The organism is Pseudomonas sp. B21-009, from assembly GCF_024749345.1.
Taxonomy (GTDB): Bacteria; Pseudomonadota; Gammaproteobacteria; order Pseudomonadales; family Pseudomonadaceae; genus Aquipseudomonas.
In genome coordinates this window covers 2999484-3052544 of sequence record NZ_CP087199.1, presented here as the reverse complement: position 1 = coordinate 3052544, position 53061 = coordinate 2999484, and the positions used below count along the sequence as shown (strand labels likewise).

Here is a 53061-nt window from a genome sequence, read left to right as displayed (position 1 = left end):
CGAACTAATAGCGCATAATGCTGCAATCCTTGTCCCAGAACGTCAGAAGTGAGTTCGCGTGATATCTACAAAAGACGATGAGCGCATACAGGCCTATAAGTTGTTGATCCAGCTCGATGCGGAAACGTCGTATGCGATGGGGCTGGTCTCGAGTAATGAAATGAGCGGCCCCATATGGGGTGCGTCATGCAAACGTCACCGAGATAGCTTCGAGGCCTGGAGCGCCTTCGTTGCAGCTCTCTCCGCCTCAGAACCCAATGCGTCCGAAACGCCCCTCTCTCCCGATCAACCAGGCCATGAAGAGCGGGGCGGCGATGGGTAGGAGGATCATGGTGTCAGTCCTTCAGCGGGAAGCAGTTCGGCAGCCATCTCGGCAGCGAAACCCACCGGCCACCAGTAGCGCGGGCGGTGATGCTCGGGGTAGCTGGCTTCGCGCAGAACAAGGCCTTTGTGCTCAAGGGCTTTGAACGTGCTGAGCACAGATGCAGCGGAGAGGTCGAGGTGGGCACCCACCTGGTAGCTCAACCCGCCCAGGCCGAAGGCGCAGGCTTGGTCGCCGCGCGCAAGCTTTTTGCAGTCTTGCTCATAGAGGTACGGCGTTTTGTTTCGGTATCGGAGCACGTTTGCGCGGGAAACCTCGCGAAGGGCATCGAGAACACCCTGCTGTTTGTCGGTCAGCTTCACAGCTCATACCTCTCTTCATCCCAGCGCACTGGCGCCTTTGCAGGGGTAGGGGTGTCTTGTTCGTGCGGGGAGAGCTGGTGCTCGTTGCCGGCCTGCAGCTGACTGTCGGGGATGCAACTGATGCCGCCCTTGTAGTAGTAGCCGCTGTAGACCCAGCAGGTGACAGCGCGCTTGTCGTCGTGGATGACTTCGACGTTGGGGGTTACCTGTTCTGCACTGGCGGCGGTGGCCAGCAGCAGGAGGCAGAGGGCGAGGCGGGTCATGGGCGCACCTCAGCGTTGTTGGTGCGGACAAAGTAGCCGTCGGGCGAACCTGGATCACTGACCAGGGCTTCTACCGGGCCGATCTGCTGGAGGATCGCCGGAAGCCCTTCAGGGTTTGCCGCCTCCGCCCAGCTCAAGCAATTGAGCCAGATGTCTTCGCCCGTGCCTGAGGAACACCCATCCGACCAAGCGCTACAGCTCTCGGCCTCTTCTTTTGCACGCTCCAGGTATTCGAGCGTGTTGCAGCATGGGCAGGGATTGTCTGCTTCGCTGGGGTCCCAGCCATCGCTATCCGCATCCCACAGATAGCCGTCACCGCGACACTCCCAGGTGCCGCGCTGGAAGGTGCATGCCTTCGGTGTGGCCTGTTGCTTTTGTTGAGGCATGACTTCGTCCTTGCCGCCATATCGCGGCTGTTCAATAGAGGGGAGAGGGGTTAAGGCGTAGCGGAGTACAAATGTACTCCTTTCAGGACTTTCGTTACCGGAGAGCGTTCGGCCGGAGAGCGAGACCCTTGACCGCCTCGCTGTAGATGAACTTGATCTGATCCCATGGAATGGTGTGGCGCTGCGCGTACTCACCTTCTCCATCGCAGACCTCGCAGCCCTCTAATGGATCTTCGAGCTCCTGGCATTCAGGACATTCGCGTGTGACCTGCAATTTGAACTCACCAAGCAACAGGGCCTTGGCGCCGTTTTCGGCTGTGAGCTGCCTGGGCATGAGGCAATATCCTTCCGGCACCACGACCGCCGGCTTGCCCTGGTGCTGGGCGGCTTGCGCGTCAAGCAGGCCCTGCCAGAACTCGGCGTGAGGGGACGGGCACGTATGGGCTTGGTACTGCAGCAGCTTCACCAGGCGCTCAACTTCATCGCGCGGCACGCTGACCATCTGTTCGGTGTTGCTGGATAGGTTTTCTGTGGGCATGGGGATACCTACTCGTATCAGTTACAGTTGATTTTTTGGCCATGGATCATTTGTTATGTTCGAGGGATTCAAGACGCACAGGTACACGCTCTATGCAGGTCATTGGCCTGTCGCATCCGCGGTTGGCCCGATACAGCCTGACGGCACTGTGCTTAATGACCAGGGAGTGCAGCGCTTTCAAATTATCGATAACGGTCTGTACGCAATGAGCGGCGAGCTGGTTGGGCCAATCTATCGAGTCGGCGAGGAGTGGGTGATTCCGGATGGCGCCAACAACTGCCTTTACTCGATACGGCCCAATATCGACCAGTAATCCTAGGCAGCTCGCAGGAGCGCTTCGATCACCCGCTGATGGTTGGCTACTCAGAGAACCTGGACGCCTGCGGCGCGCGCGCCGGTGCTCCATCCGCCGAAGCCAGCGAATAGGTCGATTGCTGTGGTCATTGGTGATCTCTTTTGATTACAAGGCCAGTTCGGTTTGGCTCTCGCGCTGCCAAACGGGGGAACTTGTGTGCGCTTCGATGCGGTCGGCGATCACGCTGGCGCGCTGGCCGGCCGATGGCGGGGTGTACATGCCGAAGCGGCTGATGCTGCCGCCATTCACCGCGGCGTTCGTGCTATCGGCCGATGCTAGGGGTAGGCTCTGGAATATCGCCGGATCAAGCATCCGCAGGCCGTGCAGGCGGCATTGCGGGCGGCCTTGTTCATCGCAGATCACATCCATCGCGGCAGCCATTCGTTTCCACCACGCCGCGGTACCGGGCGACCGCCACTGCCCGGAGCTGCCTAAGGCGACCGTTCGCCATGACTGCGCCAGGCGCTGCAGCCGCTCGATCGACTCATGCATGTGCCAGACCGGCACACCCGGCAGGTGGGCAGGCCATTGCTCGAGCAGTCGGTCGTTGGCGTCTTCGTCCCCGTCGATCACATCAGGGATCAACGCCCAGTCGAAGCCGGGGTGCCGGTGCCAGTCATCCACCCAGCGGGTGTAGCCGTTCACATCGACCTGGCCACCTTTCTTCCAAACGCTGAAAGCGCCGTTGTCGAAGACGAACGACTGGCAGGTCTCTGCGACGATGCCAATGTCGTCCTGCCGCGGGTACGGCACGAGGGCATGTCGGCCGGCCAGCAAGCGGGCCGCATCCTGCCGAGTGCCACCTATTGGCGTGCCGTGGTAATGGATCATCCGCTCAACCTCACCGTTTCGATCTCGACGCCTTGGTGCACCGCCTTAATTACTTGGTCGCCACCGAAATGCTCGGCCAGCTGGTCAGCGATTTGCTCGTGCCAGCCCTGTTTGATCAGAGCGGTAGCGGTCTTGATGTGCTCGACGCGAATCATCGTCTGGCTGCGGATCTGCAGGCTGTACACGATGACCTCCCCGTCGCCAGGGCAGGTCGCAGCGAAAGTGTGCCGGTAGGTGTTGCTGGATTGGTTTTCTGTGGGCATGGGGATTCCTCGCGCTGTAGGGTAAGCTCGTTGGTCGAGTTATCAATGCGTCTATTTAGGAGCGTGGAGAGGGATGAAGAGAGCGGACATCGTTGCATTGATAGCGGTGGTTGTTGGGTCTTTTGTAACAGGGGTCGTGTGGGCACCAGCTTTTTCTGGGGCACCAAACATAAAAGACATGCTAGAAGCTACTAGTTACATTGCGACTATTTTAGCGTGCGGGGTGGCAGCAACTGCACTGTCTTCTTGGAAGAAACAATTTAGGTATACAGAGCGATTCTCTCGGATATCCAAGCTCAAAGATGCCGCCACAGACCTTCATTTGTATCGAGGGTATCTCCAAGCGATTGGGAGGGCGTGCGATTTTATGTTCGATGGAGAGCCAGTCCCCGCTGAAGCTAAAGATGAGATAACTCAAAGGCGGGACAGGCTGCTTGAAGCATTCTCCAATTATAGGAAGGCATGGACTTCCGCAGTTGCTTTTCTTAATAAGTCAGAGGAAGCCCGCATTAAGGGGACTCCAGATGCCTTTATCAGCTTGTACCTGAAGTATCCCGATGATATTTACGAGGCTTGCCGATCAGGCTTGAACTCGGGTGATAACCGTGAGTATGTTTCGCTTATGCGGACAGCTATTAGCGAGGCGAAAGACCTGTATGCACACACTGTAAGTTCGTTTGATTCGCTTCTAGCTGACAAGATTTAGCTTGCGCTGAAAAAGCCTTTGACGCACTCGCCGGCAGCGGCGGAGGATCAGGCCGCGCGGACTTTGAAGGTGAGCATTGCTGTGGCGTCTTCGAAGCACTCGTCCAACTCTTGGTAGGCCCGGTACTTGGCCTGGCTGCGAGTGGCCGCCCATACGCGGTGCACGTAGTGGCGCGCATCGCCGAGCATGTACTTCACGTCATCCCAGTCATACATGCTGTTGGTGAGCACCTCGAACTGCTTCAGCGGCAGCTCTTCGGCCATTTCGCCGTACTGCATTTCCCAGGTTGGGTGGTAGTTGCGAATCCGCTTCTTCGGGTCGCTGTCGAGGATGACGCCGATGTACTGGCCGCGGTCGGCGATGATCACGCCGGGCTCGCCGTTGGCGATAACCCGGCGCCCGATCTCGGCCGGCACATTGTAGTGGCGGCGAACGTAGTCGCAGTTGTAGCAGCTCATGGCAATCTCCATTGCAGGCGCCGCCCTCGCCGGGTGGCGTGATTCATTGAAGTGGGAGGCGCTGGCGGGCAGCGCCGAAATGGGTTATTGCTTCCCTCTAGGCCAATCCACTAAGGAGCGTGAGATGAAGCGACTACTGATAGGTGCTTTGCTGGCGGCGTCGGGCGCGGCCCAAGCTGGTATTCCGCTGGTGAACGCCACATGCCCAGGAAACATCGAGGTGCACGCCGACAAGGGTGGCCCGATCTACATCAATGGCAAGGAAGGCAAGCTGAAGAAGTTCAACGAGAACTACTTCGAAGCCAAGGGCAGCGGTGTGACCATCTCGCTGTCGATCAACCCTGATGGCTCGCCAGATGTCTCCTATACCGGGAAAAACCGGGCCAATGGGATTTGCCAGGTGAAAAGCGAAGGCTCCTGAGGCGCTGGCGGGCAGCGCCGGAGGGTCAGGGGCAGTTGTTCGCGCCGCAGTTGCGGCAGTCATTCAGGAACCGGCCATCCCAGCTGATGAAGCGTCCGCAGCCCTGGCAATTGAGCGCCGGCTGGCGGCGCTTGGCGACCTTGGGCGGCCTGGGCATCTTTATGCCTGCCACGCGCAGGGCTAGCTTGTGGTCGACGTTCTGGCGATGCACCAGTCGCCGCCTGATCTCCTCGATGTAGGCTGCAGGCCAGAAAACTCGCGTGCCCTGGCCGGCGTGGTTGGCATACGTGAACTGGGCGTTTTCCAGGCCCATGCTGAGAGCCTGCTGCAGGTTCTCGGTCACCTTGCCGCGCTGCTCGCTGACCCAGTAGACATCGTTCCCGTTCCAGTCGCCTGGCACGTGCACGTAGACATTGGTGCCGGCTTGAAGCCCAGCGATGCGCCGATCGTCATCCATCAGCTGGCAGTCGACGCCGTAGTGCGCCCTGGCATCGATGTACTCCTTCGGCCAAGGGATATCGGTGTCGCGGTGTCGGCATGCCTCCTCAAAGGTGAACAGCTCGGCCTGGTCCAGGTTGGTCACGTAACCGCGACCTTCCTTCGCCCAGAACATCATGCCGTCGCCGACATGGCTGCGGCTGTCCTGCAGGTAGAACTGGCTCATGGCTTTCTCCATGCATGCGCCACCCTCGCCGGGGTGGCTTATTCAAAAAAGATAGTGGGGCCGGTAGTCAGCATCCACCGACTAGTGTTTTATGTGCTGGCAATCTAATGCCCAGGAGAAAAGCAGATGACGGATACCATTGATCACAAGTCAGGCCGAACAATCGACGCCGACGTTGTAGCGGCAGGCGCCGGTACCGCTACGCTGATAACTCTGGCGATTCAGAACAAAGAAGCTATTGCAGCAGCGGGCTCTGCCGTGATTGGAGTGGCTGTTGCCAACCCGAAGATCACAGCTTCTGTCGCTGCGGCCGCGACCGTGGGCTATGGGATTTACCGACTCACTCAGCCCGGTACCAAAATTGAGCTTGGCAAGTTCAAGTACGAGCGGAAGTAATTGAGGAGTTGAACTGACCTGTGGCGCTGGCGGGCAGCGCTGAGTGGTCTTTGCGACGCGGGCCGAGGTTTGCTATAAATCCCGGCCACTTCAACGGAATGAGCTCATGTCTCTGAAATCCCTCCTCTTTATTTCCCTCGTAGCAGCCTCTGCAGCCATTTCGGCTGGCTGCAAAGAAGACGCCGTCGACACCGCCGCCTACGAGCCGACTACCGAACACTGTCAGCCTGATTACCTGAAAACGCTCCCAGACAATAAGGCTCGCGAAGACCTGGTTGAGAAGTGCATGACCGGTGGCTCGTACAAGAAGTCAGAGCCGAAGACCTGGTAACGTCCGTTTCAGTCAGCGCCGCCTCATCAGGCGGCGTTTTCGTTTAAGGGCTGGCGGGCAGCGCGGGAGGATCAGGCGGCGTATCGAGTCCGTAATGCTGTGGCGATACGAGGGTTCGACTGCGTATCGGCGTAGGCAATTGCAATCCGGTGCTTGTGCTCTCGCCACGCCTGGTGAGCTTCGGAGGCACTGGTGTAATACCCGAGAAACTCGTGACGACCAGTGAAAGGGTTTCTGCACTGGGCCACGAACCTTAGCCGCGCCTTGTGCCAGGAAACTCCGATCGGCAGGTCGCCACGTATCGCTTGGCTATCGACCATGAATCTGTTCAGGTCAGGCGAGATAAACGCGCAAGTCGCCCTGGAGTACACCTTGTTGCCTGGCACAAGCAAATCTTTGTCCAGTTGCTTGCCTTCATGATCTTGAGTGGACATCCAAGCCCTGAAGGATGAGAAGGTGAGCCAATCGCTGGATGCCGAGCAGCCCTGATAGGTGGAATTCCTGACCTGAAACTTCTCGCTGTAGCAACGCTCCAGCATTCCGGTCCATGCCTTGTAGAACGGGCAGGTCCATACAGATCGCCGGCGTCCGCCAACCGTTTCGGTAAGGCAGATCTGATAGTCGGCGTCATTGGTCCCGACTCCGTAAACCAGCTTCAGGGCTTTGCTCATGCGCTCTCCTGATTTTTGTGGGCAGCGTCATGCCTCCGAGGGGCCGGATGCGGCATGGTGGCAATTTGGTTTGGGATGGGGTATTACGGGTCTCTGTCGAAGGAGGCAAGACTAGAGATGGATGACCTAGTAAAAGAAGTGATACCGCTACTGCAGTACTTGATTCCGGGCTTTTTGACGGCTTGGATCTTCTATTCCTTCACCGCTTTCAAAAGACCAGATACCTTTGGTCAGATTGTTCAGGCCTTAATCTTCACATTTATTATCCAGCTGCTGGTCGGTCTGATAGAGGCGTTAGCGTTATGGCTCGGTAAGCATGTCTATGCCATAGGTATGTGGACGCCAACAACCAAGTCGCTTTGGTCTGGTGTCGTTGCGTTGGCGCTTGGCGGCTTGTCGTGCTACTTCGCATGCAATGACAGGCTTCATAGCTGGCTACGTGACAAAGGAATAACCAAGAAGACATCGCATCCCACGGAGTGGTACAGCGCATTTACTGGTTTCCAGCGCTTCGTCGTTCTCCATTTGGTAGATGAGAGAAGGCTATATGGCTGGCCACTTCACTGGCCAACGGAGCCCAAAGAAGGTCAGTTCGTTATTCAGGACCCGAGCTGGTTAGATGAAAAAGGAGCCGAGATCCCGATGGCGGCTGAGATTTTCACTATCGATGCATCTCGGGTACAGTGGGTCGAGTTCACCGAAAAAAACTGGTAGGTAACTATGTCAAGCGAAGCTCCCCGTCCCATGCCGCCTCGGGTCATTCGTCCGAGCGGAGAGATCCAAACGAACAACGCGAACCCTGGCCGCCCTACCAACGTACGGCCGCCGGCGCCGGCAGCTCCCCCACCCGCAAAAAAATCGTCCTGATCGGCAGTAGTTGGAGTGAATATGGAATTAATGCTTCTTAGCTGCTGGAGTTCTGACTGGGAGCCAGCCTTCGAGGATTCAAACGGAGCGCCACCGATTGCTAGAAGCAAAAGACCCAAGGCGCCCACTGCACCACCTCCGCCACCGAAGGAGAAAAATGGTTAGGGTATTTCAATCGTCCTCATGAGCGATCTTTGCAGTCTCAATTTTGAAAAACCGCTCAAGGTGTCGCGCCACAGTTGGTGACATAGAGATTTCGTGGCGCGGCGGTTCCAGAAGCGGCAGCGCGCCGTCCGGACCTAGCCCATGCAGGTTATGAATCATCAGCGTCATCGCCTCGCCCTGTTCCTCGATCCCGGCCCACTCCATCAGATCCAGCAGGGCCTGCTTAGTCCCTGGTCGAACCTTCAAGCGCAGGTCTTCTTCCTGCACCTTCGCGGACTTCTCGCGCCTGCGCCGGTCGCGCTCGGCCTGGTCCATCGCCATAAGACGCCTCCTTTAAACCGCTGGGCGGCAAGTGAACATGCAGCTGCCGGCGGCGCTGCTGGGTGATCTTCTGGATGCGTCTCATGGGTGGCACACCTCAATTGGCTTCTTGTTCGTAGAGCCAGAGGGCATGACCACTAGTAGACGCTTGTTTCCGCGATACACGCCCCAGGGCTGACCAGTGGACGTGGCCATGGCCGCGGCGTACTTCACAGCGGGGATGGACTGGGCGATTGTGGCGATCATGGCTACGCCCCGGCCAGGTGATGCAGCGGGGCGAAGGGGATGTCGTCGTCGAAGCTGTCATAGTCGGGGCCCGGGGCGCCTTGCTGGTTCTGCGGCTGGGCCTGCGGGCGGCTCTGCTGGCGCTGCTGCTGGGGCCGAGGCTGTTGCTGCTGGCTTCCTTGCTGCACCTGCTGCGGCGGGCTGCCGGCGAACTTGATGATGATTACGCGGCCGGTGAGCTTCACTCCTTGGGAGTGGTCGGCCTTGGTGTAGGTCTCGACGTGGGCGTCGTCGATGGTGAAGTGCAGCTGCTGGCCCTTGAGCAAGTATGGCGCCATGGCTTCGGCCTGTTTGCCCCAGAGCGTGGCGTCGACCCACTGAGTGGGGCGCTTGCCATCTTGGCCCTTGCGGCCATATTCGCATGCCAAGGCCAGGTTGCAGACAGCATTACCTTCAGGTGTGTAGCGCAGTTCAGCGTCGCGGCCCAGGCGGCCGATATCGGTAAGTGTTGGCATGAGCTATCTCTTATTTGATGCGGATCGAGGACTTGCCTCGCTCGATGTGAGCGCCTTTCACGACCTGCCCAGATTTGATTCGGTCGGAAATGGCTTTCTTGTCGGGGACAGTTGTCACCCTTGAGTCAACCAAGTCATCGGGAAGAGCCTTTTCATCGTCGATGATTACCGACTCGCGACCTTTGGCTAGGGTGATAGTGAAAAGAGGGCAACTGATCTTGGTTATGTTTGCCGCCTCCATGTTCTCGCGCAGGAAGTCGATGATCTGGCCCTTGCGGTTAGACATGATCCGTTTGCGCTCTTGAGCCCCTGCTGTGGGCAGTGGTCGGCGCCTGGAAGGCTGGCGACCAAGACCTGCACCTGCGCACCGATGCTCTGGATGGATTCCTTGGGGAGCACACCGTGGAGGAGGTGGCCCTTGGCTTGCTCGCTGAAGTGGAGCGGCTGGAGGGTTGCGAAGAGGTGTTGCGCAACCTGGCCAGCTATGTCGGGACTGATGCTTACAGCGCGTCTGAAGTCGCCCCCGAAGTGTTTGCCCGCAAGATCATGGACGGCATCAACATCCTCAATGACCCGCTGGCACAACTTGCCGAGAAGCGTGGCGCGGAGCGCGACCAGCTTGCAGCCGACAATGAAAGCTTGCGTGGCAGTTGCAAAGCAATGGGCTTGGATATGGGAAAGCTCACCCGTGAGCGGAACTCGTTCAGGCGTAGCGCCGAGAAGCTCAAGGCCGAGAACGAGGCGCTGCGCTCAACCTGCGCCCGGGCTAGCGCATGCATGGATCGGTGGGCAAGCGGGCATCCCTTCGATGGTGATGGCCCTGGTGGCCGTATCCGTGACGAACTCTATGACGCATTCCGGCCTGGCGCCAGAGATGGAATTGCGAAGCTTCATGCGCTCATGGGTGGGGAGGGCGGTCATGACTGAGAAGATCAGCGTTAACTGTCAGGCCAAGCTCTCCGAGGCCATCACCTGCCTGACTACCATGTACCGCGACAAGAAATTCGTGGTGGTGAGCCTGCGCCCGGGCAAGGACCGCACGTTGGACCAGAACGCCCTGTGGTTCGCTTTCTACAAGCGCATTGCCGAGATGACCCAGATCGGTGACGCATCGGAGGCTCGCAAGTACTGCAAGCTGCACCATGGTGTGCAGATCCTTATCAACGAGGATGAGGGCTACCGAGCAGCCTGGCACCGAACCACTAAGCACCTCAACTACGAAGAGAAGCTTGGCCTGATGGGCGACTGCAAGCTGCTGGGGCCGGACGGTTTCCCGGTAACCAGTCTCTTCAATCGCGCCCAGGGCATCGCCTACACCAACCGTATCGTTGCTGACTTTACCGCCCATGGTGTGGTCTTCGACGACCTGCTGAGCCAGGAGGCCGCATGACGATCGAAAGGAAGCTGCCCAAGCCGAAAAAATGCTGTGTCGCATCGTGTGGGGCCTTATTCGTCCCTTCACGCATGGGGCAGGCTGTATGCAGGCCGGCCTGTGCGGCACTCGATGCCCCGCGTCATCGGGAAAAGGCCCACAAGGCCATCGACCAGCGCGAGCGCCGCGAGATCAAGGTCCGCAAGGAGAAGCTCAAGACCCGCAGCGACTACATGCGCGAGGCCCAGGCCGAATTCAACACCTACATCCGCCTGCGCGACCAGCACCTGCCGTGCATCAGCTGCGACTCGCTGCCCAGCGATCACGACCTGATCACCGGGAGCCGCTGGGACGCCGGTCATTACCGCTCTGTTGGCGCTTGCCCTGAGCTGCGCTTCGAGCCGCTCAACGTGCACCGCCAGTGCGTGAAGTGCAATCGCAACCTGTCCGGTAACGCGGTCGAGTACCGCATCCGGCTGGTGCAGCGCATCGGCGCCGACCGGGTGGCTTGGCTTGAAGGGCCTCATCAGGCCTGCAAGCACACCATCGACGACCTGAAGGCCATCAAGGCTGAGTACCGGGCAAAGATCAAACAGCTGAAGGAGGTTGCAGCATGACCACAGCATGGGCGTTTTTCATTCTGGCCGTGATGCTTGTGGCATCCGGCGCCGTGCTTGCCTGGGGTGCCGCAGTCGCCCGCAAGCGTAGTAGCGAAGAATTCATCTTGAGGAAAACCAAGCGGGCAGGGGGTGGGCAATGATCTATCAGAATGTGGTTTCCGCAGTAGTCAGGGCCCTGGCCGCCGAGACAATCAACAGTGCTGGCGGGTGCAATGTCGAGCCGCGCGTACAGACCAGCAAGCTCAAGGGCGAAATTTCGGGGAAGGATGCGGCTCTGCTGGCCGACTCGATCGTGCACAAGCTGCTGCACGCCCAGCTCAGCCCGCGGCACTGGAACGCCCTGGTGGCGAAGTACAGCACGCACAGCGGCAGGAAGATCGACTCTATCGGCCGTCTCGTCTCGGTAGTATCAAGCCCGGCACCACTGCTCTTCACCCAGCGAGCGGTGCTGGTGTGGGCGGTGCCCCAGCAAGCCAAGGGCATTCAGCGAAAGGTGGTTGAATTAAAGGCGCCCGAACTGCGTGAGAACGAAGAGGCCGGCCAATGGGATTGGCGGAACAAAGCCGCAGCTGCTGCAATCGAGCGTGCCAACAAACATGCCCGGGCCGTGACCGAAACGAAACCTGGTGTAATCGTTTTGTCCGAGTCGATCTACGACATGACTAGCTGGGATTCCCAGGGGCTCACAGAGCGCACCTATCAGCGCTGGAACAAGGCAATCAAGGGCAATCTGGAGTCGATGGTGAACGAGGCTTTGGTCGAGGCGCAGCACATGCTCGAGGCAGTTGGAGTACTCTCCGGCGAGGCGGCGTAAATGAGGCCCTCAAAAGGGCTTGCATGTCATGTCGCCATGTCGCATTATTCACCCATCCTGTCATTCCTGCGCGTGTTGAGGAGTGAGATATATAACCCGACCATTGAGTCGGGTTTTTTTTAAGTTTCGCGTACATAAGGACGTGTTCATGCGGGGTGTCATTTTCGTAACCCTTTTCGCTTTAACGCTTGCTGGTTGCTCTGGGATCCCCTCAGTTCCATATGAGGAGCCTGCTCAATCAGAGGGGGTGGCGCGGCTTCGCGTAATCACTAACTCCGATGTTTATGGAGATAGCATCACTGGTAATTGTGCTCCTGCTACTCGTCATAAGATGGCTGAGGCCGGACGTTTCGCACAGCACGGAGGGGCGAATATCAACTACCCCCAGTACCCCCTAAAACCGGCAAAGGTTGGTATGCCGGAAAGAGCTTCGCCCACTCTTATTGAATACATCCCCTCAATTAGGATGGGCGAAGGCGTTTATAAAGAGGTCGTAACTGAGTATCGCGTTAGGGCTGATCAACCGTTCCAAATTGCAACCTTGGGCGCGACCATTGGTAGCTATGGCAGCACCTACGCGTCTTGCGGTGCTCAGGCGCTTGTTTACAAGTTGGAGCCGGGGAAAAACTACGAAGCGTTGGTAGGTGTAGGCAGTAGACCAAGGAGCGATGGCGGGCAGGGGCTTGTTTGCATCCTCGCGGTTTCGGAGCTTAGGCCCTTAGCTGGAAACTCAATCGTGTTTCCCCTGAGACTGGAACCATCTACGCCTCCGCAGGTAGCCTGCCAAAACTAGCAAGTACAAACCAGTAGCGTTTTTGACTGGCTTCGGAACTAAATGCGCACCAATTCAGGGCCTCGACATTGATCGAGGCCTTTTCGTTTTCGGCTCCGCCACACCCATTGCTCCAAGCTGGGAGTGCTGCTGGGGCCGCTCTGAACCAAAGGCTCGTCATATCGGTGGGCATTACACGCATCTTTCGAGCACCTCAGGCCAGGTCGATACTGACCTAAAGACGGGGGCATTGACCATCAGGGGGCCGGCCGGGAACACCGTGATCGGCGACCTGGAGACGGGCAACGTTGTTGCCAGAATCGATGAAGAGCCTGCCGTCGAGCCACTGCGCCTTGGCGGGGTAACGCTCTACGGTGACCTGGCCCGCAACCTGGGCGATGTGCAGGCGTTGCTGGCAGACCACGGCGTCGGTGAGCTGAGGCTTGTTAAGCCCCGCGGCGAGCCACGTAACGACGAGGCTTAAGCATCCATCAAAGGATCGTCACTGACTTGACTGTTAAGCCAGTTTTTTCGTTCAACCCTTGGTTTTTTCATGGGGCTCAATGAACACTGGCTCCTGAGCTAAAAACCACTCCAGCTCCTCGATCGGAACAGGGTGAATAGCGCGGTCAGGCATTTTGATCGTGATTCCGTTGGGTACTGGCTCCTCGATCTTCTGATCGAGAGCAGTAACTCTTTCTAAGTAAGCAATCGCCGAGCTCGCTTGATACTGGAAGGCTCCCAAGTCGGAGAGCTCAAAACCATCTTCGTGCAGCAATTTATTTCGATTCCGAGCTAGGTACTTGACCGTCCCAACTATCTCGGGCGGTAACAAGTGAGCCACAGAGTCACATTTCTCTTGAAGGCCTCTGCCGTCCGCGCCCAGCAGGGTCAGCAGCGATTCGAGCTTCTTTGTCGCGTTGATGACTATTTCGAGCTGTGAAGTCATACCAGATGTCCGAGGGAGGCAAGCCTTGTGAGAAAGAGTTCTGTCGCTGATTTTGAAGCAGCCGTCTAGGTTGCCACTGGCTTGGGGCCAGGTCAAATATCGTCAACGACGACAGCACGTAACCAATGCCCGCCTTGAGCGGCTTTTTTATTTATAGCTCCCCGAGAGGGAGGAACCGGAATGGCCCATATGCCAGACAAACCAGATACCTGGCTCATTGTGCTTGCGTGGCTAAGCCAGCATGCACCCGCGTTCTATGCGGCCGGTCTGGCCGTGTCGATCTCAGCGTTACGAATCATTTACGGCGGCGGAACCAAGAAGGCGGCCTTCCTCGAAAGCCTGCTGTGCGGCTGTATCACCCTGGCGATGCTTTCAGGGCTTGAGCTGCTGGGCATCCCCCAGTCGGCTGCTGGAATCGTCGGCGGAATGATTGGCCTGCTAGGAGTGGACAAGATCCGCGCCTACGCCGATCGCTTCACTGGGTTTAAGTTGCCGGGACGTAATCCCGAGCAGTAAACCGCGCCACAAAATCAAGGTGCGCCGACTCCTGACGGATCACTCACTCCTCAACACTGGGAACAACTCAGTGGGATCGCGCGATTCCATGTTCATCGTTGCGCATGTCGCACCCGCCAGGCCCTTGTTTGCATAGCTTGGTTTGAGCCGCATCTTTTCCAGGTTGTCGTAAATATCAAAGCCACCCGACAGAGTAGTGGCGTAGAAGCGACCACCTGAATGAAACGACTCCGTTGCTATTGGAACAGCTGGAACGATAACGAATCTTGGTTGCATTTTTTGTGCCTCCCCAGGCAGAGATTTAACTATTAGTCACTCATTTGGATAGCTGCCACAAACCTTCGGGATAGGCGACGGGTGGAGTCGACCATGAGCCATCGAACAAAGGAGCTACCCATGGATAACCAGCACAAGAAAATCACCGGCTACCGCGACCTGAGTCAAAGCGAGATCGACGGCATGAATTCGATCAAGGCCCTGGAAGCGGACGCCGGCGAGCTGTTCAAGCAGGTCGGGCAGATTGAGGGTGTCGACTCACGCCTGCTGGCTCTGGCCAAGACCAATCTGCAGCAGGGCTTCATGTGGTTCGTTCGATCGATTGCAAAGCCTGCTGATCCGTATAGCTGAAATCCAAAGCTATCGTTGAAATTCAGCGCGAGCCATAATTGCGCCTTAAAAAATGGAGGTGCAGATGAACGTTGGAAGGCTAGATCAGGCACAGCACAGGGCAGTGAAAGACGCGAAGAAGGACCTCAAGGAGGCTAATAAGTTTGCAGTCGAATTCCTCCGGAAAATTCAGCATCAGTTTGCTAAGGCCGGTGCTCCAGAATTATGGGGTGTCGACGTTGAGCTGGAGCAAAACGGCTTGGGCGCTAAATTGATAACGCCATTCGGCCTGGCTCGCACAATTGCCGTTTGCTCAATCGTCCATGGAAAAGCGCAGATCCGATATGTAATTGAGAAGGCAGTAACCTTGGGCAATGGACTACAAGGATATGTCAAGGTTGCCGCAGTATGTATCGATAGTCATGGGGTGGTCACATCAGAAGTCGATGGAGAAAAGCTCGCCAATCTGAACGATTTCGATGAGCAGAAGGTTCAGAAGGAAGTTGGTGAAGTGGGTGTTTCAATCGTTCACGCGATAGGCATTGAAGAGAAGTATTTGTCACAGGCCTAGTGGCTCTATGGAGTAGCAAAAGGAAGGTAACCCGACTTGGATGTGATCGAGCGCACCTTCCGAGCCGGGTTTCTTCTTGATTAGGCCTTGACCATTTGACAGAAGGCGAGTCCTCCAAGAGCGAGTATCAGTACCGACTTCCAGGTGAAGAGCTTTTTCAGCGAAGGCCAAACCGCGACCGTGCAGAGGATCAAGATCACGGCAATCTCTATTTTTTGCATTTCGTAGCTCCACTTACTCTGTGAGCCTCCTATCCTCTGCGGTTAATTCGTCCGTGAGGGCCGTATTCACCCCACTTTTCGGTCTGAAATTGATTCGCGTGCGTTTTGAATGTCAGGTGACTGATGAAAAGACCTATTCCTCCTAAGTCACTGCTAGGGCTTTCAGAGCTCTCTAATTTCGGTATGCGTCTGGCCCCAGCCCCAGAAGTCTGGGAATGGCTCCAGGCCGAGATCCTTGCCGCCACTGGCAGTATCTACAACGATGACCACGCTCACCTGCTCGACGCCAACATCGGCGTGCTCTGGGCCTCCTCTGGATTCGCCAAGCAGGGAAGGGTGGTGCTGGGCCAGGCCGAGCAGGTCATGTTCCGCGCCGGGGGCTGGCAGAAGGCTCGCCAAGAGCAGCAGATGCGGGATTGGTTCGGCGAGGAGCCGGATTACCTGATCACCCTGGCCGCTGACTACTGTGCCCAATGCACCGACGAGGAGTTCTGCGCCCTGGTTGAGCACGAGCTTTACCACATTGCTCAGGCGACCGATCAGTACGGCGCGCCCAAGTTCACCCAAGAAGGTCTCCCCAAGCTACAGATGCGCGGACACGACGTTGAAGAGTTCGTCGGTGTGGTTCGTCGGTATGGGGCAGGGGAAGACGTTCAGCAGCTGATTGACGCTGCAAGCCGGCCGCCTGAGGTGGCCAAGATCAACATTGCGAGGGCCTGTGGAACCTGCCTGCTTAAGTCGGCTTGATGTTTGACAGGCGCTTGACGGAAAACAATCTATGGCAGCCCTGAGCAACGAGGTGAAGGCCTTCATCGTTCAGGCGTTGGCCTGCTTCGATACACCGTCTCAGGTGGCAGAGGCCGTCAAAAATGAATTCGGCATTGAGGTCAGCCGCCAGGCTGTTGAAAGCCACGACCCAACCAAGCGAGCAGCACGCAACCTGGCCAAGCGCTGGGTGACCCTGTTCGAAGACACCCGGAAGCGTTTCCGGGAAGAGACGGCAGAGATCCCGATCGCCAACCGCGCCTACCGCCTCCGCACGCTGAGCAGGCTGGCCGAAAAGGTCGAAGGCATGCGCAACTACGGCCTCACCCTTCAAATCCTTGAGCAGGCCGCCAAGGAGGTCGGAGACGTGTACGTCAACCGGGCCACCAAGGTCGACGACTCATTAAATTCAGTACCACCAACCTCCGTACGTGTTGAGGTGGTCGACGCGAGGAAGCGGGATGCCGACGCTTAATGTGCCCCAGGCGCGGTTCCTCGCCATGCCTCACAAGTTCCGCGGCTTCGTTGCCGGGTTCGGCTCAGGGAAGACCTGGGTAGGTTGCTCCGGGCTCTGCCAGCACGCTTGGGAGTGGCCGCGCATCAACGCTGGCTACTTCGCCCCGACGTACCCGCAGATCCGGGACATTTTCTTCCCAACGATCGAAGAGGTGGCCTTCGATTGGGGGCTGCGCATCAAGATCAAGGAATCGGACAAAGAGGTCGACTTCTACAGCGGCGGCCAATACCGCAGCACGGTGATCTGCCGCTCGATGGAGAAGCCCGCAACTATCGTCGGCTTCAAGATTGGCCACGCCCTGGTCGACGAGCTGGATGTAATGGCCAAGCTCAAAGCCGAGCAGGCCTGGCGGAAGATCATCGCGCGGATGCGCTACAAGGTTCACGGCCTCAAGAACGGTGTGGATGTTGCCACGACGCCTGAAGGGTTCAAGTTCACCTATCAGCAGTTCGTGAAGCAGATCAGCGAGAGACCAGAGCTGAAGACACTGTACGGCTTGGTCCAGGCCAGCACCTATGACAATGAGGCGAACCTGCCGGATGACTATATCTCGTCCCTGGAGGACTCCTATCCGCCGCAGTTGATCAGGGCTTACCTACGTGGCCAGTTCGTCAACCTTACTTCCGGCGCCGTGTATCCCGACTTCGACCGTAGGCTGAATCACAGCAACGAGGTTGAGCGGGAGCGGGAGCCGCTGCTGATCGGCATGGACTTTAACCGGCTGAAGATGAGCGGCGTGGTGTACGTGCTCCGGGGAGGCTGGCCGATTGCTGTAGCTGAAATCACCGATGGGCGTGATACGCCGTACATGGCCGATCTGCTTAAGCGCCAATATGCGAGCAAGGGCCACCCGATCCAGATATTCCCGGATGCCTCGGGCGCCAACTCAAGCAGCAAGAACGCCAGTGAGTCGGATCTGAGCATCCTCCAGCAGGCTGGCTTCTCCATTCGCGTGAACAGCACGAACCCTGCCATCGCTGACCGAGTGAACGCCGTAAATGCCCTGATCCTCAATGGCCAGGGCGAACGACGACTGAAGATCAACACGAACAGGTGCCCGCACCTCACCGACGGCTTGGAGCAACAGGCATACGACAAGAACGGCATGCCGGACAAATCCAGCGGCGTGGACCATTTGAATGATGCCGGTGGTTACCCGCTGTCTTTCCTGTTCCCGATTTCCAAGCCGATGACGACGACCCAATCCCTGAGAATGTGACCATGAGCGATAACCCAAGTATCACGCTGCCCGCGGTCGACGCCATGCGCGCCTACTGGGCTGTGATCACGCCACTCATGGGCGGGACGATGGCCATGCGCGCTGCGAGCAAGACCCTGTTGCCGCAATACCCCGCCGAGGATGACGATTCCTACAAGGAGCGCCTGCGCCTCTCGACGCTGCTGCCGGCGTATTCCGAGACAGTCGGCAACATGACTTCTCGAGTGTTCGCCGAGCCGCTGCAGGTCGGTGACGATGTGCCTGAGGCCATCCAGGTGATGGCGAAGGATATCGACTTCGCCGGCAATGACCTCAACTCGTGGTCAGTGGAGTTCTTCCGCGAAGGCCTGAGCCATGGCCTGTGCCATGCATTCGTAGATCATCCGCCCACCCAAGACGTACGCACCCAGGCAGAGGAGCAGGCGGCCGGTGTGCGGCCCTATGTCGTGCTGGTGAAGCCAGAGCAGGTTTTGGGCTGGCGCTCCAAGGGCGGCGTCCTCACCATGGTTCGCTACATCGAGGTAATCGAGGAAGAGGACGGCGATTTCGGCGCCAAGTGCGTCGAGCAGGTCCGGGTGCTGGAACCTGGCAAGTGGCGCACCTACCGCCGCGCCGAGAAGGGCGGCGCATGGGCGCTACATGACGAGGGCATCAACAGCCTGACCAGCATCCCTTGGGTCACGTTCTACACCGGCCGCACTGGCTTCATGACTGCGAAACCGCCGCTACTGGAGCTGGCTCACCTCAACGTCAAGCACTGGCAGAGCCAAAGCGATCAGGACAACATCCTGCATGTGATTCGAGTACCGATTCTGGTCCGGATCGGCGTGCAGCCGACTTTCAACGACCAAGGTCTACCGGTGCCGCCAGAGTTTAAGGTCGGCACTGGCTCACTGACCGACCTGCCGGCCACGGGCGACCTCAAGTATGTCGAGCACACCGGTCAGGCGGTTGAGGCCGGCCGTACGGCGCTGCAGGACCTGATCGGCGAGATGCGCATGGCAGGGGCCAAGCTACTGACTCCTGAAAAGGCTGCGACCAAGACCGCCACGCAAGCGGAGGAAGAGGCAGCTCAAGAGCTTTCCCCCTTGGCGCGCATGGCGAACCACTTTGGTGACTGCCTGGCGCAGTTGCTGCAGTTCATGGCCGACTATCGCGGCCTGGGCGAGGGTGGTGCAGTGGAGATGCGCGGCAACTTCGATGTTGACTACATGCCGGAAGTCTCGCTGCCGACCCTGGTGGCCATGGCAAACGCCGGCATGATCTCCAAGGAAACGCTGTTCACCGAGATGCAGCGCCGCGGTGTGATCAGTGACGAATACGACTGGCCCGAAGAGCTTGAGAAAATCGAGTCCCAAGGCCCGGCACTCGGTGCACTGTGATGAAGACGGCCAACGAGAGGTTGCTGAATGAGCTGATCGGGCATGAGGTTGATCTTTCCAGGCTGAGCAATGGCCAGGTCAGGGCGATCATCAAGATCCTGAACAGCAAGGACGCGGAGCTGCGAGGTGCGCTGATCGAGGCGATCGACAATCTAGGTGCCGATCTATCGGCGCCGGCAGTGGATAGGGCGCTGGCTGAGGTACTTCGCCTCAACCAGGCCACGTTCGTCGAGATCCGCCAGGCGCTGGACCAAGCCACCGAAGGTCTGATCAGCTACGAGGTCGCCTTTCAACAGGGTGCGCTGCGTTCGGTTCTGCCTGCAGTGGTGCAAGAGGCTTTCCCTGTCGTTGCGCCAGCGTTCAGCCAGGTCAAAGCGATTGCGCAGGCCAGGCCATTCCAGGGGCGTCTGCTCAGGGAGTGGATGACTGGCATCGAGGCGAGCCGCGCGGCTGTCGTTCGCGATGCCGTCCGTGCTGGAGTGGTTGAGGGCCGCACGACTGCTGATATCGTCCGCACCGTCATGGGTACCCGGGCACAGAACTACGCCGATGGCATCTTGCAGAAGCCCAGACGCGAGGTTGAGGCGGTCGTTAGGTCCGCCATATCGCACACCGCTGAAACGGCCAGTGACGCCGCCTACGAGGCCAACAGCGACATCATCAGCCATGTTGAATGGCTCAGTACCCTGGACACGCGCACGTCCTCCGATTGCCGCATCAGGGACCGCCTGCCGTACACCTTGGGCACCTACAAGCCAATCGGGCACAAGATTCCATGGCTAGCCGGGCCCGGGCGGATTCACTTCTGCTGCCGGTCGACCAAGATGCCGATCCTGAAGAGTGCATCCAGGCTTGGATTCAGCGATAGCGCGACGCGGGCCAGCATGGACGGACAGGTGCCGCAGTCGACCACATACGCGGATTGGTTGCGTCGGCAGCCGGCAGCGCGTCAGGACGAGATCCTCGGGCCAGCGCGAGCGCGGCTAATGCGGGAGGGCGAGTTGAAGCTTGAAGCCTTCTACAACGACAAGGGCAAGTTCCTGACATTGGATGAGCTGCATCAGAGGCGGATATTTAAGTCGATTGGTTCTTGAGATAGCCTGCTACCTTCCAACTCGGATGGTTCAGCATGAGTGAACAAATTCAGAATCAAATTTCCGGTGCTCTGGAGCAGCTGTTCAGTGCGGTATCTCAGCTGCAGGCTGCTTATCCAGGCAAACCGTTCACGCTTGACGGCAGATTGGTTGGCGACATAGGGGAGGTTGTCGCGAGCCTAAACTATGAGCTCACGCTGAATGAGGGCCTGACAAAGCACCACGATGCGATCTCTGACGATGGGCGGAAGGTGCAGATCAAGGCGACGTTTAGCAAAAACCTGACTTTTCCGGTGCATCACGTTCCTGATTACTACCTTGGAATCAAACTAAATCGGGACGGTACTTTTGACGAAATCTATAACGGCCCCGGGTATCTGATTAAGGAAGAGTTAAAACGGCGTGCGCCGACAAGCACAGGATTGCATGGCGGCCTTATGAGTCAGCTCATACGTATCAACAAAGATGTTCCGGAAGATCAGCGAATACCCAAACGCAAACTTTCAACATAACCCGCTTCGGCGGGTTTTTTTCTGCCTGCAGTTCGGATGAGCGGGGCGCAATTGGGCCGGAAGGCCTGCCAATGGGCGGATGCCCGGAGAACGATCCATGAAGCTCAAACTTGACGACAACGGCAATGTGGTCCTGCAGAACGGCCAGCCGGTCTATGTTCACGATGACGGCAAAGAGGCTCCATTCGACGCTGCTGCTGCCGTTACCAAAATCTCGGCATTGAACCGTGAGGCCCAGGGGCATCGCGAGGCCAAAGAGGCAGCTGAGGCCCGCGCCAAGCTGTTCGAAGGTATAGAGGATGCCGAGTCCGCCATCAAAGCGCTGGAGACCGTCAAGAACCTCAAGGAGGGTGATCTGGTCACTGCCGGCAAGGTCGAAGAGATCAAGTCTGCCGCCAAGCGCGCTGCTGAAGAGCAAGTTGCAGCAGCTGCCAAAGCGGCCGCAGAGCGTGAGAAGACGTTGCAAGGTGACTTGGAGAAACTGCAAGGCCAACTGCATGGCGAACTCATAGGAGGCAGCTTCAGTCGGTCGAAACTGATCGCGGAGAAGTTCGCGATTCCAGGTGACCTGGTTCAGGCCCGCTTCGGTCAGGCGTTCAAGATCGAAGAGGGCAAGGTGGTCGCCTACGACCAGGCCGGCAACAAGATTTTCAGTCGCGCCCGCCCAGGCGAGGTGGCGGACTTCGACGAAGCGCTCGAAGCCCTTGTCGATCAATATCCCTACAAAGACCAGATACTCAAAAGCTCCGGTGCAAATGGCGGCGGCGCACCTAACGGCAGCCACACTGGCGGCAAGCCACCTGCAGGTAAGGGCAACTTTGGCGGCAACAAAGAAGACCGCCTGCAAGCAATCAAATCCCAATTCCCTGATCTAGCCCAGCCCTGATCAGACCCTAGCTGTCATCCCGGATGGGGTACGGCGCACCAGGGCGGATGCCCGACAACCATTCATTGAGCCCGTCCGGGCAACAGCTATAGGAGCTCCAACATGGCGCTTTCCGATATGGAAGTTTTCAACACCTACTTCATGCCTGCGACCATCGAGACGCTGGCGCAAATGGTCGAGCGGTTCAACGCCGCATCCGGTGGCGCGATTCTACTGACCACCGAAGGCTTTGACGGCGACTTCCTGCAGACCAGCTTCTACGCTGGCCTGGCGGGCGCGCGTCGTCGCGTGAACCGTTACGGCAACAACGGCAACGTGAACGCGGTCGACCTGACCCAGCTCAAGCACAACACCGTCAAGGTCGCGGGCGGCTTCGGCCCGGTGCGTTATGAGCCGTCCCAGATGACCTGGTTACGCAAACCAACTGCCGAGGGCGTAGAAGTGGCGTCCCGCTACTTCGCCGAATCCCTGCTGCAGGACCAGCTGAACACTGCCATCGCCGCGTTGGTGGCAGGCATCGGCAACCAGGGCGCTGCCGCGGTCATCGACGTGTCGGGCAACAAGAAGGTGGACTACATCGCTGTGAACGACAGCCATGCGCTATTCGGCGATCACTCTAGCCAACTGATCGCCCAAGTGATGGATGGCGCCCAGTTCCATGCCTTCGTGGGCCAAAACCTCACCAACGCCGAGCAGCTGTTCAAGTCTGATGCCGTCCGCGTTGTCGACATCCTGGGTCGCTTGGTTGTGGTGACCGATGCTCCTGCACTCTACAGCGCTGCTGTGGCCGACCCGGCCGCGCCGGCCATGCGTCGAGTGCTATCCCTGGCCCAGGGGGCAGCCACTGTCCACGATGCCCGCGATCTGATCTCGAACATCGAGACGAGCAACGGCAAGGAGCGCATCGAGACCACCCTGCAGATCGACTACAGCTTCGGCGTAGGACTCCGCGGCTATGCCTGGGATGTTGCTAACGGTGGCGCCTCGCCGGACGACGCGGCGCTGGCCACTGGTGCGAACTGGGACAAGGTCGCAACAAGCATCAAACACACCGCCGGTGTCATGGCTATCGGCCAGGCCTGATCAACCACATGATGCGGCCTTTCGGGGTCGCTAACCTCGGAGACTGACATGTCCGAAAGAGTCATTTACGAGCCCCATCCGGTGACCGCCGAGCGTAAAGCTGAACTGCGCCGGGAGGGCTACAGGATCATTGACGTAAGCTTTGCGCCGGCTGCGTACAAGGCCTCCATGGAGAGCAAAGAGGATCCGCGAAGCCGCAAGGCGCTGGATGTGGCTCTGGATACGCTGCCAGGCGAACAAAGCGACCCGGACTATGTGGTTGGCAGCATGCGTAGCTTTTACGGTGATCTGTTCACGCAGGACGATGAAGCCCGCGTGCGCGAACTGGTGAAAGGGCCGACCAAGAAGCCTTCCCATGGCCTGCGCATTGATGACATCAAAGCCAAGCTGGCTGAGAAGGGCTTAGATTTCAACCCGGATGCAGAGCGAGGTGATCTGGCCAAGCTTCTGGATGAGGCCGTGTAATGACCATCTACATCACCGTCGAGCAGGTGGACGCCCTGCTTGGGCCTGCCTGGGCGCCCGACGGCCAGGAGGCCCGCGCGGTGCTGATGGCCAACACCTGGCTGACCAACCTGGGGCTGCCTGCATTTGACCCCGTGCCGGACGATGTGGTCCAGGCTGGTGCCGAGATCGCCCGGGAAGCCGCCGCTGGCAACATCTTCGGGGCCAAGGAAACCGGGGGTGCTGAGCAAGTCGGTGGATGCCGACGGAGTGTCCAGCAGCAAAACCTATTCGGCGTCCGCCCGAAAGATCAGCGCTGGCGAGTCATTCGCCTTGGCGCTGCTGAGCCAATACCTGGGCACCGGCCAGGCCAAGATAGTGAGGGGCTGATATGGGCCTTCGAGGCGAGCTGCAGGCCGACATGGCCGAAGCCTTCAACACTGACCTGGCTGATGCTGTAAGTGCGGTAGAGGGCAGCAGGGCGGTGAAGGGTGCCTATGACCCTGCAATTGGTGGCGCCCCAGAGACGACTATCTACTACACCGGGCGCGGTGTCTTTGGGCAGTACAAGGCCAAGGAGATCGACGGAGCGCGCATTCTGACTTCGGACGTTCGCCTCAAGGCCCTCCAGAACGAACTGTTCATGCAAGAGGGTGGCGTGGTCACAGTCATCGCCGCGGTACCGGCCATCAACGACCGCATCAGCGGCTACCGCGTGGTCAACGTCGGCCAGGACGCGGCCAAGGCTACCTGGACCATTCAACTGAGGAAGTGACCATGGCGCGCGGATCGCACATGAAAGAGCGGTACGGCGGCCTTGATGGCAGTTTCTCAGCCCAGCTCCAGCAGTTTGCCGACGCTGCCAGGGAGTCGATTGATCTGACCTTCCGCGAAGTTGTGATTGCCGTAGGGCGCAATCTGATCGTTATGTCGCCTGTCGGTAACCCTGACATCTGGAAGATCAACATCGAGTCGCAGCAGAGGGCCGGGGAGCAGGTGGCGGCGTACAACGCAAAGGCCTCCAGCATCAATGCTGCTATCTCTGCTGACTCGTCGAACTACACCAAGAGTGGCAGCCTGAAGCGTGGCATCAAGTACCGCAAGCCCTTAACCAAGCGCGAGCAGCTGGAAAACTACGGCTACGGCGCTGGCGTGCGCAGAATTGGCCAGGGCTATGTTGGTGGACGCTTCCGTAGCAACTGGCAGTTGACCGTCGGCGCTCCTGCGGCTGGTGAAATCGATGAAATAGAGAGCGCTGGCGAGACAATCGCGAAGATCGTTGCCGGCGCTGGCGACCTGTCTGCGGGCGAGGTCGCCTACATCGTCAACAACCTGCCGTACGCCATCCCTTTGGAGTATGGCCACAGCACCCAGGCCCCTGCCGGAATGGTGCGAGTCACCGTCGCGGACTTTCAACGCCTTGTCGAAGACGCCATCAGGACACATCGAGTATGAGCCACGCACGCGCCCGCCAGGCGATTGAGATCAAGCTGGTCTCTTGGGCAGCTGCGCGCCCGATCCGGGTTGCGCACATGGAGGAGGACTTCGAGGCCGCCCCGGGCGAAACCTACCTCCGGGCCTTCCTACTGCCGGCCAGCACCACGACCCGCTACTTGGCTGCCGAGGCCTATGAGTACCGGGGTATCTACCAGATCAGCATCGTCTGCCCGGCAGGCCAGGCCCTCGCTACTGCTGAGACCCTGATCGACGAGCTGAGCACATTGTTCCGCGTCGACACCGAGCTCAGCCGATCCGGCTTCGAAGGACTTATCGTCGAGCCACTGGAGCAGGGGCCCACCATCACCGAGCCGGCGACCTACACAGTCCCGGCCAGCTTCACCTATCAAGGTGTCGCAGACCAACTGCCCGCTGGGGCATAACCAACCGCCGCCCGGCGGGCATCAATGAGGAAATACACCATGGCCGCACGCTTTCCGCTGCCGAACGGAGCTACGCTCGAGATCGCCAGAGTCATTGGCGCCGCCGTAGCGTTCACGGCACTCACCAACGCAGAGCCGCCGGTGGCGACCGCTGCCGGTCACACCATCCAGAACGGCGACGTTCTGCTGGTCAATTCCGGTTGGGCACTCATCAGCGACCGCGCCGTTAAGGCCTCAAACGTCGCCGATGACGCGTTCTCTCTGGCTGGTCTCGATACCAGTGACGCAGAAAAATTCACCGCAGGCGCGGGCGTGGGTTCCGTGTACCCGGTTTCCGACTGGGTTCAGATCTCGAAGGTCACGTCGTTCAACTCGGCCGGTGGTGAGCAGCAGTATGCGACCGTCGGCTATCTGGAAGATGACGACGACAAGCAGTTCCCTACCAACCGCAACCCGACCACCTTGTCGATCGTGGTGGAAGACCAGCCTACCGCGCCTTACGTGCAGGCTGTTGAGGGTTACGACACCTCCAAAGAGCTCGCGGTGATCCGTATGAAGCTGCGAAACGGTGACCAGATCCTGTACCCAGGCTACGTCAGCATCACCCCTGACCCGACCATGGAGCGGAACAACGTCATGACCCGAACCATCAGCGTGGGTCTGTCTGCTCGTTCGCTTCGTTACCTGGCTGGCGCGTAAGGAGTCCCCATGGCAAAGATCAAAATCGCGCAGAACCCAACGTTCGGCGCAGCTGTGCAGCTTCCACGGGTGGGCTCCGATCCGGTGGAGGTTGGGTTCGAGTTCCGTTACTTGGACCGTATCGCGCTGTCCGAGATGTTCGATCGCTGGAACAAGGCGCGTGACGTCTGGGCGGAGAAGGCGAAGGAAGAGGGTGTCAGCTGGAAGGACGCCACCACCGCCGAGATCGAGCTTCAGGCTGAGCAGCTGAAGGACATCGTGGTTGGCTGGGATCTCGACGACAAGTTCAGCGACGACGCCATCCTCGATCTGGTGCGAACCTGCACTGGTGCGCCAAAAGCTGTCATCGACGCCTTCCAGAACGCCTATAACTCGGCACGCTTGGGAAACTGAGGGCGGCGGCCCGCGCCTGCTATGAGCGTGGCCCATCCGCCGAGCAGCTAGCGGCCTTGGGGCTTACGCCAGACGACATCGATGAGGAAGAGGTAGGGGTCTGGCCGGACGCCTGGCCAGCCTTCCGCCTGCTCGAAGCGATGTCCACCCAGTGGCGGACGGGCATGGGCGGTGCCTCGGGCCTGGACTACTCAATCATTCCGCTCACCGCCTCGATGCTCGGCATCAAGCGCCGCGACCTTCCCGACATTTTTCCCGATCTCCGTGTAATGGAGGCCGAGGCCTTGGCCGTCATGGCTGAGTCAGTGGCGTAGGGCAGCGAATGATGCGGCGAGGTGGCAGGAGGTTGTTACGTGAGCAGTTGGGCGAAGTAAAAGCTGACGGCGCCGATCACGGCTTGGTAAGCTCCAAAGGAGCATTTCTGGGCATACACAGGTGCAGAATTGGTTCTCCTTATCTTAGAATGCATGTTTCCCGCCCCTCAAAGGAATGAAATCGTGGTGAGCAACAACGCCATCTACTGCCCGCAATGCCAGGGTCAGCAAGTACAGCTCTTGTCCGTCATCCATGCCGCTGGGACTTCCCGTATTCATACAACTCACCAAGCGCAATCCGGAATCGGACCGCGCGTAACTGTCGAGACCATCGGCCGGCATCAGACCGATTTGGCCGCTAGCGTCGGTCCACCCCCAGGTAAGCGCCTGCTGGGACCCGTAATCCTCACAGGGGTTGGCGCTATTATCCTGTACGACGGCCTCAAGCTGATGAACTCGTATTGGGGCGTCGATTGGAGCAGGTTCTTCATTGGCGTGACATTCATCGCCATTGGTGTGATCGGGTTTGTGCGTCACTGGAAGTTCAACGTCGCTCAGTATGACAAGTTGGAAGAGTGGCGCCGTACTTGGATGTGCCATTCCTGCGGTACCAGATTTCAGCCCTCTTAACTCATGCAGTTCTCAAACCATACCTAAGCCCGCCTAGTGCGGGCTTTTTGTTGCCTGCCTGGAGCAGATCATGACAACGATTGCCTCCCTTGGCCTGCGGATCGACTCCGGCGATGCCGTCGAGGCTGCAAACGACCTCGACAAGCTGGCAGACGCAGGCAAGCGTAGCGAGGAATCGGCGGGTAAGACCGGGCGCGCCTGGGAATCAGCGCTGAGCGGGATGCAGGGTGATACCCGGCAGATTGTTCAGGAGCTGCAGGCTCTCAACGCCAAGCAGGCTGAGCTGGCACAGCAGATGATCACGGTCGGCCGTGCCGTGACCACCGCCGCGGCGGGCATGACTGCATTCAAAACCGGGGCTGAGCAGGCCGGGCAAGCCCAGGCCGCGCTGACGACTGCCACTGATGCAAGCGTCCGGGCAAGCCGCCGTGCTGCAGAAACTGCTGATGAGCAGCAGGCTCGGCTGGTGACCATGGCACGAGCTTCGCTGGAGGCGAGTGAGTACGTCCAATCGCTGAACCGTGCAACCGCACAAACCGCCGAAGTTACCAGCCAGGCGAATGCCGTGCTGTCGGATAACGCCAGCCGGCAGGCCGCCATCAACACCCGTGCACAAGCTTTGCTGGCAACAGAAGAGCGCCTGGCCGGATCCGCCAAAACCGCAGCCGCCGCCCAGCGCGATCAGGGCCAGGCTCTCGACGACTTGCTCGGTAAAATCGACCCTACGGTCGCAGCCATGAGCCGTCTGGATCAGATGGAGCAGAAGCTGCAGGGGTTCAAAGCCAGCGGCGTCCTCGACCCTGAGACTTTCGCTGAGTACAAGGGGAAGGTTGACCAGGCGAGGGCTGCTCTGGGAGCTGCGGATGCTGCGCTAAGCAGCACTGGCATGACTGCAAAGGCTACCGCTGCAGCGCTGCGAGGTGTACCGGCTCAGTTCACAGATATTTTCACGTCGATCGTCGCTGGTCAGCCGATCATGATGGTTGCCTTGCAACAGGGCGGGCAGCTCAAGGACATGTTCGGCGGCATCGCTCCGGCGGCGAAGGCCCTGGGCGGCTATGTGCTTGGCCTGGTCAATCCGTTCACCGTCGCAGCAGCTGCCGCCGGCGCGTTGGCACTGGCCTATTACAAGGGCAGCCAAGAGGCAGACGAGTACAACAAGTCGATCATCTTCACCGGAAACGCCGCGGGCACCAGCGCCGGGCAGTTGGCGGCTATGGCCCAGCAGGTGAGTGCCACTGTCGGCACAACTGGCGCAGCAGCTGAAGTGCTGGCCAAGCTCGCCGGTAACGGCAAGATCGCCAGCGGCAGCTTCGAAGAGATCACTGAAGCAGCGCTCAGCATGGAAAAGGCCACTGGCCGCTCCATCGATGAAACGGTTGCCGAGTTCGCCAAGATCGCTAAAGACCCGGTCGCAGCCGCCAAAGAGCTGAACGACCAGTACAACTTCCTGACGGCGTCGGTCTACTCGCAAATCGTGGCCTTGAAAGACCAGGGCGACACTATCGGCGCGGCCAAGCTGCTGACCGACACCTACGCCGACACCATCAGGACCAGAACCGCCGAAGTCACCGAGAACCTCGGCCTGATCGAAAGTGCCTGGAAAGGAATCAAGAGCGCCGCCACTGAAGCGCTCGATGCCACGCTGAATGTCGGCCGTAGCCGGACTATCGATGAGCAGATCGCCAGCTATCAGAAGATCATTGATGATCGAAAGTCTGGCAACTGGCTCTCCTCGGTGTTCAGCGATCAGTTGGGTCCCGAAAGTCAATCGACCAAGTTCTTGGAGCAGCAGGTTGCGGCGCTGCAGAAGCAAAAGGCCGCCATCACCGATGCGGCAAAGGCTGAAGGAGAGCGTGCACGAGTTCAGCGCGAGGGAATTGAGGCCGGTGGGCGGCTGAAGCAGCTCAGTGATGCGAACCTATCCAACGAAGAAAAGCGCAACAAGCTGATCAAAGAGTATCTGCGTGACGTCGAGAAGGTGCGTCTGGCCAATCCGAACGATCCGAGCATTTCTGCTGCGGTGGTTGCGAAGAACATCCAGAACATCAAGGACAAGAACAAGGACCCGGCGGTCCGAGCCACAGCGGTAATCCTGACTGGCTTCAACGACTCAAAGAACTCGCTCGCGGCGATTCTCGCTGAGTACAAGAACGCCGAGAAAGAGCTGGATGCTGCCCAGAAGGCCGGCATCATCTCCCAGGAGTCCTACGCTGCCCAGCGCGCGGCCATCATCGAGCAGCAGAAGGACGAGGTTACCAACGCCTATCAGGCTGAGATCGCGGCGCTTGAAGCCGCCAAGGGCAAGGCCGGCACCTCGGCTGTCCAGCGGGTCCAGCTGGACCAGAAGATCGCCGATGCCCGGGCCAACATGGTCAAGGCGCAGAAGGACGCTGATTCGGAACTGGCCGTGCTGGCCACGAACGAAGAGGGGCGGCTACGCAAGCAGGCCCAGGCAGTGCAGACCTTCACCAGCGCGCTGGATCAGCAGGTGAAGGCTCTGCGCTTGCAGGGCCAGCGATCTGCCGAAGGCCTCGGCCTGGGCGACCGGCAGCGCGGCCTGCAGGACCAGCAGAACGGAATCACCGACCGGATCAACCAGCAGAAGCTGGACCTGGCGAACCAGTACGGTGACGGCTCCCGCGGCATGAGCCTCGACGAGTACAACCAGAAGCTCTCGGCGCTAGACAAAACCCAGCGCGACCTGCAGGAAACTGCGATCGCCAACTACAACGACATGACCGCTGCCCAGGGCAGCTGGAGCGCTGGCGCCTCGTCGGCCTTCCAGAACTACCTTGAGTCGGCCCGAGATGTCGCCGGCCAGACCAAGAGCCTGTTCACCAACGCCTTCAGCTCGATGGAAGACGCCGTCGCGAACTTCGCCATATCCGGCAAGTTCTCGTTTGCCGACTTCACCAAGTCGATCCTGGCGGACATGGCGCGGATTGCCACTCGCCAGGCGGCCTCAGGGTTACTGTCGAGCATTGCCGGTAGTGCACTGGGCGCCTGGTTCAGTGGCGGCAGCGCACCTACCTCTGCAGGCTCAACCCAAGCCGGCTACAGCCCGGAGATCATGGACAACTTCGTCTCTGGTCAACGTGCCGCCGGCGGCCCGGTAGCGGCGAACTCGCTCTACCAAGTCAACGAACTGGGCCCGGAGCTACTGAATCAGGGTGGGAAGACCTACCTGATGATGGGGGCCGAGGGCGGCACGATCACGCCGCTGGGGGCTGGGCCGGTATCCGCTGCGGCAGCCGGAGGCGGGGGAGGATCCGTGATGCACGTAACGATCAACATCGATGGCGACGGTAACACCAGCTCAACCAGCGGCACCGCTGGGCTTGAGCAGTTTGCCGCTGAAATTGGCCCTCTTATCGAGCAGAAGTACCACCAGATGATGGCCAAGGATCTTAGGCAGGGCGGCCGTATCAACAACGCATTGAAGGGGCGCTGATGGCTATCGAGACTTTTACCTGGCCTGTGCAGAGCGGCGAGCAGGGCGAGGTGACGTTTGCCGTACGCACAAAGAAGTTCGGCGATGGCTACGAGCAATCGGTCGGCGAAAGCCTGAACAACCGCTCGCAGTCCTGGCCGATCACGTACACCGGCACCAAGGAGCGTGTGAAGGCTGTTCAGGCCTTCCTCGATCGCCACAAGGGCACCAAAGCCTTCTTGTGGACGCCTCCGCTTGGAGAGCTTGGCCTGTACAAGTGCGCCGGCTATCAACCGATTAACCGCGGCGGGCGGATCTACGCCCTGACTGCAACGTTCACGCAGACATTCCACCCATAAGGCCAACCCATGCCCCTGATCAGAGACATCCAAAGGCTGGAGCCAGGCGATGAGGTCATCCTTTTCGAGATCGACGGCTCCGAATACGGCGCTGATGTACTTCGATTTCACGGCCATGCCATTCCACACTCGCCGGAAGAGCTGGCTGCAGCCGGGGCTGATGCAGATCAGCTGCCGGCCAAGTCGATCTTCTGGCAGGGCAACGAGTATGCGGCCTGGCCCGTGCAGATCGAAGGTATTGGGGCGGACAGCAACGGCTCTGCAGCCCGGCCGACATTGTCAGCCGGCAACGTCAACGGCCGTATCACTGCGCTGTGCCTGGCGTTCGACGACCTGCTGAAGTTCCAGCTGACCGTGCGCGAGACCCTGGCCCAGTACCTGGATGCTGAGAACTTCCCGGGCGGCAATCCCGAAGCGGACCCGACCCAGGAAGCGCTCGAAATCTGGTACATCGACCAGAAGACCGGCGAAGACGGCGAGATGGTCGTGTGGGAGCTCTCTTCACCGGGCGAAATCGACGGCTTTGGTCTGCCGGGCCGGCAGATGACCACCTTCTGCCACTGGGCCATGACCAATGGCTATCGGGGCCCTGACTGCAACTACACCGGCGCCGCAATGTTCGACGATGAGGACAACCCCACGGACGACCCTTCGAAGGACCAGTGCAAGGGCTGCCTCAGCTCCTGCAAGTTGCGCTTCGGCGAGACCAACGAGCTTTCCTTCGGCGGCTTCCCGGCCGTATCCCTAATCGCACGGAGCTGACCATGCGCAAACACATCCTGGCCGCCGTGCAAGCGCACGCCGCGGCTGAGTACCCGCGCGAGTGCTGCGGGTTGATCCTGGCCATCGGCCGAAAGCAAATCTACGTGCCGTGCACCAACACTGCGAGTGATCCAGGCGAAGAGTTCCGGATCGCGCCGGAGGAGTACGCAGCAGCGGAAGACCGGGGCGAGGTGATCGGCATCGTGCACTCGCACCCGGACGCCACCAGCCGGCCATCGCCGCGTGACCTGGCCATGTGCGAAGCCACGGCGCTGCCATGGCATGTTTTGTCCTGGCCTGAAGGCGATCTACGCACCATCACCCCAAGCGGCAGCACGCCGCTGCTGGGCCGGCCATTCGTGCACGGCGCCTGGGACTGCTGGCAAGCCTGTGCGGACTGGTATCAGCGGGAGTGGGGGTTGGAGTTTCCGGCCTACGCCCGCGAGGACGGTTGGTGGGAGCAGGCCTCCGGGCCAAGCCTGTACGAGCAGGCCTACGAGGCGGCGGGCTTCTACCAGGTCGACCGGCCACAGCGCGGCGATATGATCGTTATGGAGGTGGGGCGCACGGCGCACCCGAACCATGCGGGCATCTACCTGGGGGCAGACCCGCAATTGCCAGACGAGCAGGTCCAGGTGTTCGGCCAAGGGCCATTCCTGCTGCACCACCTGTACGGCAGACCATCAGAAATCATCGTGTTCGGCGGGCCTTGGCTTGCCCGGACACGCCTTGTGTTGCGTCATCGGGACGCGAAGTGAAGCGGCCAGGCCGCAGGAGAGGCATATGCAGCAACGCTACATGCTGACGATCTGGGGTTTGTTCTCGAAGAACGGGAGCGACGTGTGCGGCGCTCAGGCAGTGATCGCGATCATGGATGGCGCTCAGGAGGTCGACCGCATGACCATCGATGGCAAATGCCAGACCCCTAGCGGGTACCGAAGGAGTTACATGGGTAAGTCTGGTCTAACCGCGCAGTTACTGTCCGGTCCAGCTGGACTCAGCTATGTCTGGGGTAAAGACGAGGTAGATCCTTATCGGCCGGTCATTGCGTGGCGCCGTCGACTGAGCAATCCACCTAGTCGTGAGCCCTTCGAGGTGGATGTGCAAGATGGGCGCGCCGAGTATTTGCTCAGCGGCCCATACAGCATCGGAGAAGGCGGCCGGATCGAGGTTGTCGACGGCAAGCTGCTCTTCACCGGTAGCAACTTCAAAATTAATTGAGTGTTTCTAGGAGTACGACATGAGCAAGTTGGTTGAAATCACGCACTTCCGTACGGAGCAATTCACCCTGACCAAGGATGAATTGGTGGAAGCGCTAAAGAAGAAATACGGCAATGAGCCTATTTTCACCGAAGGCCAGATCGACATGGTGGCCCACCAGCAGCTGTTTCAGCCTGCCGATGAGACACAGATCTATTTCAGGATCGATCTGACTGAGCAATGATCAGCGGGGGATCTCGATGCTGGCCTCTCGAAGCGCCTGCTCCAGCTTCTTCACGCGCTGCTCCAAGTTGTTGAGCACAATCTTGAAGGATTGAGTGACGTCGTACAGTTCCCGCGGTAGCTTTCCGTTCGGGGTGTTGTTGGCGATGCTTTGTAGATGGCGACTCAGGTCTGCCCAAGCTTTTTCGTCGTTCAATTCGACCTCCTAGGTCATCAATGCCCCAGTCCATGGGCTTTCCGGCAACGGACTGCGGCAGTTCGTTGGAGGCACAAAGCTACTACGGCCTCGAACAGGCCCGGTACTGGCTTTCCATCCACACTGGATGGGCGGCCAGCACGCTATGTGTATGCGGCTGCCGCTCTCAGAACTACTTGCGCCCGCAAGGCCCGAAGCTAATCTGAATTTTGGCCAGGCATGGCATTTGGCTATTAATAGGGATTGGCGTGACGGATTGCATCGGAGGAGTCATGGAGAATTTTGCGGGTGGGCATGAGGCAAGTGAAGGCGAAAAGGGAATTTCTGGGCGCGATAGATGGAAAAAAGATCTCAGACTCTCCACGGGGGAGAGGTTAGATATAAGGGATGTCCATCGTTGCCGAAAGATTTACTTTAACTGCCGCTCAGGAACGCTGAGGGTAAAAGTTGCTGGTGGCACCAGCATGGAGCGAGATATCCCTGAGGGCTACAGTGGCGGTATGTGGGGGCCGGGTGGTGGCGCCTATGAGTTTGGTAATGTGGATATCCTCCTCACTGCCCTATCCGACGTGGATGTCTACGTCCATATCGAATGGAACGTCGGTCCGACCTTTCCCTTCCAGTCGGATTGATATCTAAGGGTTGCAATAGAGTTAGCGGCCCAGCCCCGCGCTGGGCTTTTTGCATCTGGTGCAAGCCTTCTGTTTGGCTGTGTTAAATTCCAGCCTCCAACATGGAGGTGTCAATGAGCAACAGAGGGAAGGATCGCCAGATCGACAACATTGAGTTCAACGTCAGTGACATCAAGCGCAGCAAGGACTTCTATGGCGCGGTGTTCGGTTGGAGCTTTGTTGACTATGGCCCAACATACACTGAGTTCAGTGACGGTCGGTTAACCGGTGGCTTCACCACTGGCGAGCCAGTCAGACCAGGCGGCCCATTGGTCATTTTGTACTCAGACGACCTTGCTGGTGCCGAGAGAAGGGTTGTGGCTGCTGGCGGCGAGATCAGCCGGGAGGTTTTTTCTTTCCCTGGTGGGAAGCGATTCCACTTCATCGACCCAGATGGCTATGAGCTTGCAGTCTGGACAGCGGCGATCTGAGAGAGAATGGAGCCCAGCCCCGCGCTGGGCTTTTTGTAAATTTGCACTTGGCCATTTCCATTGATGAGTTTCGCTCTGAGCAGTTCCTCAGATCCTTCCGCTACATACAGCTGTAGGCGTAAGATGCTTGGTTGGGGGCGCACAACCCATTGCAGATATTAAGTTGTACTCTTCCGTTAGAGCACATAGGCTCTGGCGCAACCATTGTTGGGTTAGGCCCCCAACATCCACATGGTTTCATTAGCGTTCCTGGGGGGAGCACAGCGGGGGCTGGTATAGGCATGCTTGCTGGCTGAAAATTCCCGCCATTACTGGGTATGAGTGATCCGAAGGCTCTGCCAATATTAGTGTCGCACCAGCATGATGTACCTACCGGAGCAGATCCATTAACCTGGCAGCTGGTTATTGGTGTTCCGCAGGTGCTCGAGGGTTGCATGCCTGGCATAGGAACGAGTGGGCGGTCAATGACAGTTGGGGAAGTATCAGGGGAGTTTGCCCATTGCCCAGCATTTTTTGAACCGACCCAGGCGGCATATTTTGTTTGTGCGTCATATGCGTCCTCCTCCACCGAGTTCGAATTTCTTAAATATTTTATTGCGAAATCTCGGATCCCCCAATTTTGATACTGTATGACGTGAGTAAGCTCGTGCGCCCAGAGAGAAGGGTTGTACAATGCGTCGTTCGTATCTTTGAAAACTATTACGTAGTCCAGTGTTATCGCTTGTGCGTCGCCGTAACGAATTGAATTCACCTGTAAAGATAGATCCCCACCGCCCTGCACCCTAAATTTCGCCATATTGAGAATGCTATCAGGAATAAATCCTTGTAGATTTTTTCTGATGTTTAGAGGAATAGGTTCGACACCGGCGCTGATGGCATCATCTCTAGAGCGAGCGATCATTTCTTGGAGTATCGGCGCAGACGCCTGCACAAGCGGCTCTCGAACAGTATTGGAAGCACCTTCCTCAAGCTGCTTGTAAGGCTCTATATTTTCTTTTAATTGCCTATGGGCATCGTCTAAGGAAGTCCCGGCTCCAGGGGCAACTAAGTTGATCGCATCCCCCAGCAACCCCCCTGCATAGGTCGGTGCAGTCAAATAAGCGTAAGTTAATATCGATGTAATTAGTATGCTGACTTTGTTCATGGCAAGGGCCTCGGGAGTAGGATGCTGCTCCAATCTGTTTTTCGACTGCCCGAATGCTTGACGATTAATTTCCGATGAAAACCGATTGGGTGCTTACAGGGTTATGATAGCTCAAGTTTTTGTTGGTAAAGGTACTGTAAGTGCAATGGTGAATCTCTTTGGTTATATAAGTTATAGGAAAAAGTAATTGTTGGTTCTCTTTTCTGCGTTGTTGGTTTTCAGGGGAGACTCTGTGCCCCCTATGCCATTTCAACTCAGAAACCGCTAAAGTCCCACCATTTCAACGGAGGGATCACATGCGAATTCTGATTGGGGCGTTGGCGGTGGCGCTGTTGGCGGGGTGCGTGTCGCCGAGCGACTTGAAGGAGAGCGGCCCTAGCCTCGAAACCAAAACTGCAAAGTCCCCGCGGGACTATTCACGGTGTCTCACTCCGAAATGGCAGGACCTCAATTCGAATGTAGCTGCAACCGAGACCGAGAGTGGGTACAGCATCAAGCTCAACATTGACATGGTTGGAACTCCAGCCATGGCTGTTGTTGATGAGGCAGCAGGTGGCGCCACAGTGCGAGTCTACGTTCGCAACAGCACCTGGAGTAAGTGGGTAGATGTAGCACGGACCTGCTTGTAGAGAAGTCGAAGTTCGAAGCCGCCTCAGGGCGGTTTTTTTATGTCTGGAGAAAATGAATGTCTGCTATTTGCTACGAGCCGATGACCATTGTCAGGTTGTACGGTGTGCTCAGGAAGTTCGGTCGAGAGTTTCGGCTTTCCGTGAAGACCCCGGCCGAGGCGGTCAAGGCTCTCTGCGTGCAGATCCCAGGGTTCGAGAAATTCATTTCCAATGCGAAGTCGCGAGGGCTTGAATTCGCCATTTTCAGAGGGTCGAAGAATCTCCAGGAAAAGGAGTTGGGCTTCAGCGGAGCTGGCGAAATTCGAATTGCACCTGTGGTGGTTGGTAGTAAGCGCGGAGGCAGTCTGCAGACCATCATCGGGGCTGTCTTGGTCGCCGCAGCGTATGTCGTTTCCTTCACGCCATTTGCCGCTGCTTCGCCGTTCCTCTACCAGGCAGGTGCGGCTTTGATGATCGGCGGCGTCATCCAGATGCTCAGCCCCCAAGCCAAAGGCCTGAAGACCAGCGCTGCCCCTGAGAACACTCCGGGCTACGCCTTCGGCAGCGCTAAGAACACCACGGCCAGCGGCAACCCCGTACCGCTCTGCCTTGGGCACCGGCGGTGGGGCGGCGCGATCATCAGCGCCGCGATCTATGCCGAAGACCAGATGTAACCCGCACACAGAACACCGACCGCCGCCTGGCGGTTTTTTTACGCCTGGAGGAAAGCATGGGCGCAGCACAGAAACTGGATATCGTCGGCGCGAAGGGCGGATCGGATAAGCCGAAGCAGCCTACAGAGGCGCCGGACAGCCTGCGCTCGGTCGCCGTGGCAAAAATGCTGATCGCCGTGGGCGAGGGTGAGTTCGAGGGTACGCCAACTGCTCGCGACATCTACCTGGACAGCACGCCGTTAGCTGACCCAGCCGGCAACCTGAACTTCCCGAACGTGAAGTGGGAATGGCGCACCGGCTCGGTAGAGCAGGGCCATATCCCAGGCATCCCGTCCATCGAGAACGAGATCAGCGAAAGCGTTGAGCTGCGTAGCGACAACGCCTACATCCGCGCTATCGACAGGTTGGAGCTGTCTGCGATCCGCCTGCGCTTTGCCTGGCCAATGCTCCAGTCGATTGACGAAGGCGGCAACGTCAACGGCTACCGGATCGAGTATGCCGTGGACCTGGCCACCGACGGCGGCGCCTATCAGCAGGTGCTGCTGGAGGCAGTCGACGGCAAGACCACCAGCACTTACGAGCGTACCCGGCGTATCGACCTGCCGAAGGCCACCGGTGGCTGGCTGCTGCGCGTCCGCCGCCTGACGCCCAACCAAAACAACAACAAGATTGCCGACACCATGCAGATCGTCGGGCGCACTGAGGTGATCGACGCCAAGGTCCGCTACCCGAACACCGCGCTGCTGTACATCGAGTTCTCGGCCGAGCAGTTCCGCAACATTCCGGCGGTCACTGTGGACTGTGACGCCCGCAAATTTCAGGTGCCCAGCAACTACGACCCGCGCACCAGGGTTTACACCGGGGTCTGGGACGGCACCTTCAAAGAGGCCTGGACCGATAACCCGGCCTGGCACACCTACGGCATCACCGTGAACGACCGCTTTGGCCTGGGCCGACGGATCAAGCCCTGGCAGGTCGACAAGTGGGAGCTCTACCGGATCGCCCAGTACTGCGATCAGTCGGTACCAAACGGGAAGGGTGGCCAGGAACCGCGCTTCATCTGCAACCTGAACCTGCAGAGCAAGGCTGACGCCTGGAGCCTGCTGCGCGACATTTCGGCGATCTACCGGGGTATGACCTACTGGGCACAGGGGCAGGTGTACAGCCTAGCCGACATGCCGCGCGACACCGACTTCGACTTCGCCTACACCCGGGCGAACGTCATCGACGGCAAGTTCACCTACTCGAGCGCCTCGGAGCGCACGCGCTACAGTCGTGCCTTGATCAGCTACGACAACCCGGCGAACAGCTACGACACAGATGTCACCTCGGTGACCGACCAGAAGCTGCAGCGCCGCTATGGCGATAACGTGCTGGAGATCAGCGCAATCGGCTGCACCCGCGAGTCGGAGGCCCAGCGCCGCGGCAAATGGGCGCTCCTGACGAACTCGCGAGATCGAGGCATCACCTTCAAGGTCGGGCTCGATGGGCGCATCCCTCTGCCAGGCTATGTGATCCCGGTCGCGGACGAGCTGCTGGCGGGTCGTGCGATTGGCGGGCGCATCTCGGCGGTGTCCGGCCGCACGATTGGCTTGGACCGTGATACCCAGGCCAAGGCCGGTGACCGCTTGATCCTCAACCTGCCGGATGGCACCTGCCAGGCGCGCACCGTTCAATCGGTGAGCGGCCGGGCCGTAACCGTCACTACCGTCTACTCGGTGGCGCCTGAGCCCGAGCTGGTGTGGGCGCTCGACGCCGACGACCTGGCGGTACCGCTGTACCGTGTGACCAGCGTGACCCGCCCAGAGCCGGGCGTGTTCGAGATCAGTGCGGTGCAGTACGACCCAAGCAAGTTTGCGCACATCGATACTGGCGCTCGCCTGGAAGAGCGGCCGATCAGCGTGATCCCGATCACCGTCGTTCCGCCGCCGGCGAGCGTAGCTCTAACCTCGAGCTATGCCGTGGACCAGGGTATCGCGGTCAGCACAATGACCATCGCCTGGCCGGCCGTGAACGGTGCTGTGGCCTATGACGTGGAGTGGCGAAAGGACAACGGCAACTGGATCAAACTGCAGCGCACTGGCGCAACCTCGGTCGACGTGACGGGTATCTACGCCGGCGCCTACCTGGCCCGGGTGCGGGCGGTGAGCGCCTTCGATATCTCGTCGATCTGGAAGAGCTCCAGCCTCACGCAGCTGACCGGCAAGGCCGGCCTGCCGCCGGCGGTGTCGTTCCTGAACACCACGCCACTGGTCTACGGTATCAAGCTGGCCTGGGGCTTCCCTGCTGGCACCGAGGACACCCAGCGGACGGAGATCTGGTACAGCAAGACCACCTCGCGCGACGACGCGATCAAGCTGGGCGACTTTGCTTACCCGCAGGCTGAGCACGAGATGCACGGTCTGGCCGCCGGTGTGTCGTTCTTCTTCTGGGCGCGCCTGATCGACCGCACCGGCAACATCGGCCCATGGTTTCCGGCTGGTGTTGGCGTCAACGGCCAGTCCAGTTCCGACCAGAGCGAGTATGAGGAGTACTTCAAGGACAAGATCGGCAACGGCGCGCTGTACCCAGCACTGCGCGAGGAGATCGAGAAGATTTCCGGTGACGGCCCAGGCTCTGTGAATGACCGTCTGGAAGAACTCAACGAGCAGCTGCAGGAGCAGATCGGCAACCTGGTTGACGCTCTGGAGTATGACCCGGCGAAACCTTACCTGCAGGATGACGCTGTTCGCCTGGGCCAGCGCCTGTACCAGGCCAAGCAACCGGTGCCGGCAGATCCCTCTGGGGCAAATGCGCCACCGAACCCGCTGTACTGGCTGGATATCGGGCAGGTGGTGCAGAGCGCCAACGGGCTTGCTGCGCAGGTGCAGGAGAATACTGCCGGCCTGTCCGATCTGGACGGCGTGGTCACCGCCCAGGCAACAAGCCTGCAATCGCTGCAGGCAGCTTGGCGTGCTGACGTTGACGACGATGGCGGCATGTCCGACGCCAACGCAGCCTGGGATGCCCAGGCCGGTATCAGTGAGCAGCGCAAGGTGTTTGCAACTGAGCAGCAGGCATCCGCTGAGCGCTTCATCGCGATTGACGCCAAGGTCGGGCAGAACGCCGCCGGGCTTTCCACCCTTGAAAAGGCGGTGGCCACCCAGAACGAGGCCACGGCCACGCGACTGGATCAGCTGAAGGCCGAGGTCGACGACAACGCGGCGGACATTCAGGAGGTGTCCGAGGCGCAGGTGACAACCGACCAGGCCGTGGCTTCGATGCGAACCTCTGTCGAGGCGGTTTACACCGCCGGCCGGGACGATACGGGGGAGGGCGACCTGCTCAGCGCATTGGACGCCCAGAAGTCGCAGGCCAAGTTCGCAAGCGATGTTCGCATCCTGGCGGATGCCGATCAGGCCTTGGCCCGCAAGACGGAGACGCTCGAAGCATCGATCGGCGAGACCAGCGCTTCGGTTCAGCAGGTCAGTGAAGCCCTGGTCGGAGTCGATGGGCGAGTGTCGGCAATGACCACCATCAAGGCGCAAACCACATCTGGCGGCAGAACCGTTATGGCCGGGCTGGCGCTGGGCAGTAACGGGGAAACCTCGGAGATCCTGGCGTTCGCTCAGCGCTTTGCCGTGGTCGATGAGGTTTCTGGCCAGCTTTCAGTGCCGTTCGTGGTGCAGAACGGCCAGGTGTTCATCAATCAGGCGTTTATCAGCCAGGCCTTCATCAAGGAAATAATCCTGGGCATGACGTTGCGCTCCGCAGCAGTGAACTCGCAGGGATTGCCGCTTCTGGAAATCAATGTTCCAGCAGGAACGCTCATTCTTCGCGGCCAGGACGCCGACGGCTCGACGCTGCTGAATAACGGTGGCCATTACGTCTATGACGCCAACGGCAAATTGAGAACGGCAACCGGTCGATTGGTTTTGTGAGGGATTATGTCTATTTATGGAATGAGCGTGAGGGATGCCAATGAAGTAGAAACATTGGGCATGTCAGATTTCACATTGTCCAAGTTGGCACAAGTCATTATTCCGGCCTCTAACTCTACCGGCCAAGGTTTGCGGTCTGACTACATCGAACTTGATGTTCCGGGGTACGATCCTGCGACTTGCTTCGTAACGATTGTACCGCGTGTTTATGCTCAGTACGAACAGCCTGGATACTTCGATGGGTGGGGGTGTGTTCCTGTATATCGTGATCTGGGTGGCACTAAGATCGCGATATACACGTACACCAACAGGCGCTTCGCAACGGGTGTTGGCGGTAACTACCGTGACGAATGGATTTCATCGGTCGTTGAAAGCGTTGTTGAAGTCGTGAGGGTGATGTAATGGCCGAATATGGTTTTTACGCATCCAATGACTTTGGCTCTGTCACCATCACAAGTACCTATAAGGTCATGGTCTTTTCCGAAAGAGGCACCTTCAACATCACCTCTCGGTACACGGACCGCCCAGGAAGCGGACTTGTTACATTTGCGAAGCCCATCCTGACCCTGGAGCCCCCGCAGGTTTTTCTCCGGCATGTCTCAGGGGTGCACAGCACTCTGGGGCTATACGTCACGATGCTCGGATCATCGGGCGGCTGGACAGGGTTCTTAATCACTTCGGCGGTAAGGGGCGGCAATCAGTTGCAGAGCTACCTGGTGGAGTATGTTGCCTGTAAGTATGCAGATGCGCCCAGCGCTGAAATGTATGGGCGAAACATATGGGATGCCAACGGTCGAATTGTTTTTTCCTCCAGTGATCGTGTTGTCAGGTTCAACAAATTTACAAAGAACTGGACGAAATCACAGGGCGTTAACGTAGATGAGTATTTCAGCGGTTTAACGATTGACGCCGATGATTATATTTCTGTCACCAGTTTCGATCGAGGGGTTGAATGGTTTGCTGGTGGCGCTCGCTATGCCGGGGTAACCATTTGGGATTTTAACGCGCCTACGCTAACTATCTTTTGCGACAAGCAAACGGGTGGCGGCTACAGCTATCCGTATGGTACTGACGGGACAAGCTTTTCAATTCCTGTCTGTAAGTTTCCAATTTCCAAGTATTACAACTAGGAGCGATTACATGCCATGGTACAGAACAGGCACGGTCGCGATCACGGCCGGCCAGAACACGGTGTCCGGTACCGGCACTGCCTTCTCGGCAAACGCCCGAGTGGGTGATGCTTTCCAGGGGCCTGACGGCCGCTGGTACGAAGTGACCAACATTGCCAGCGGCACGGTGCTCACCATTCTGCCGGCTTACCTGGGGGCGACTGTCGCGGCCGGCACTTATGGCCTTGCGCCGATGCAGGGGTACGTGAAGGAATCAGCTGATCGGCTGCGCCAGGTCGTCGAGCAGTACGGCGCAACGCTGGTTCTGTTTGGTGGTGCTGCTGATGCGGCGACGCTAAGGGCAAACATTGCTGCCGCGACCCGGGGCCAGAACTCCGACATCACGGCGCTCCTGGGCCTGACCACCGCACTCAGCGTTGCCCAGGGCGGCACCGGCGGCAACACGGCTGCAGCGGGCCGCGCCGGGTTGGGGCTGGGAACGGCCGCCACGGCAAATGCCGTGGGCACGGTTTCCCAGTCGGGCGGGGTATCGACGGGCGCAATCATTGAGCGCGGTTCCAACGCCTCGGGCCGCTACACGAAATTCGCCGACGGCACGATGATCTGTTCGGCAACGCTGAACTTTTCCCAGGCGGTCACCTTCGCCCAGGACGGGCTATTCATCGGGGCTACTCCGACGTTCGGCTTTCCGGCGGCCTTTATTGCACCGCCTCAGTTCACATTCAGCGCACGGGCGCAGACGGTTTCCACCCAGCCCAATGCGGTTACCGCGACAACCTATCAGGGCCTGGTCATGTCCATGACGTCCAGGACCATAACAGCAGACTTTGTAATGACAGCCCAAGGCAGGTGGTACGCATGAGACTCAAACTGATACCGATCAACTCGGACGCCTCTCTGGCCATTCACAAGCTGGGTGACGTGCTGACCATCAATGGCTTGCCGTATGACTTCGGTCCGCTGCCAGATGGCGCCACGCTCCCGGCCGAGGCCATTGGCTGCCCGTGGATCAACCAGCCTGTGGAGCGCATCAACGGTGTGCTGGTCATTCCGATCACCATGCCGCACGGCGCCGAAGCCGGGGAACGATCTCGCTTCCCCGCGGACATCGTCGATGCCCCAGACGGCCCGGTTGCGCTGCCGACTGACCAAGACCCGAAGCCAGCTGAAGGCAAAGCAATTGAGGTAACGGACGAATGATTGATTTCAGTAAGGCCAAAACCGCAGAGCAGAAAGCCAATGAGGCCCGCCAGGCAGAGCGCGACGCGGCGCTGGCGTCCCGGCGTGCGGCCTATACCGCCGAGAGCGATCGCCTGAAGTTCGAGGCTGAGTATGACGCGCTGGCTGCCGGCACTGAGCCCGATTACAGCGCCTGGATCGCCGCGGTCGCCGCCATCAAGGAGCGCTACCCGCTCCCGCAGTAACGGTCAGAACGTCAGCGCACCCGCCATCGAGCGGGTTTATTTTTGCCTGGAGAAAAGCATGCCCTGGAGCAGAGCAGGAACAGTGGCCGTAACGGCTGGCCAGAAGACGGTCACCGGTACCGGCACGGCGTTCACCTTGAATGGCCGGGTCGGTGACGCCTGGGTCGGGCCGGACGGCCGGCAGTACGAGGTCACGAACATCATCAGCCCGACGTCGCTGAGCATCGAGCCCGGGTATCTCGGTTCGACGGTTACCGCAGGCGCCTACGCCCTGGTGCCGATTCAGGGGTGGCCAAAGGCTGCAGCTGATCGGATGCACCAGATCATCGACCAGTGGGGCGTAGCGCTTTCCTCGCTGGGCGCCGTGTCGACAGAGAACGTGGTGCCGGTGACCAAGGGCGGGACGGGCGGAACGACGCAGGCAGCTGCTCGGAATGGCCTCGGCCTGAAGGCAGCGGCGGTGGCGGATATCGTCGGTACCGTCTCGCAGGCCTCGGGCGTGCCCACTGGCGCGATCATCGAGTCAGGCACCAACGCGAACGGCGAGTACGTGAAGTTCGCCAACGGCACCCTCATCTGCGCTGCGGCGGTTGTGCTCGAGTTCAGTGTGGCCCTGACCCTGCTGAAGCTCTGGTCTTTTCCTGCGGCCTTTTCGGCGGCGCCGAAGGTAACCGTCACGCCGATTCAGGGGTTGTCAGCCGATTCGGCCCCGGTGACGTTCGCCGAGTTTGGTTCCGCGATGGCGGCCTCTATCAACACCGTCCAGTGTGTGCCGCGCCTGTGGCGCACCGCCGGCGGCACCAACAGCTTCATCAGTACGTCCGTGGCCACCGTGCACTGCCACGCCATCGGCCGCTGGTTCAACTAGGAGAAACGCATGCCCCCTTTGACCGAGCAGCAGTTGCTGCAGATCCTCCCGAACGCCCGCCCAGTCGCGGGCATTTTTTTGCCTGCGCTGAACCGGGCCATGGCGCGCCACAAGATCGACAGCCCGGTGCGCGTTGCGGCGTTCCTGGCTCAGATCGGGCATGAGTCGGGTCAGCTGCGCAACCTGGTGGAGAACCTGAACTACAGCGCCGAAGCGCTGGTGCGCACCTGGCCCAGCCGGTTCACCGCAGTGTCGGCGGCCGCCTGCGCGCGGCAGCCGGAGAAGATCGCCAACAACGTCTACAGCGGTCGCATGGGCAACACTCGCCCCGGGGACGGCTGGCGGTACCGTGGACGCGGCCTGATCCAGCTCACCGGCCGGTCGAACTATGCCGCCGCCGGCGCCGGCCTGGCCCTGCCGCTGGAGGACAACCCCGAGCTGCTCGAGCAGCCTGAGCACGCCGCCATGTCCGCTGCCTGGTGGTGGTCGACCCACGGCCTGAATGAGCTGGCCGACGCCGGCCGCTTCCAGGACATCGGCAGCGTGATCAACACCGGCAAGCTTGGCCGGGTACCGCACGGCGCCGCTGAGCGAAAGGCCCTGTATGACCGCGCGCTGAAGGTGCTGGCGTGATCAGCTGGCGCACGATAGGTGCAGCGGCATCGCTGGCGCTGGTGCTCTGGGCGTTCTGGGGCACCTACGAGCACGGCCGCTCGACCATGGATGCCGAGTGGCAGGCCAAGAGCGAAAAGCAGGCCAATGAATTCAAGGCTGAACGAGAGGCCGCTGCTGTGGCGGTGATCAACTGGCAGGGCGCAGAGCAGGCCCGGCGCCGAGCCCTTGAAGATCAACTGCAGGCCAACGACAAAACCCACTACCAGGAGCTGACCAATGCCCAAGCAACCCAAGCTCGCCTGCGCGATCGCCTCGCTACTTCTGATCTCCGGCTGTCAGTCCTACTCGCCGCCCCAGCCCAGGGTAGTGGCTGTGGGGTGCCAGCCGTCTCCAGCGCCGGCGGCATGGTTCATGGAGCCCCGCGAGGCGAACTTGACCCTGCGGCTGCTCAACGAATTGTCGCCATCACCGATGCCGGTGACCAAGGATTGATTGCCTTGCGGGCGTGCCAGGCCTACGTCCAAGGCATCGAGCAGTGATCTGGAAAAAACCAAGCCCAGACGGCTGCTTTCGACCCTTTGCGGCCGTTCGTGGATGACCTAAACCGGCCAATACCAGCCAGTCGCATGCTTACATGACCGGCTAGAGCAGAACCTCGCTAGAAAGCGCAGTGGATTCGGATGCTGACGGACAGCAATAAGCATCCGGCTGGGCAAGGTACAGAAGGGCATTTAAGCCGTCGCCTACCCCGTCACCTCAGTAGAGATGGCGCAGGTCATGCTTGACCACCGCATCGACCACCAGGCTGGTGGCCTTGCCCAACAGGCCCGTACCGTTCATGTGCTCGGACAGCATCTTGGAAAAGGCTGGAATCTGCCTTTCGTCCAGGTGTGTTGCGCGATCCCACAAGCCCGCGGCCAGCAGTGCTGGGCAGTGCTGGAAGCGATAGCGCTCGACGTTCACGACGGTAGCGACCCGAGGTGGCTTGCCGTTGATTGCCAGTGGGGCGAGCAAGTTCGAGTCGTTGTTCAACCAGGCGCGCCCGGCCACGGATAAAACCGTGTCGGCGCCGGGCTGAAGGAAGGACAGGCGCAAGGCGCCATCGACGAGAATATTGCTCAGGCTGCAGGCAACCTTGTTGCCCGGGCGTTCCGGTACCAGCAGAGTGTGGCGATCCAGTACCTGTACGAAACCAGCCGGGTCACCTCGTGGCGACATCTCGGTGGCGTCGGCCTGGCGCTGCGTAAGCATCAGCAGGTACGGCGAGGCGGCGATAAAGGCCTGCGCTGGCTCGGACAAGGCCTGCCCTGTGTCAGCTAAAAAGGGCGTGGTGTACTCTCTGGCCCGCCAAAAATCGGCGCGTACCTTGGCTCGCGAACAGTGCAGGAACAGCGCCTCGGCGCGAAACTCCAACAGCTTTCCGGCCCGCAGAGAGCCCCGGCCATTGGCGCGCAGGCTGAACCCCACGCCGGGAAGGATGAAATACAGACTGCAGGCCATCTCCTCTATCGGCTGCTGTGAGATCGCTTTGTCTGCCGGGCAGGGCAGCAGGATGTCCTGGCCCTCGGCCCGTAACACTGGATGGTGGCGCAAATCGAGGTACTCGATATCTAACCGCGGGTCGGCGAAGCCGACGGCGCAAACCGTCGCTTGGCGGATCATCAGCAGGCAGTGCTCATCCAACTTGCGCTGCAGGCGTTTGTGCATCATCGCCGGTGGTGGCGGAATCAGTGCGCGCAAGGCGCTTAACGATTCGATTCTGTGCTCGGGCATAGCAGGTCTTCCTGTGCCATGGTCGTGTCGTCGATGCTAGGCAGTCCGATGACGGCTGGCCATGGCTCTGCGGTTCAACCTGTATGGCTTTTGGTTGCAACCTGCACTTGCATGGCCGACGGCTGGCCGCCGCTCTGCACCGTGCGTTAGAGTCGTTACCCAAGCAACTACCAAGAGCAAGTCCGATGGTCAGAAGTACCACCGTATCGGCCGTCGCAGTGCTGGATCTGCACGACCAGTTGCTGAATCTCGGCGTGGTCACTGCAACCCAGTTGCGGGAGGCCGGGGTGGAGGGTGCCAAACTTCTCGACCAGGGGGCTGCGGCATCGCCGATCCAGGAGCAGCGTGTCGACGAGACCCAGTTACTGGCGCTGTGGCAGTTCGCCGCGAACAACACGCAATTGCCGCATATCGGCCTGCTGATCGGGCAGACCTTCAACCCCGCCACGCATGGCGTGCTGGCTAGTTGGTTGCGCCAATGCAGTCGGGTGAGCGAGGTGCTGGAAGTGTTCCAGCGGCATATCGCGCTGATGAACCCTTCGGAGAGCTGGCAGTACAGTGAAACGGCAGATGCTCTGGTGCTGGAGATCACCTTTGCCCCCGGCAAAACCTACCCGCAGGCCGCCATCGAACGCAGCATGAGTGCAGTGCTGCGCTGGAGCCGGGAGATGACCGGCGTAGAGCTGCGGCCTCTGGCGTGCGAGTTCGCTTTCCCATCCCCGGCCTACCATGCGCACTATGTCGAGCTGTTCGGCAGCGAGCTGCGCTTCGACAGCGAGAGAAACAGCCTCCACCTGCCGCGCGACTTCCTGCAGCATTCCATTCTCGGCGCCAGCGACTACCTGCGACAGATGCTGGAGTCTCGTGCAAGGGCGACACTCGCGCAGCTGCAAGACGCAGATACGCTTGCCGGCACGGTGCGTCGCTTGATTCTCGCAAGCCTGCCAGAAGGCGTGAGCATCAAGCCAACCTGCCAGGCGTTGCACGTCAGTCGCACCACGCTCTACCGACGCTTGAAGGAAGAGGGCACCAGTTTCAGCGCGCTGGTGGCGGAGGTACGTCGCGAGTTGTCTGCGGAGCTGATTCGCCAGGGGCTGCCCGTGGCGACGGTCAGCGAGCGGCTGGGGTTCAGGGATACCAGCACTTTCCACCGTGCCTTCAAGCGCTGGTTCGACCGCCCTCCGGGAGCCTTTCGAGACTAGCAGTGGGCTTGCCGCTTTCGGCGCCAATGGCGCGTTAAGCGAGGCGATTGAATTGCCCCTGAAAAGGTAGGTACCTGCGAACCTCAATGCAGGAGACTGGCCTGCTGCGAATCAGTCCGCTTCCGGCCGATTTCTGCACTTCGCGACCGGCAGCTATGGGTCGAAAGCAGCCGGTCATGACTGACCGCTTTTGGCTGTGGATTCAACCGGTCGATGCAACAGATTGACTAAATCGTTCAGCGGGCGTTTCGTAGTTTAGTGTTTTTCGAGGGCGACTATTTAGCTGCCTTGCTACTTCATTGAGTGTGGCTTGCGAGTGTTCCGCTAGGTCGGTTCCTTTCGGGAAGTACTGCCTTAACAACCCGTTGGTGTTCTCATTCGATCCCCGTTGCCAAGGACGATGAGGATCGCAGAAGTAAACCTTGATGTCGGTAGCCACCGTAAAGCGCTTATGCTCAGCCATCTCTTTGCCGCGATCCCAGGTCAGCGATTTGTAGAGTTCTTGGGGTAAGTTACGGGCGTTTTCGATCAGGGCGCTGATGACCGTCTCGCTATCCTTTCCGTCCAATTTCACCAACATTACGTAGCGGGTATGACGCTCCACAAGAGTGGCAATTTGGCTGTTCCTGCTACCGCACAGCAGGTCACCTTCCCAGTGACCTGGCACCGCCCGATCCTGAGCCGCGGCCGGGCGTTCGCGGATCGATACCGCGTCTGTGATTCGACCGTGATTTTCTTTCTTCTGCGTGTGATGGCGCGAGCGACGCATGGCTCGCGTTCGCCGTAAATGCTCAAGCAACTCCTTCTTCAGAGCCCCGCGAGCCTGTATGAAGAGGGTGCGATAGATCGTCTCGTGTGACACCTGATAGCTCGTATCGTCCGGATAGGTGCGCTTCAGCCAGCCGGCAATTTGTTCCGGTGACCACTGCAATTGAAGCTTGTCTGCAACAATTTGCGCCACCGCTCGGTGCTCAACAAGCTTGCAGATCTTGGGTCGATGGGCGCGATCCCAGGCAGCCTGATCCGCTCGATTAGCCCGGTAGCCTCCTTGGCCACCGTTACGCCTGATCTCACGACTGATCGTAGAGGCTGCTCGTCCTAGCAGCGCGGCTATGGAACGGATCGAGTTACCTGCCACCACTGCACGCGAAATCTCTTCGCGTTCAGCCAACGTCAGCGCCAATCTGGACCTGCGACGTACAGCGGGTCTGATCCCCCCGGTCTCCGCCAAGATGCGCTGTATCGATGAGTGGTTCCGATCAAATAGTTGGGCGATGTGCTGGAGAGAGTCGCCTTTTTGCCAGTGATCCCACATCAGTTTTTTCTGGCTTTCGGTGTAATAGATCCGAGGTCTCTGCTTCATCTGCAACACTCCTTCTGCTTACACAGAATTTAGTTGTGTTGCATCGACCGGTTGAATCCACAGCCGATAGCTGCCGCTCGCGACCGGCTACAGTCGGCCAAAAGCATACACTCACGGGGCAGGCTTCGCGCCCCTCCTACTTCACCGAGAAGTGAATGTTCACATCATTCCGGCCTAACGCTTCGGCTAGCTCCTCGGGGCTATCGACACGACCAATTCGGGTGTAGGAGTAGGTCGACTCGAACGTCCGGTAGAAAATCACCAGCGTATCCGCGCCGTACAGCATCAGATCGCCAGTGCGGATCGTACCGGGCCTTACTGCGCGGGCTGGCAGCCGCTGCGGCAGGCTCGCGTATTTCTCGTCGGCATTGAGTTCGCTCATGTCGAGGGTAAGTGGTAATAGCTGTGTAAGTGCTCGTGAGGTCTCGCTATCGTCCAGGGTGATTGTGAAGCGCTGTTCGCCAACGGTCATCCACATACGATCCTCCTTCAGAGTTGTCTCCGCGAATGCGCAGTCACTCAGCATGAACAGCAGGCATAGCCGGATGCCCGAAAGGCAGAAATGTTGGCTGAGCTTATACATCTTGAAGACTCCCACCTCACCTTGGCTGACCCGGCTGCGCACGCATGGCCAGAACGGTAAGGGCCGCGCCAAGCAACAGAATGGCTGCACTTGCAGTAAAGGTGCTCTGGTAGCCGCTGTGGTCGAACAACCAGCCGCCCAGTGTTGAACCCGATGCAATGGCAAACTGCACCACTGCCACCATAAGCCCTCCACCTGCCTCGGCATTATTGGGCATCGCTTGTGCAATCCAGCTCCACCAGCCAACAGGCGCTGCCGTGGCCATCAGCCCCCACAGGCCCAGTAGTATCACCACCGGAACGACCCAGCTACCGGCAGGGATCAGCGCGAGGGCAATCACAGCCATCAGCACTGGAATGGCAATCAACGTGCGATACAGGTACTTTTTCAGCAGTGAGCCGATCAACAGCGTTCCACCCAAACCGGCTACACCGATAACCAGCAGGATCAATGACAGCGTAGTGGCATCGACCAAGGTCACCGTTTCGAGGAAGGGCCGCAGGTAGGTGAACAGCGCAAACTGCCCCATGAAGAAGGCTCCGCAAGCCGCCATGCCGAACGCTATCGAGCGAGTGCCGAGCAGCCTGAAAACACTGGGGGCGGGACTCTTTCGCTGCTGGGCCTTCATGCTCGGCAGGCTGAGCCACTGCCAGACCAGTGCGACGAGCGCCACCGGCACCAGGCAGAGGAATGCCCCACGCCAACCGATTACCGCGCCCAGGTAGCTGCCCAGCGGCGCCGCGATCACCGTAGCCAGGGCGTTGCCACCGTTGAAGATGGCTAGCGCCTTGGGCACCTGATCATCGGGCACCAGGCGCATGGCCGTGGCCGCCGACATTGACCAGAAACCGCCGATGACCACGCCTAGCAACGCTCGTCCCAGCATGTAGAGGGTGAAGCTCGGCGCGAGCGCTACCACCGCGCCGGAGACCGCCATCAGGCCCGTCAGGATGAGCAGAAGCGTCTTGCGATCCATGCTCCCGGCCAGCCAGGTGATCGACAGGCTGGTCAGCACGGCGAACGCACCGGAGATGGCGATTCCTTGCCCCGCAACGCCTTCGCTGACCTGGAGATCCGTTGCCAGTGGCGTCAGCAGACTGACGGGCATGAACTCCGAGGCGATCAGGGCAAAGACGCAGAGCGTCATCGCCAAGACCCCACCCCAGTGACTGGGGCAGGACAGCGGCTGGTCAGTGGCGAAGGCGCCTGGCTGGGCGGCAAGTTTGCTAGTCATGGTGCCTGCCTCGCGGATCGCTTCAGGCCGTTCTGGAAGAACTGGGTGAGCTTGTCGAAAGGAATCAGATTCACCCGGTCATACAGGTCGACGTGCCCGGCGTTGGGGACGATGTAAAGCTCCTTGGGTTCGCCCGCCAAGCGGAAGGCTTCTTCACTGAACTCGCGCGAGTGAGCGTTTTCGCCAGCGATAAAGAGCATCGGGCGCGGGGAGATCGTCTCGATATCCGCGAACGGATAGAAGTTCATGAACTTAATATTGCTGGTCAGCGTCGGGTGGGTGGTCAGCTCTGGGCTGGAGCCCGCCGGGGTGAACTCGCCTCGCGCAGTGCGATAGAAATCGAAGAACTCACGCTGGATCGGGTGGGTATCGTCTGTCAGCTCATGCACGGTGCCGCTGGTGTACTGCGTCTTGCCGCCAGTGAACTCCACGTAGCGCTGCTCGGCTGCGGCGGCGATTGCCTGCTTACGCTGCTCCAGGGTTTGCGAATGCTTGAGGCCGTTGCGATTGGCGGCACCCATGTCATACATGCTGACCGTTGCAATCGCCTTCATGCGCGGGTCGATCTTGGCCGCGCTGATCACGAAGCTGCCGCTGCCACAGATGCCCAGCACACCGATGCGCTGCCGATCCACGAACGCCTGGGTGCCGAGATAATCGACAGCCGCACCGAAGTCCTCCGCGTACATGTCGGGGAGAACGGCGTTGCGCGGGCGGCCCTCGCTCTCGCCCCAGAATGACAAGTCCAGCGCCAGGGTAACGAAGCCTTGCTCCGCCAGTTTCTGGGCATACAGGTTGGAACTCTGCTCCTTCACCGCGCCCATGGGATGGCCCACGATGATAGCCGGGCTGGGTGCGGACTTACCTAAGCTCTTAGGGGTGAACAGGTTGCCCACCACCCTCATCTGGTACTGGTTGTTGAAGCTGACCTTCTCCATGGTCACCTTGTCGCTCTGGAAGAAATTGTCTGCACCGTTGGACATGTCGGCTCCTAAAGCTGTGAATGAGCTGAGCAGAAGGCCCAGGGCTGCAAGAAGTCTGTTCATGGGGGCGTCCTCTTCACGGGTTGAAGATCAATCGCCGAGCGGGCTCTGGCGATTGCATGGGCCCGCTCGCGGGAAAAGGCGCAAGGGGACAGGAGGCATTGTCGTAAAATAAATAGGCCTTGATTAGCTAATTAATGCTTAAAGCCGCTATAACTTCTGCTACTTAATCAGAGGATGGGCACATGCCTCGGCATAACTTCAACGACCTCCAGGCTTTCGTGACCGTGGCTCGCGAAGGTAGCTTCACGCGTGCAGCAGCGCACCTGGGCGTTACCCAGTCGGCCGTCAGTCAGGTGGTGTCAGGGCTGGAGGCACGGTTACAGATTCGCCTGCTCACACGCACCACCCGCAGTGTTTCGCTGACGGCTGCTGGTGAACGGTTAATGGAAGCTATCGGCTACCGCTTCGATGAAATCGAAGCCGAGCTGGATGCCTTGACCGAGCTGCGCGACAAACCGGCGGGCACGGTACGTATCACCTGTGGTGACAACATCATCAAGACGACCTTGCTGCCCAAGCTGATACCCGTACTGGAGGCCTATCCGGATATCAAGCTCGAATTCGATATCAACTACGGCTTCCGTGACATCGTGGCTGAGCGCTTCGATGCTGGTGTGCGCTTCAGCGGGACGGTTGCTCAGGACATGATCGCTGTACGCATCGGCGGCGATCTGCGCATGGCAGTAGTGGCGGCCCCCAGCTATTTCGCCCAGCACCCCATCCCCACGCACCCCAATGATCTGGCTGCGCATCGCTGCATCGATATCCGTTTTCCAACCTATGGTGGAGTGGATGCCTGGGAGTTCGAGCGCAAAGGCAAAAAGCTGAGGGTGAGGGTCGAAGGGCAACTGGTGTTCAACACC

General features: G+C 59.3%; 72 protein-coding genes (1 of these 72 cut by a window edge). 51 read left to right on the top strand and 21 right to left on the bottom strand.

The features are described 5' to 3' along the window. Window positions 1–327 precede the first annotated feature (327 nt). From LOY34_RS14015 to LOY34_RS13990, 6 genes are all read right to left on the bottom strand, one after another. A complete protein-coding gene (locus tag LOY34_RS14015; protein WP_258663284.1) occupies window positions 328–684 on the bottom strand; it encodes a hypothetical protein in 357 nt (118 codons plus the stop codon). After that, on the bottom strand, window positions 681–947 hold the full coding sequence (locus LOY34_RS14010) for a hypothetical protein (RefSeq protein ID WP_258663282.1): 267 nt from the start codon (window positions 945–947) through the stop codon (window positions 681–683). Before LOY34_RS14010 ends, LOY34_RS14015 begins: the two co-directional genes overlap by 4 nt. Then, complete coding sequence (locus LOY34_RS14005) at window positions 944–1333, bottom strand: hypothetical protein (RefSeq protein WP_258663280.1); 390 nt, start codon at window positions 1331–1333, stop codon at window positions 944–946. The genes LOY34_RS14010 and LOY34_RS14005 overlap by 4 nt, the downstream gene beginning before the upstream one ends. A 94-nt stretch (window positions 1334–1427) precedes the next feature. After that, window positions 1428–1871: a hypothetical protein gene (locus LOY34_RS14000; protein WP_258663278.1), complete on the bottom strand. Its 444-nt coding sequence runs from the start codon at window positions 1869–1871 to the stop codon at window positions 1428–1430. A gap of 460 nt (window positions 1872–2331) precedes the next feature. Then, the gene (locus LOY34_RS13995; RefSeq protein WP_258663275.1) at window positions 2332–3057 is read right to left on the bottom strand and encodes a hypothetical protein; all 726 of its coding nucleotides are present in this window, start codon (window positions 3055–3057) and stop codon (window positions 2332–2334) included. After that, a complete protein-coding gene (locus LOY34_RS13990; RefSeq protein WP_258663273.1) occupies window positions 3054–3320 on the bottom strand; it encodes a hypothetical protein in 267 nt (88 codons plus the stop codon). The genes LOY34_RS13995 and LOY34_RS13990 overlap by 4 nt, the downstream gene beginning before the upstream one ends. Window positions 3321–3393: 73 nt before the next feature. Here LOY34_RS13990 and LOY34_RS13985 point away from each other — a divergent pair, with 73 nt between their 5' ends. Further along, a complete protein-coding gene (locus tag LOY34_RS13985; protein WP_258663271.1) occupies window positions 3394–4026 on the top strand; it encodes a hypothetical protein in 633 nt (210 codons plus the stop codon). Between the two features lie 47 nt (window positions 4027–4073). Here LOY34_RS13985 and LOY34_RS13980 read toward each other — a convergent pair whose 3' ends face one another. Next, window positions 4074–4484 (bottom strand): hypothetical protein, encoded by a 411-nt coding sequence (locus LOY34_RS13980; protein WP_258663269.1) that lies wholly within the window; start codon window positions 4482–4484, stop codon window positions 4074–4076. A gap of 124 nt (window positions 4485–4608) precedes the next feature. Here LOY34_RS13980 and LOY34_RS13975 point away from each other — a divergent pair, with 124 nt between their 5' ends. Next, on the top strand, window positions 4609–4905 hold the full coding sequence (locus tag LOY34_RS13975; protein WP_195884218.1) for a hypothetical protein: 297 nt from the start codon (window positions 4609–4611) through the stop codon (window positions 4903–4905). Between the two features lie 25 nt (window positions 4906–4930). Here the strand turns inward: LOY34_RS13975 and LOY34_RS13970 are convergent, their stop codons facing one another. Next, complete coding sequence (locus tag LOY34_RS13970) at window positions 4931–5569, bottom strand: hypothetical protein (protein ID WP_258663268.1); 639 nt, start codon at window positions 5567–5569, stop codon at window positions 4931–4933. A gap of 126 nt (window positions 5570–5695) precedes the next feature. Between LOY34_RS13970 and LOY34_RS13965 the strand changes: the two genes are divergently transcribed. Together LOY34_RS13965 and trbK are read left to right on the top strand one after the other, a co-directional pair. Next, a complete protein-coding gene (locus LOY34_RS13965; RefSeq protein WP_258593606.1) occupies window positions 5696–5965 on the top strand; it encodes a hypothetical protein in 270 nt (89 codons plus the stop codon). Window positions 5966–6071: 106 nt separating this feature from the next. Next, complete coding sequence (gene trbK, locus LOY34_RS13960) at window positions 6072–6296, top strand: entry exclusion lipoprotein TrbK (protein WP_038995136.1); 225 nt, start codon at window positions 6072–6074, stop codon at window positions 6294–6296. 71 nt (window positions 6297–6367) lie between these two features. On the opposite strand, the gene LOY34_RS13955 is transcribed toward trbK, so the two are convergent. Continuing rightward, window positions 6368–6967 (bottom strand): hypothetical protein, encoded by a 600-nt coding sequence (locus tag LOY34_RS13955; protein ID WP_258663265.1) that lies wholly within the window; start codon window positions 6965–6967, stop codon window positions 6368–6370. A gap of 117 nt (window positions 6968–7084) precedes the next feature. Here LOY34_RS13955 and LOY34_RS13950 point away from each other — a divergent pair, with 117 nt between their 5' ends. After that, window positions 7085–7681, top strand: a complete 597-nt coding sequence (locus LOY34_RS13950) for a DUF6338 family protein (protein WP_258663263.1) — start codon at window positions 7085–7087, stop codon at window positions 7679–7681. A gap of 324 nt (window positions 7682–8005) precedes the next feature. Here the strand turns inward: LOY34_RS13950 and LOY34_RS13945 are convergent, their stop codons facing one another. The 3 genes from LOY34_RS13945 to LOY34_RS13935 all read right to left on the bottom strand — a co-directional run bounded on the left by LOY34_RS13945 (window position 8006) and on the right by LOY34_RS13935 (window position 9382). Further along, window positions 8006–8320 (bottom strand): hypothetical protein, encoded by a 315-nt coding sequence (locus tag LOY34_RS13945; RefSeq protein ID WP_258663261.1) that lies wholly within the window; start codon window positions 8318–8320, stop codon window positions 8006–8008. Between the two features lie 248 nt (window positions 8321–8568). After that, the gene (ssb, locus tag LOY34_RS13940; protein WP_258663260.1) at window positions 8569–9060 is read right to left on the bottom strand and encodes a single-stranded DNA-binding protein; all 492 of its coding nucleotides are present in this window, start codon (window positions 9058–9060) and stop codon (window positions 8569–8571) included. A 10-nt stretch (window positions 9061–9070) separates the two neighbouring features. Continuing rightward, on the bottom strand, window positions 9071–9382 hold the full coding sequence (locus tag LOY34_RS13935; protein ID WP_258665108.1) for a siphovirus Gp157 family protein: 312 nt from the start codon (window positions 9380–9382) through the stop codon (window positions 9071–9073). Here LOY34_RS13935 and LOY34_RS13930 point away from each other — a divergent pair. The 6 genes from LOY34_RS13930 to LOY34_RS13905 all read left to right on the top strand — a co-directional run bounded on the left by LOY34_RS13930 (window position 9382) and on the right by LOY34_RS13905 (window position 13122). After that, complete coding sequence (locus LOY34_RS13930) at window positions 9382–9987, top strand: hypothetical protein (protein ID WP_258663258.1); 606 nt, start codon at window positions 9382–9384, stop codon at window positions 9985–9987. The two genes, LOY34_RS13935 and LOY34_RS13930, sit on opposite strands and share 1 nt — an antisense overlap. Beyond that, entirely contained in the window at window positions 9980–10450 is a 471-nt protein-coding gene (locus LOY34_RS13925; protein WP_258663256.1) for a hypothetical protein, read from the top strand. The genes LOY34_RS13930 and LOY34_RS13925 overlap by 8 nt, the downstream gene beginning before the upstream one ends. Then, window positions 10447–11049 (top strand): recombination protein NinG, encoded by a 603-nt coding sequence (locus tag LOY34_RS13920; protein ID WP_258663254.1) that lies wholly within the window; start codon window positions 10447–10449, stop codon window positions 11047–11049. Before LOY34_RS13925 ends, LOY34_RS13920 begins: the two co-directional genes overlap by 4 nt. Next, on the top strand, window positions 11046–11192 hold the full coding sequence (locus tag LOY34_RS13915) for a hypothetical protein (protein ID WP_258663252.1): 147 nt from the start codon (window positions 11046–11048) through the stop codon (window positions 11190–11192). Before LOY34_RS13920 ends, LOY34_RS13915 begins: the two co-directional genes overlap by 4 nt. Next, window positions 11189–11866, top strand: a complete 678-nt coding sequence (locus LOY34_RS13910) for a hypothetical protein (RefSeq protein ID WP_258663250.1) — start codon at window positions 11189–11191, stop codon at window positions 11864–11866. Before LOY34_RS13915 ends, LOY34_RS13910 begins: the two co-directional genes overlap by 4 nt. Before the next feature lie 1052 nt (window positions 11867–12918). Then, window positions 12919–13122, top strand: coding sequence for a hypothetical protein (locus LOY34_RS13905; protein ID WP_258663247.1), 204 nt, complete (start codon window positions 12919–12921; stop codon window positions 13120–13122). A gap of 51 nt (window positions 13123–13173) precedes the next feature. Here LOY34_RS13905 and LOY34_RS13900 read toward each other — a convergent pair whose 3' ends face one another. Then, window positions 13174–13587 (bottom strand): hypothetical protein, encoded by a 414-nt coding sequence (locus tag LOY34_RS13900; protein ID WP_258663245.1) that lies wholly within the window; start codon window positions 13585–13587, stop codon window positions 13174–13176. A 180-nt stretch (window positions 13588–13767) separates the two neighbouring features. Here LOY34_RS13900 and LOY34_RS13895 point away from each other — a divergent pair, with 180 nt between their 5' ends. Beyond that, a complete protein-coding gene (locus tag LOY34_RS13895; RefSeq protein WP_258663242.1) occupies window positions 13768–14103 on the top strand; it encodes a phage holin, lambda family in 336 nt (111 codons plus the stop codon). 39 nt (window positions 14104–14142) lie between these two features. Here the strand turns inward: LOY34_RS13895 and LOY34_RS13890 are convergent, their stop codons facing one another. Continuing rightward, entirely contained in the window at window positions 14143–14379 is a 237-nt protein-coding gene (locus LOY34_RS13890; RefSeq protein ID WP_258663240.1) for a hypothetical protein, read from the bottom strand. A 120-nt stretch (window positions 14380–14499) separates the two neighbouring features. Between LOY34_RS13890 and LOY34_RS13885 the strand changes: the two genes are divergently transcribed. The 25 genes from LOY34_RS13885 to LOY34_RS13765 all read left to right on the top strand — a co-directional run bounded on the left by LOY34_RS13885 (window position 14500) and on the right by LOY34_RS13765 (window position 33317). Further along, window positions 14500–14730 (top strand): hypothetical protein, encoded by a 231-nt coding sequence (locus LOY34_RS13885; protein WP_258665107.1) that lies wholly within the window; start codon window positions 14500–14502, stop codon window positions 14728–14730. Window positions 14731–14794: 64 nt separating this feature from the next. Further along, the gene (locus tag LOY34_RS13880; protein WP_258663238.1) at window positions 14795–15280 is read left to right on the top strand and encodes a hypothetical protein; all 486 of its coding nucleotides are present in this window, start codon (window positions 14795–14797) and stop codon (window positions 15278–15280) included. Between the two features lie 344 nt (window positions 15281–15624). Beyond that, complete coding sequence (locus LOY34_RS13875; RefSeq protein WP_258663236.1) at window positions 15625–16248, top strand: putative metallopeptidase; 624 nt, start codon at window positions 15625–15627, stop codon at window positions 16246–16248. A gap of 31 nt (window positions 16249–16279) precedes the next feature. Beyond that, window positions 16280–16741, top strand: a complete 462-nt coding sequence (locus tag LOY34_RS13870; RefSeq protein ID WP_258663234.1) for a DUF2280 domain-containing protein — start codon at window positions 16280–16282, stop codon at window positions 16739–16741. Next, window positions 16728–18002, top strand: a complete 1275-nt coding sequence (locus tag LOY34_RS13865) for a terminase large subunit (protein WP_258663232.1) — start codon at window positions 16728–16730, stop codon at window positions 18000–18002. Before LOY34_RS13870 ends, LOY34_RS13865 begins: the two co-directional genes overlap by 14 nt. Window positions 18003–18004: 2 nt before the next feature. Continuing rightward, window positions 18005–19384 carry a DUF4055 domain-containing protein gene (locus tag LOY34_RS13860; RefSeq protein WP_258663229.1) on the top strand — a complete coding sequence of 460 codons (1380 nt, stop codon included), beginning with the start codon at window positions 18005–18007 and terminating at the stop codon, window positions 19382–19384. Next, window positions 19384–20478: a hypothetical protein gene (locus LOY34_RS13855; protein WP_258663227.1), complete on the top strand. Its 1095-nt coding sequence runs from the start codon at window positions 19384–19386 to the stop codon at window positions 20476–20478. Before LOY34_RS13860 ends, LOY34_RS13855 begins: the two co-directional genes overlap by 1 nt. A 35-nt stretch (window positions 20479–20513) precedes the next feature. Continuing rightward, window positions 20514–20990, top strand: a complete 477-nt coding sequence (locus LOY34_RS13850; protein ID WP_258606802.1) for a DUF6998 domain-containing protein — start codon at window positions 20514–20516, stop codon at window positions 20988–20990. A gap of 97 nt (window positions 20991–21087) precedes the next feature. Further along, entirely contained in the window at window positions 21088–21876 is a 789-nt protein-coding gene (locus LOY34_RS13845) for a DUF6651 domain-containing protein (protein ID WP_258663224.1), read from the top strand. A gap of 102 nt (window positions 21877–21978) precedes the next feature. Further along, window positions 21979–22959 (top strand): major capsid protein, encoded by a 981-nt coding sequence (locus LOY34_RS13840; protein ID WP_258606799.1) that lies wholly within the window; start codon window positions 21979–21981, stop codon window positions 22957–22959. Between the two features lie 48 nt (window positions 22960–23007). Continuing rightward, complete coding sequence (locus LOY34_RS13835; RefSeq protein WP_195886045.1) at window positions 23008–23424, top strand: hypothetical protein; 417 nt, start codon at window positions 23008–23010, stop codon at window positions 23422–23424. Next, entirely contained in the window at window positions 23424–23864 is a 441-nt protein-coding gene (locus tag LOY34_RS13830; protein WP_258663221.1) for a hypothetical protein, read from the top strand. Before LOY34_RS13835 ends, LOY34_RS13830 begins: the two co-directional genes overlap by 1 nt. Continuing rightward, window positions 23795–24178, top strand: a complete 384-nt coding sequence (locus tag LOY34_RS13825; RefSeq protein ID WP_258663219.1) for a hypothetical protein — start codon at window positions 23795–23797, stop codon at window positions 24176–24178. The genes LOY34_RS13830 and LOY34_RS13825 overlap by 70 nt, the downstream gene beginning before the upstream one ends. A 2-nt stretch (window positions 24179–24180) precedes the next feature. Beyond that, entirely contained in the window at window positions 24181–24858 is a 678-nt protein-coding gene (locus LOY34_RS13820) for a hypothetical protein (protein WP_258663216.1), read from the top strand. Beyond that, window positions 24855–25283, top strand: coding sequence for a DUF4128 domain-containing protein (locus LOY34_RS13815; protein ID WP_258663215.1), 429 nt, complete (start codon window positions 24855–24857; stop codon window positions 25281–25283). The genes LOY34_RS13820 and LOY34_RS13815 overlap by 4 nt, the downstream gene beginning before the upstream one ends. Before the next feature lie 39 nt (window positions 25284–25322). Further along, on the top strand, window positions 25323–25982 hold the full coding sequence (locus LOY34_RS13810) for a phage tail protein (protein WP_258663212.1): 660 nt from the start codon (window positions 25323–25325) through the stop codon (window positions 25980–25982). A 9-nt stretch (window positions 25983–25991) separates the two neighbouring features. Next, window positions 25992–26375 carry a phage tail assembly chaperone gene (locus LOY34_RS13805; RefSeq protein WP_195884173.1) on the top strand — a complete coding sequence of 128 codons (384 nt, stop codon included), beginning with the start codon at window positions 25992–25994 and terminating at the stop codon, window positions 26373–26375. A gap of 56 nt (window positions 26376–26431) precedes the next feature. After that, window positions 26432–26689 (top strand): DUF1799 domain-containing protein, encoded by a 258-nt coding sequence (locus tag LOY34_RS13800; RefSeq protein ID WP_195884172.1) that lies wholly within the window; start codon window positions 26432–26434, stop codon window positions 26687–26689. A 183-nt stretch (window positions 26690–26872) separates the two neighbouring features. Continuing rightward, window positions 26873–27319: a hypothetical protein gene (locus LOY34_RS13795; RefSeq protein WP_195884171.1), complete on the top strand. Its 447-nt coding sequence runs from the start codon at window positions 26873–26875 to the stop codon at window positions 27317–27319. 70 nt (window positions 27320–27389) lie between these two features. Then, on the top strand, window positions 27390–30773 hold the full coding sequence (locus LOY34_RS13790; RefSeq protein WP_258663211.1) for a phage tail tape measure protein: 3384 nt from the start codon (window positions 27390–27392) through the stop codon (window positions 30771–30773). Beyond that, window positions 30773–31111: a phage tail protein gene (locus LOY34_RS13785; protein ID WP_258663209.1), complete on the top strand. Its 339-nt coding sequence runs from the start codon at window positions 30773–30775 to the stop codon at window positions 31109–31111. Before LOY34_RS13790 ends, LOY34_RS13785 begins: the two co-directional genes overlap by 1 nt. Window positions 31112–31120: 9 nt before the next feature. Continuing rightward, window positions 31121–31873 (top strand): phage minor tail protein L, encoded by a 753-nt coding sequence (locus tag LOY34_RS13780; RefSeq protein ID WP_258663207.1) that lies wholly within the window; start codon window positions 31121–31123, stop codon window positions 31871–31873. A 2-nt stretch (window positions 31874–31875) separates the two neighbouring features. Then, a complete protein-coding gene (locus LOY34_RS13775; protein WP_258663205.1) occupies window positions 31876–32631 on the top strand; it encodes a C40 family peptidase in 756 nt (251 codons plus the stop codon). A 25-nt stretch (window positions 32632–32656) separates the two neighbouring features. Beyond that, the gene (locus tag LOY34_RS13770) at window positions 32657–33094 is read left to right on the top strand and encodes a hypothetical protein (protein WP_195884166.1); all 438 of its coding nucleotides are present in this window, start codon (window positions 32657–32659) and stop codon (window positions 33092–33094) included. A gap of 19 nt (window positions 33095–33113) precedes the next feature. Continuing rightward, the gene (locus LOY34_RS13765; RefSeq protein ID WP_195884165.1) at window positions 33114–33317 is read left to right on the top strand and encodes a hypothetical protein; all 204 of its coding nucleotides are present in this window, start codon (window positions 33114–33116) and stop codon (window positions 33315–33317) included. Here LOY34_RS13765 and LOY34_RS13760 read toward each other — a convergent pair whose 3' ends face one another. Continuing rightward, complete coding sequence (locus tag LOY34_RS13760; RefSeq protein ID WP_258663203.1) at window positions 33318–33512, bottom strand: hypothetical protein; 195 nt, start codon at window positions 33510–33512, stop codon at window positions 33318–33320. It lies immediately after the preceding gene. 272 nt (window positions 33513–33784) lie between these two features. On the opposite strand from LOY34_RS13760, the gene LOY34_RS13755 reads away from it, so the two are divergent. Both LOY34_RS13755 and LOY34_RS13750 read left to right on the top strand, forming a co-directional pair. Beyond that, entirely contained in the window at window positions 33785–34144 is a 360-nt protein-coding gene (locus tag LOY34_RS13755; RefSeq protein WP_195884164.1) for a hypothetical protein, read from the top strand. Between the two features lie 113 nt (window positions 34145–34257). After that, complete coding sequence (locus tag LOY34_RS13750) at window positions 34258–34614, top strand: VOC family protein (RefSeq protein WP_258663200.1); 357 nt, start codon at window positions 34258–34260, stop codon at window positions 34612–34614. A 100-nt stretch (window positions 34615–34714) separates the two neighbouring features. Here LOY34_RS13750 and LOY34_RS13745 read toward each other — a convergent pair whose 3' ends face one another. Beyond that, window positions 34715–35758, bottom strand: a complete 1044-nt coding sequence (locus LOY34_RS13745) for a DUF4157 domain-containing protein (RefSeq protein ID WP_258663199.1) — start codon at window positions 35756–35758, stop codon at window positions 34715–34717. 685 nt (window positions 35759–36443) lie between these two features. Between LOY34_RS13745 and LOY34_RS13740 the strand changes: the two genes are divergently transcribed. The 10 genes from LOY34_RS13740 to LOY34_RS13695 are packed head-to-tail and all read left to right on the top strand — an operon-like array spanning window position 36444 to window position 45536. Further along, window positions 36444–37040, top strand: coding sequence for a tail assembly protein (locus LOY34_RS13740; protein WP_258663197.1), 597 nt, complete (start codon window positions 36444–36446; stop codon window positions 37038–37040). 56 nt (window positions 37041–37096) lie between these two features. Then, window positions 37097–40960, top strand: a complete 3864-nt coding sequence (locus tag LOY34_RS13735; RefSeq protein WP_258663196.1) for a phage tail protein — start codon at window positions 37097–37099, stop codon at window positions 40958–40960. A gap of 21 nt (window positions 40961–40981) precedes the next feature. After that, on the top strand, window positions 40982–41362 hold the full coding sequence (locus LOY34_RS13730; RefSeq protein WP_230090964.1) for a hypothetical protein: 381 nt from the start codon (window positions 40982–40984) through the stop codon (window positions 41360–41362). Continuing rightward, window positions 41362–42090: a hypothetical protein gene (locus tag LOY34_RS13725; RefSeq protein ID WP_195884158.1), complete on the top strand. Its 729-nt coding sequence runs from the start codon at window positions 41362–41364 to the stop codon at window positions 42088–42090. The genes LOY34_RS13730 and LOY34_RS13725 overlap by 1 nt, the downstream gene beginning before the upstream one ends. Window positions 42091–42100: 10 nt before the next feature. Next, on the top strand, window positions 42101–42952 hold the full coding sequence (locus LOY34_RS13720; RefSeq protein ID WP_195884157.1) for a phage tail protein: 852 nt from the start codon (window positions 42101–42103) through the stop codon (window positions 42950–42952). Continuing rightward, entirely contained in the window at window positions 42949–43290 is a 342-nt protein-coding gene (locus LOY34_RS13715) for a hypothetical protein (RefSeq protein ID WP_195884156.1), read from the top strand. The genes LOY34_RS13720 and LOY34_RS13715 overlap by 4 nt, the downstream gene beginning before the upstream one ends. Beyond that, on the top strand, window positions 43287–43514 hold the full coding sequence (locus LOY34_RS13710; protein WP_195884155.1) for a hypothetical protein: 228 nt from the start codon (window positions 43287–43289) through the stop codon (window positions 43512–43514). Before LOY34_RS13715 ends, LOY34_RS13710 begins: the two co-directional genes overlap by 4 nt. A 58-nt stretch (window positions 43515–43572) precedes the next feature. Further along, window positions 43573–44382 carry a phage tail protein gene (locus LOY34_RS13705; RefSeq protein WP_195884154.1) on the top strand — a complete coding sequence of 270 codons (810 nt, stop codon included), beginning with the start codon at window positions 43573–43575 and terminating at the stop codon, window positions 44380–44382. 9 nt (window positions 44383–44391) lie between these two features. Further along, a complete protein-coding gene (locus LOY34_RS13700; protein WP_195884153.1) occupies window positions 44392–45015 on the top strand; it encodes a glycoside hydrolase family 19 protein in 624 nt (207 codons plus the stop codon). Beyond that, a complete protein-coding gene (locus LOY34_RS13695) occupies window positions 45012–45536 on the top strand; it encodes a lysis protein (protein ID WP_408980878.1) in 525 nt (174 codons plus the stop codon). Before LOY34_RS13700 ends, LOY34_RS13695 begins: the two co-directional genes overlap by 4 nt. A 217-nt stretch (window positions 45537–45753) precedes the next feature. Here LOY34_RS13695 and LOY34_RS13690 read toward each other — a convergent pair whose 3' ends face one another. Then, the gene (locus tag LOY34_RS13690; protein ID WP_258663187.1) at window positions 45754–46770 is read right to left on the bottom strand and encodes a hypothetical protein; all 1017 of its coding nucleotides are present in this window, start codon (window positions 46768–46770) and stop codon (window positions 45754–45756) included. 185 nt (window positions 46771–46955) lie between these two features. Between LOY34_RS13690 and LOY34_RS13685 the strand changes: the two genes are divergently transcribed. Further along, window positions 46956–47972: an AraC family transcriptional regulator gene (locus LOY34_RS13685; protein WP_195884151.1), complete on the top strand. Its 1017-nt coding sequence runs from the start codon at window positions 46956–46958 to the stop codon at window positions 47970–47972. 202 nt (window positions 47973–48174) lie between these two features. On the opposite strand, the gene LOY34_RS13680 is transcribed toward LOY34_RS13685, so the two are convergent. From LOY34_RS13680 to LOY34_RS13665, 4 genes are all read right to left on the bottom strand, one after another. Then, window positions 48175–49335: an IS30 family transposase gene (locus tag LOY34_RS13680; RefSeq protein ID WP_203583931.1), complete on the bottom strand. Its 1161-nt coding sequence runs from the start codon at window positions 49333–49335 to the stop codon at window positions 48175–48177. Window positions 49336–49471: 136 nt separating this feature from the next. Further along, the gene (locus tag LOY34_RS13675; RefSeq protein WP_195884150.1) at window positions 49472–49918 is read right to left on the bottom strand and encodes a cyclophilin-like fold protein; all 447 of its coding nucleotides are present in this window, start codon (window positions 49916–49918) and stop codon (window positions 49472–49474) included. A 16-nt stretch (window positions 49919–49934) separates the two neighbouring features. Further along, window positions 49935–51152, bottom strand: a complete 1218-nt coding sequence (locus LOY34_RS13670; RefSeq protein ID WP_195884149.1) for an MFS transporter — start codon at window positions 51150–51152, stop codon at window positions 49935–49937. Then, the gene (locus LOY34_RS13665; protein WP_195884148.1) at window positions 51149–52198 is read right to left on the bottom strand and encodes an alpha/beta hydrolase; all 1050 of its coding nucleotides are present in this window, start codon (window positions 52196–52198) and stop codon (window positions 51149–51151) included. Before LOY34_RS13665 ends, LOY34_RS13670 begins: the two co-directional genes overlap by 4 nt. A 182-nt stretch (window positions 52199–52380) precedes the next feature. Between LOY34_RS13665 and LOY34_RS13660 the strand changes: the two genes are divergently transcribed. Next, window positions 52381–53061, top strand: the 5' portion of a protein-coding gene (locus LOY34_RS13660; RefSeq protein ID WP_195884147.1) for a LysR family transcriptional regulator. Its footprint extends 213 nt past the window's final position; only the first 681 of its 894 coding nucleotides appear in the window; the start codon lies at window positions 52381–52383; the stop codon falls past the right edge of the window.

Coding starts and splice junctions, on each gene's coding strand:
- LOY34_RS13900 (WP_258663245.1), bottom strand. CDS start 13,587: ATGACTTCACAGCTCGAAATAGTCATCAACGCGACAAAGAAGCTCGAA.
- LOY34_RS13830 (WP_258663221.1), top strand. CDS start 23,424: ATGACCATCTACATCACCGTCGAGCAGGTGGACGCCCTGCTTGGGCCT.
- LOY34_RS14000 (WP_258663278.1), bottom strand. CDS start 1,871: ATGCCCACAGAAAACCTATCCAGCAACACCGAACAGATGGTCAGCGTG.
- LOY34_RS13725 (WP_195884158.1), top strand. CDS start 41,362: ATGGCCGAATATGGTTTTTACGCATCCAATGACTTTGGCTCTGTCACC.
- LOY34_RS13670 (WP_195884149.1), bottom strand. CDS start 51,152: ATGACTAGCAAACTTGCCGCCCAGCCAGGCGCCTTCGCCACTGACCAG.
- LOY34_RS13745 (WP_258663199.1), bottom strand. CDS start 35,758: ATGAACAAAGTCAGCATACTAATTACATCGATATTAACTTACGCTTAT.
- LOY34_RS13990 (WP_258663273.1), bottom strand. CDS start 3,320: ATGCCCACAGAAAACCAATCCAGCAACACCTACCGGCACACTTTCGCT.
- LOY34_RS13685 (WP_195884151.1), top strand. CDS start 46,956: ATGGTCAGAAGTACCACCGTATCGGCCGTCGCAGTGCTGGATCTGCAC.
- ssb (WP_258663260.1), bottom strand. CDS start 9,060: ATGCCAACACTTACCGATATCGGCCGCCTGGGCCGCGACGCTGAACTG.
- LOY34_RS13720 (WP_195884157.1), top strand. CDS start 42,101: ATGCCATGGTACAGAACAGGCACGGTCGCGATCACGGCCGGCCAGAAC.
- LOY34_RS14010 (WP_258663282.1), bottom strand. CDS start 947: ATGACCCGCCTCGCCCTCTGCCTCCTGCTGCTGGCCACCGCCGCCAGT.
- LOY34_RS13820 (WP_258663216.1), top strand. CDS start 24,181: ATGGCGCGCGGATCGCACATGAAAGAGCGGTACGGCGGCCTTGATGGC.
- LOY34_RS13950 (WP_258663263.1), top strand. CDS start 7,085: ATGGATGACCTAGTAAAAGAAGTGATACCGCTACTGCAGTACTTGATT.
- LOY34_RS13825 (WP_258663219.1), top strand. CDS start 23,795: ATGGGCCTTCGAGGCGAGCTGCAGGCCGACATGGCCGAAGCCTTCAAC.
- LOY34_RS13925 (WP_258663256.1), top strand. CDS start 9,980: ATGACTGAGAAGATCAGCGTTAACTGTCAGGCCAAGCTCTCCGAGGCC.
- LOY34_RS13665 (WP_195884148.1), bottom strand. CDS start 52,198: ATGAACAGACTTCTTGCAGCCCTGGGCCTTCTGCTCAGCTCATTCACA.
- LOY34_RS13855 (WP_258663227.1), top strand. CDS start 19,384: ATGAAGACGGCCAACGAGAGGTTGCTGAATGAGCTGATCGGGCATGAG.
- LOY34_RS13850 (WP_258606802.1), top strand. CDS start 20,514: ATGAGTGAACAAATTCAGAATCAAATTTCCGGTGCTCTGGAGCAGCTG.
- LOY34_RS13780 (WP_258663207.1), top strand. CDS start 31,121: ATGCCCCTGATCAGAGACATCCAAAGGCTGGAGCCAGGCGATGAGGTC.
- LOY34_RS13740 (WP_258663197.1), top strand. CDS start 36,444: ATGTCTGCTATTTGCTACGAGCCGATGACCATTGTCAGGTTGTACGGT.
- LOY34_RS13870 (WP_258663234.1), top strand. CDS start 16,280: ATGGCAGCCCTGAGCAACGAGGTGAAGGCCTTCATCGTTCAGGCGTTG.
- LOY34_RS13810 (WP_258663212.1), top strand. CDS start 25,323: ATGGCCGCACGCTTTCCGCTGCCGAACGGAGCTACGCTCGAGATCGCC.
- LOY34_RS13895 (WP_258663242.1), top strand. CDS start 13,768: ATGGCCCATATGCCAGACAAACCAGATACCTGGCTCATTGTGCTTGCG.
- LOY34_RS13775 (WP_258663205.1), top strand. CDS start 31,876: ATGCGCAAACACATCCTGGCCGCCGTGCAAGCGCACGCCGCGGCTGAG.
- LOY34_RS13680 (WP_203583931.1), bottom strand. CDS start 49,335: ATGAAGCAGAGACCTCGGATCTATTACACCGAAAGCCAGAAAAAACTG.
- LOY34_RS13985 (WP_258663271.1), top strand. CDS start 3,394: ATGAAGAGAGCGGACATCGTTGCATTGATAGCGGTGGTTGTTGGGTCT.
- LOY34_RS13890 (WP_258663240.1), bottom strand. CDS start 14,379: ATGCAACCAAGATTCGTTATCGTTCCAGCTGTTCCAATAGCAACGGAG.
- LOY34_RS13805 (WP_195884173.1), top strand. CDS start 25,992: ATGGCAAAGATCAAAATCGCGCAGAACCCAACGTTCGGCGCAGCTGTG.
- LOY34_RS13880 (WP_258663238.1), top strand. CDS start 14,795: ATGAACGTTGGAAGGCTAGATCAGGCACAGCACAGGGCAGTGAAAGAC.
- LOY34_RS13875 (WP_258663236.1), top strand. CDS start 15,625: ATGAAAAGACCTATTCCTCCTAAGTCACTGCTAGGGCTTTCAGAGCTC.
- LOY34_RS13750 (WP_258663200.1), top strand. CDS start 34,258: ATGAGCAACAGAGGGAAGGATCGCCAGATCGACAACATTGAGTTCAAC.
- LOY34_RS13790 (WP_258663211.1), top strand. CDS start 27,390: ATGACAACGATTGCCTCCCTTGGCCTGCGGATCGACTCCGGCGATGCC.
- LOY34_RS13765 (WP_195884165.1), top strand. CDS start 33,114: ATGAGCAAGTTGGTTGAAATCACGCACTTCCGTACGGAGCAATTCACC.
- LOY34_RS13730 (WP_230090964.1), top strand. CDS start 40,982: ATGAGCGTGAGGGATGCCAATGAAGTAGAAACATTGGGCATGTCAGAT.
- LOY34_RS13815 (WP_258663215.1), top strand. CDS start 24,855: ATGAGCCACGCACGCGCCCGCCAGGCGATTGAGATCAAGCTGGTCTCT.
- LOY34_RS13860 (WP_258663229.1), top strand. CDS start 18,005: ATGAGCGATAACCCAAGTATCACGCTGCCCGCGGTCGACGCCATGCGC.
- LOY34_RS13970 (WP_258663268.1), bottom strand. CDS start 5,569: ATGAGCCAGTTCTACCTGCAGGACAGCCGCAGCCATGTCGGCGACGGC.
- LOY34_RS13710 (WP_195884155.1), top strand. CDS start 43,287: ATGATTGATTTCAGTAAGGCCAAAACCGCAGAGCAGAAAGCCAATGAG.
- LOY34_RS13835 (WP_195886045.1), top strand. CDS start 23,008: ATGTCCGAAAGAGTCATTTACGAGCCCCATCCGGTGACCGCCGAGCGT.
- LOY34_RS13995 (WP_258663275.1), bottom strand. CDS start 3,057: ATGATCCATTACCACGGCACGCCAATAGGTGGCACTCGGCAGGATGCG.
- LOY34_RS13715 (WP_195884156.1), top strand. CDS start 42,949: ATGAGACTCAAACTGATACCGATCAACTCGGACGCCTCTCTGGCCATT.
- LOY34_RS13910 (WP_258663250.1), top strand. CDS start 11,189: ATGATCTATCAGAATGTGGTTTCCGCAGTAGTCAGGGCCCTGGCCGCC.
- LOY34_RS13955 (WP_258663265.1), bottom strand. CDS start 6,967: ATGAGCAAAGCCCTGAAGCTGGTTTACGGAGTCGGGACCAATGACGCC.
- LOY34_RS13965 (WP_258593606.1), top strand. CDS start 5,696: ATGACGGATACCATTGATCACAAGTCAGGCCGAACAATCGACGCCGAC.
- LOY34_RS13915 (WP_258663252.1), top strand. CDS start 11,046: ATGACCACAGCATGGGCGTTTTTCATTCTGGCCGTGATGCTTGTGGCA.
- LOY34_RS13770 (WP_195884166.1), top strand. CDS start 32,657: ATGCAGCAACGCTACATGCTGACGATCTGGGGTTTGTTCTCGAAGAAC.
- LOY34_RS13755 (WP_195884164.1), top strand. CDS start 33,785: ATGGAGAATTTTGCGGGTGGGCATGAGGCAAGTGAAGGCGAAAAGGGA.
- LOY34_RS13920 (WP_258663254.1), top strand. CDS start 10,447: ATGACGATCGAAAGGAAGCTGCCCAAGCCGAAAAAATGCTGTGTCGCA.
- LOY34_RS13840 (WP_258606799.1), top strand. CDS start 21,979: ATGGCGCTTTCCGATATGGAAGTTTTCAACACCTACTTCATGCCTGCG.
- trbK (WP_038995136.1), top strand. CDS start 6,072: ATGTCTCTGAAATCCCTCCTCTTTATTTCCCTCGTAGCAGCCTCTGCA.
- LOY34_RS14005 (WP_258663280.1), bottom strand. CDS start 1,333: ATGCCTCAACAAAAGCAACAGGCCACACCGAAGGCATGCACCTTCCAG.
- LOY34_RS13980 (WP_258663269.1), bottom strand. CDS start 4,484: ATGAGCTGCTACAACTGCGACTACGTTCGCCGCCACTACAATGTGCCG.
- LOY34_RS13845 (WP_258663224.1), top strand. CDS start 21,088: ATGAAGCTCAAACTTGACGACAACGGCAATGTGGTCCTGCAGAACGGC.
- LOY34_RS13865 (WP_258663232.1), top strand. CDS start 16,728: ATGCCGACGCTTAATGTGCCCCAGGCGCGGTTCCTCGCCATGCCTCAC.
- LOY34_RS13735 (WP_258663196.1), top strand. CDS start 37,097: ATGGGCGCAGCACAGAAACTGGATATCGTCGGCGCGAAGGGCGGATCG.
- LOY34_RS13975 (WP_195884218.1), top strand. CDS start 4,609: ATGAAGCGACTACTGATAGGTGCTTTGCTGGCGGCGTCGGGCGCGGCC.
- LOY34_RS13945 (WP_258663261.1), bottom strand. CDS start 8,320: ATGGCGATGGACCAGGCCGAGCGCGACCGGCGCAGGCGCGAGAAGTCC.
- LOY34_RS13700 (WP_195884153.1), top strand. CDS start 44,392: ATGCCCCCTTTGACCGAGCAGCAGTTGCTGCAGATCCTCCCGAACGCC.
- LOY34_RS13690 (WP_258663187.1), bottom strand. CDS start 46,770: ATGCCCGAGCACAGAATCGAATCGTTAAGCGCCTTGCGCGCACTGATT.
- LOY34_RS13675 (WP_195884150.1), bottom strand. CDS start 49,918: ATGTATAAGCTCAGCCAACATTTCTGCCTTTCGGGCATCCGGCTATGC.
- LOY34_RS13785 (WP_258663209.1), top strand. CDS start 30,773: ATGGCTATCGAGACTTTTACCTGGCCTGTGCAGAGCGGCGAGCAGGGC.
- LOY34_RS13705 (WP_195884154.1), top strand. CDS start 43,573: ATGCCCTGGAGCAGAGCAGGAACAGTGGCCGTAACGGCTGGCCAGAAG.
- LOY34_RS13885 (WP_258665107.1), top strand. CDS start 14,500: ATGGATAACCAGCACAAGAAAATCACCGGCTACCGCGACCTGAGTCAA.